The following is a 57,671-nucleotide window of genomic DNA, read 5'->3' as shown; positions in this document are numbered from 1 at the left end:
CAGACGCGGCACATTCGAGATGATGATCGGCGCGCGGAAGATGGTTCCGCCGAGGATGTTGCGGATGGTGCCGTTGGGCGAGCGCCACATCTTCTTCAGGCCGAACTCCTCGACCCTGGCCTCATCCGGGGTGATCGTGGCGCACTTGACGCCGACACCGTGTTCCTTGATCGCGTTCGCCGCGTCGATCGTGACCTGGTCGTCTGTCTTGTCCCGATATTCGATGCCGAGGTCGTAGTACTCGAGGTTCACATCGAGATACGGGTGGATCAGCTTGTCCTTGATGAACTGCCAGATGATCCGGGTCATCTCGTCGCCGTCGAGTTCGACGACAGTGCCTTCAACCTTGATCTTGGACATGGATCTTCGTGTCCTCCTAGGATGGTGCCCTCATTGCACGGCCAGGCGAACACGCTTGTGAGCGGACCCCAGCTGTTCCAACAGACAACGTATATGTCCCGCGTTGTCGGCGAGACGTGTGGTGCAAACAAGACAAGCGTACTGCTTCCGTTGACCGCACCGCGCGGGCAGCCCCCATGTGCAGCCGCCCGAAATTGTTACCGACAAGTAGGTCGGCAGTGACGTGTACCACCACCGAAATAGCAATGTCCGGGTATCCCGTTGGACACCCGGACCAGCTACTTCATGATCAGACCGCGACCGAAATCCGCGCCCCCTCCTCGGATCCCTCGATCAGATTTTCCGGCTTGTCCCGAATCATCAACGCGATCACCGGAATTGCCACGAGGAAGAAGCCGGCACCGACATAGAACGCCACGTCGTAGCTGTGGATCGAGGCGCGGGCCAGCAGATTGTCGAGTGTCGGATTGTTCTGCGCGAAGGTCTTGGCCGTCTGCACCGAGATGGTGGTGAGCAGTGCGGTGCCGACCGCGCCACCGACCTGCTGCGCCGCATTCAGCAGCGCACTGGCCACACCCGAATCCTCCTGCTCGACCTGATGCAGCGCGACGGTCTGCATTCCGACGAACAGCGGGCCCATAGCGAGCGCCATCAGCACCTGCGCGGGCAGCACACCGGCAGCGTAGCTGTCGCCGAAGCTCAGCTGCGCCAGCCACACCAGACCGAGCACACCGAGCACGGCACCGGCCACCATCAGCGGCCGCGGGCCCAGCTTGGGCAACAGCGCGCTGGTGACACCAGCGGAGATCGCGATGCCCGCCGGGAACGGCAGGAAGGCGACGCCGGCCTTCAGCGAGGAGTAGCCGAGGGTGATCTGGAAGTAGTAGCTCAGGAACAGGAACATCGCGAACATCGCGATCGGGATCAGCAGCGCGGCCAGGAAGGCGCCACCGCGGTTGATCTCACCCGGAATATGCAGCGGCAGCAGCGGATTCGACGAGCGACGCTCGATGCCGACGAAGGCGATCAGCAGGGCAACACCGATGACGAGCAGCCCGAGGGTGCTGCCGGCCAGCCAGCCGTCCTCGGCGGCGCGACTGAATCCGTACACGATGGCGATCAGACCGAGCGTCACGGTGATCGCCCCGGGCACGTCATAGCCGCCGGTGCGCGGTGTCGGCACATCGCGCACCACGAAGGCCACCGCGCCGAGCAGCGTGAGCAGGGCGATCGGGGTGTTCACCAGCAGGCACCAGCGCCAAGAGGCGTATTCGGTCAGCGCACCACCCGCGATCAGCCCGAGTGCCGCACCACCCGAGGAGACACCAGCGAAGACGCCGAATGCGGTCGCACGCTCCTTGGCCTCGGTGAAGGTCACCGAGAGCAGTGACAGTGCCGCGGGCGCGAGCAGCGCCGCGAACGCACCCTGCAGCGCCCGTCCGGCGAACAGCTCCGCGCCGTTCTGCGCCAGACCCGCCACGGCGGACGCCCCGGCGAAGCCGACCAGGCCGACGATGAAGACCCGGCGCCGCCCGAGGTAGTCGGCCAGCCGTCCGCCGAGCAGCAGCAGACCGCCGAAGATCAGCGTATAGGCGGTCAGCATCCACTGCCGATTGCCGTCGCTGATGTCGAGATCCTGCTGGGCGAACGGCAGTGAGATGGTCACGATGGTGGCGTCGAGAACCACCATGAGCTGGGCGAATGCGATCACCCCCAAGGCCAACCAGCGCGTCGAGCCCGCTCGTCTTTTCACATCGTCCACCGCTGTCGCAGTCTCGCTCACCTTGGTCTCCTAGCCGTCTCGAAGTCGTGCAGCCATCCTGTCATCGGCAGACATTTGTCGTCAAGAGAAAAATGTCGCAATCAGACATTTGACTGTTAAGGACACAAACCGTCCCGATTGCGATAGCATGGGGGCATGCTCGAGTCATCAACGCCGATCGGCGCGAGTGCCACCGCCGAGGAGGCGGTGCGCGCTCCAGCGAATCCAGGGCGCAGTGCGCCCAGCGGCGCGAGCATGGGATTGCGCGAACGCAAGAAGCAGCAGACCCGATTGCGCATCATCGAGGTGGCGCTCGACCTGTGCGACGCACAGGGATTCGACGCGACGACGGTCGAACAGATCGCGGACCGCGCGGATGTGTCCCCACGCACGATCAACAGGTATTTCGACAGCAAAGAAGCGATCATCCTGGGGCCGGTCAAGGATTTCGGCCTCGCCATCGCCGAATGCCTGCGCGGACTCCCGGTCACCGGTAACGAGCTGCAATCACTACGCGAGGCCTTCCTACAGGTCGTCGACCGAGCCTCGGAAACCGTCGAGGGACCGCTGTCGTTCCGGCGCTTCCAGCAGATGCAGCGGATCCTGCGTGGCAGTCCGACGGTCAGCGCGCAGAGCATGGAGCTGGCCGACGATAAGAACGCCGCGATCGCCCACGTGATCGCCGAGCGACTCGGCACCCAGCCCGACGCGCTGCCGGTCCAGCTGGTCGTCGGCGCCTGGCAGCTGATCGGCCACCTCAGCATGGAGTGCCAGAACTCGATCTTCGACGCCGAGGACACCGGTGCCGCCGCCGCGCAGGCCCGCAACGCATTCACCACGTCGTACGACGAATTCATGCGGGTATGCGCCGGACGGCCGACGAGCGAACCGGCGGAAACCCAGTAACGGATTTCAGTCGCCGACCGCCCGCCGGTTACCATGTCCGTCAGGTCATGAGTGCCAGCGCGAAGCCCCGGCTTGCTGGACGGCAACCCTCCAGCTGCGGTGGGGTGCTCCGGGTGATGACCGGGCTCTCGATGGTCGAGGGCAAGCGCGCACTTCAGGAGGTTTCCAATGAGTTGTTGTCCGTCACCCGCACTCCGATAAGACCTGCTGGCGAACAACCCTTTGGAGCACGACATGAGTGACCCCATCGCGTCGGCGACCGATCGGTTCGCCGCGAGCGAGCAGATCACCGGCGCACCCACATTCCCGATCTACCGGACCGCGGCCCGGTTCAGCCGGATCGCTAACATCGGGGAGGTGCGTTCTCTCGTGATTCACTCAGCTTCGGCGACGCACTGCGGTTTCACGGGAGCGACGTCGTGAGTGAACGAACCACCGATACCGCGCCCTTGATCACGACGGAGCCGAACGCCGGCGAGGCGGAGTCGTGACCGTGAACGCCGAACCAAGTACCGCGCACTCGGCGGCGGTGGTCCTGCCACCGCCGGATGGGACGCTCGGCATCATCGCCATCGGGGATGTGCGGCTGGAGAGCGGCGCGACCATCCCGGACGTTCATCTGGCCGTGCAGCGCTGGGGTGAGCTCTCCCCCGCACTGGACAATGTGGTGCTCGTCGAGCACGCACTGACCGGTGATTCGCATGTCGTCGGGGTTCCCGACGATATTCATCCGCTGCCCGGCTGGTGGGACGGCTTGGTCGGCCCCGGTGCACCGGTGGATACCGACGAATGGTGCGTCATCGCGACGAATGTGCTGGGCGGCTGCAAGGGCAGCACCGGCCCCTCGTCGCTGGCCCCGGATGGAAGGCCTTGGGGCGCAAGGTTTCCGGAGATCTCGATCCGGGATCAGGTGACCGCGGAAGCGGCATTGCTCGATCGGCTCGGCATCGAACGCCTGGCCGCCGTCGTCGGCGGTTCGATGGGCGGTATGCGGGTGCTGGAGTGGATGGTCGGCGCGCCGGAGCGGGTCGGATCCGCACTGGTACTCGCCGTCGGCGCGCGCGCCACCGCCGACCAGATCGGCACGCAGACAACACAAATCGCCGCCATCAAGGCCGATCCCGACTGGCAGGGCGGCGATTACCACGACACCGATCGCGCCCCGATGACCGGTATGGGCATCGCCCGCCGCATCGCCCACCTGACCTACCGCACCGAGGGCGAACTCGATCACCGCTTCGAGAACCATGCCCAGGGGGACGAGGATCCACGCAGCGGCGGCCGCTACGCGGTACAGAGCTATCTGGACCACCAGGCCGGAAAGCTTTGCAGCCGTTTCGATCCCGCCACCTACGTCCTGCTTACCGAGGCGATGAACCGACACGATATCGGCCGCGGGCGCGGCGGGATCGCGGCCGCCCTCGCCGCCACCCCGGTACCGTGCGTGGTCGGCGGTGTCGACTCGGATCGGCTGTACCCGTTGCGAACTCAGCAGGAATTGGCCGACCGATTGCCCGGCTGCGAGGGCTTGGAGGTCGTGCACTCCCATGACGGCCACGACGGCTTCCTCACCGAAGCCGCCGCGGTCGCCAAACTGCTGACCGAGACAATGCGATTGGCCCGAATCGGTCGCACCGGCTGAAGTAGTCGTGACTCCCGACTAGCCGTCATTCGGTCGGCGGCGCGGTGGGTGTCCGGCGAGCCCGCATAAGGTTGACGTCGGTGGATGGACGTTACCTTGACTCGGGGAGTCGCCGATGTGCAGACTGGGCCGGCATCGCACCGTCTCAGCTCGGCGGGCATTCCGGTTCATGGACGACATCGGGGGTAGACCATGCGTATTCATCGTGTCGTACTGATATTCGCGCTGCTCGGCGCGATGTTGATCGGCACTACGGCGTGCTCGGATGAGCCGACCGACACTACTCGGGCAGCGGCGTCGACGACCACCCTGCCCCCGGCGCCGACCGTGCTCGGGCCGCTCGGCTTCGGCAAGCTGCGGCTCGGGATGAGCCGGAGCGAGGCCGAGGCCACCGGTGAAATCGCGACCTTCGACGACACCGACGATCCGCCCGGCTGCGGTCGCTACACCGCACGAGCCGGTTGGCAGGGTTTCACCAACAAGGGCGAAATAGTCGCGATCATGCCCGGCAAGCTTCCGGTCCGCACCCCTGAGGGCATTACCATCGGTTCCACTGTCGACGAAGTGCGCGCCACCTATCCCGCGCTCGAGATCGGCTACAACTGGAGTTCAGCCGTGGCACCAGACCAACCCGCGCGCTATGGCTTCCTCGGCATCTACCGAAATATGCCGGCCGATGCCAAGGTCACCCAGATAATGCTCTACAACGACCGAGACACCTGTCACAACTAGCGGCTGCTGTCGTGGACCGAAAATCGTTGCGCCGCTTCGGTCTCAGCCGATGCCCAACGTATTGATCGTGGCGGCGATGAGGACGATGGCGGTACCGAGCAGGCTCAGCGCGGCGACATCGAACGGCTTGCTGCGCACCGCGAGCAGCCCGACCCGGGCCGTCGGCAGACAGAGCCGGAAGGCGGCCGCAATCAGGGCGGCACCGCCGAAGAACAAGGCGCCGCGACGCCAGCGGTCCCAGGCCACGAGAACAACCGCGAGCAGAATGACCGCCGTCACGACCAGCATGGGCAGGTGGCAGCGCAGGAACTGCGCACCCGGGCTGGTCCGGTCGGGCTGCCGTTCGGCGGCAGACGAGTCAACGTCGGTCACGCCCCGATTCTTGCAGACGGCACGCGACCGCTCACACCACGGCAGGCCCGGTCGGCATTGCCTCCGACTACTACACGTCGCAACTCACTAGAGAATCGGTCAACGAAGTGAGACTCGTGACCGATGCGCCGGATCTGCCCGATGTCGTTCCGGGCCAGCCCACGCGACCTGGTTGACTGCACTGGTGTTTCGTTTGATGTTTCACGAGCCTGCGATTCCCGGAAATACCGGCAATGCGATTCGACTGGTCGCGGGGACCGGGTGTGAGCTGCATCTGGTCGAGCCGCTGGGGTTCGACCTTTCCGAGGCGAAGTTGCGGCGGGCTGGATTGGATTACCACGATCTGGCCTCGGTGACGGTGCACAAGGATCTCGCGGCGGCGTGGGCGGCGGTGCGACCCGAGCGGGTGTTCGCATTCACGACCCAGGCGAGCACGCGGTATACCGATGTGGCGTACCGCGAGGGTGATGTGCTGCTGTTCGGCACCGAACCGACGGGGTTGCCGAAGGAGGTGCTCAACGATCCGCACGTCACCGAGCAGCTGCGCATTCCGATGCTGCCCGGCCGCCGCTCGATGAACCTGTCCAATGCCGCCGCCGTCACCGTATACGAGGCGTGGCGCCAGTTCGGATTTCCCGGCGCCGTGTGACGTTGTCGCTCAATCCAATTCGGCGCTATCCAGCGAGATGGCCACTGGCACATCCTCGGTTCAGAGGTCTACCTCGAAGCGTTTGAAGCGGGAGGTTGCGCCTGCCGCGAGACGGACGGCGGATTTGGGGACGCCGTAGTGGTCCGCAAGGAGTTCGATGGCGGCCTTGTTGGCCTTGCCTTCCACGGCGGGGGCACGGACATACAACTGAAGGGTGCCGTCGTCGAGAGTTTCGACGAGCGGGCCCTTACGGCTGTTCGGTTTGATCGTTGCCCTTACCACCGTCGGCACCTGAATCTCCTGTCGTCCCAGCGGCTTTCCCTGTTCCGGAGTCTGCACCGGTGCCAGCGCCCGCACCTGCACCCGATCCCGTACCTGTGCCGGCACCTTCCGCCGCCGACCCGGTCGGGGCACCGACCATAGCGGCCTTGCCCGCCTCGGATTCGCCGGAACCCGAGGAGTCGCGCTTGCGACCCCGCACCACCCGCACGATGCCCCACACCACCGCCGCGATCACCACGACGAACCCGAGCCACGGAATCGCCTTGCCGGTGAACACCACCGCGTCCTTCAGCCAATCCACCAGCGAATGCCAGCCGGAGACGATGCCGTCCCAGAAATTGGTCGGCCCCGCATCGGATTTCTTGTCCTCGGTGGTGATGTCGATGGTAAGTGTGGACAGCGCGACCTGATCGTCGAGGTGCCGCTTCTGCGCGGTGAGACTGTCGAGCTCACCCTGCCGACGCGACAACGCCTGTTCGGCGGCAATGAGATCCGCTGTGCTCGTCGCACCGGCGATCAGCGTCCGCAATCGGTCGACCGAGGCCTGCAACGCCTTGATCCTGGCGTCGAGGTCCTCCCACTGCATGGTGACGTCGTCGCGGTTGGTGCTCATCCGGGTGACCCGGCCGACCTCGGTGAGACCGTCGATGAACTTGTCCGTCTTATCCGCGGGCACCCGCACGGTGAGCGTGGCTTGCGGATCGTTGTCACCGGTCCCCGGCTGCTCGGTGCGGCTGTCGACCCGGCCGCCGACCTCGCGCACCCGATCGGACACCTGCCCGCCCGCCTTGATCGGATCAGCGGCGGTGATGTCGACGCTGCCGGTAATGACCTCCTTGCGCGCCTCGACGGTGGTCCCGCCGGTATCCCCCTTCGCCGGGGAACCCTCGCGCAGACTCGGTGGCGGCGCCATCGGCGCGACGGTCGCCATGCTCGACCGGCCCGAATCGGATCTGTCGTCGTTGTCATCACCACAGCCGACCAGCAACGTCAAACCCAGCAGGCCGATCACCAGCACAGCAAGCTTCCGCATGGACGCAGGGTAGCCGCTGCGGCGAATTCGGTCACGAAACTCATGTGGGCCACTGCCGAATGCCGAAGGCGATCATGGATATCTTCCGACTCGCTGACAGCAAAGCTGGTCGAACATTGGGATGTCATCCAGCCGGTTCCGGAGCAAGCCGCCCATGCGAACGGAATGTACCAAAGGCTCAACGGAAGTCACGAGATTTCGAATCGACGCGCAGGTCCATGCGCTGCAGATATTCGGCGACGACACTGACCGCGCCCTCGGCATTCTGGACGCGACCGCGGATGAGCAGGGCGGGAGCGCTCTGGGCCAGGCGGTGATAGCGGGTCCACAGGCCCACCGAGCAGACGACATTCACCATGCCGGTTTCGTCTTCCAGGTTGAGGAAGGTGACACCGGCGGCAGTGGCGGGGCGTTGGCGATGTGTGACGGCACCACCGACCAGAACGCGCGAGCCGTCGGGCACGTCGAGCAAACCGGCGGCCGGGATGACACCGAGTGCATCCAGTTGCGGGCGTAGGAATTCGGTGGGGTAGCTGCCCGGGGAGATACCGGTGGCCCAGACATCGGCAGCGGCGAGTTCGAGTTCGCTCATACCGGGCAGGGCGGGGGCGGTGGTGGCGGCACCGGTGCCGGGAAGGCGGTCGGGCCGTTCCCCTGCCGCGGCGCCCGCCGCCCACAGCGCCTCGCGTCGGGTAATGCCGAGACAACCCAAAGCGCCTGCGGTGGCGAGGGATTCGGCCTGGGTGACGGTGAGTTCCACCCGTCCGGTCAGGTCGAGGAAGCAGGTGTACGGGCCGGCCGAGCGGGCCTCGACAATGCGTTCGGCGAGGTCGGTGCCGATATGGCGAATCGCCGCGAGGCCGAGCCGCACCTCGTCACCATGGTTTTCCAGCGTGGGTTCGGCACGGCTGGCATTGATATCGGGTCCGTGCACCAGGACTCCGTGCCTGCGAGCGTCGGCGACCAGCGACTGCGGGGAGTAGAACCCCATCGGCTGGGCCCGCAGCAATCCGGCGCAGAAGGCGGCCGGATAGTGCAGTTTGAACCAGGCCGAGTAGAACACGATCGAGGCGAAGCTCTGCGAATGACTCTCCGGGAAGCCGAAATTCGCGAAGGCATACAGCTTTTCGTAGATGCGGTCGGCGACTTCGCCGGTAATGCCGTGCAAGTCGCGCATGCCCTGATACAGCCGGTCCTTGAGGCGCTCCATGCGTTCCGGTGAGCGTTTGGAACCCATGGCGCGGCGCAGCTGATCGGCCTCGGCGGCGGTGAAACCGGCGACGTCGATGGCCATCTGCATGAGCTGTTCCTGGAACAGTGGCACACCGAGGGTGCGTTTCAGCGAATTCTTCAGCGCGTCATGGTCATAGCGCACCTGCTCGTCACCGTTGCGACGGCGGATGTAGGGATGCACCGAACCACCCTGGATCGGACCGGGGCGGATCAGCGCCACCTCCACCACCAGGTCATAGAATTTCCGCGGCTTCAGTCGAGGCAGCGTGGCCATCTGCGCGCGTGACTCCACCTGGAACACCCCGACCGAATCGGCGCGCGAAAGCATCTCGTAGACAGCCGTTTCCTGCAGATCCAGCTGGTGCAGTTCGACGGTTTCGCCCTTGTACTCGCGCACCATATCGATCATGTAATGCAGCGCGGAGAGCATGCCGAGACCGAGCAGATCGAATTTCACCAAATTTATTGCGGCGCAATCGTCTTTATCCCATTGCAGTACGCTGCGGCCGGGCATGCGCGCCCATTCGACCGGGCAGACATCGGCGATGGGCCGGTCACAGATCACCATGCCACCGGAATGGATGCCGAGATGCCTCGGCAACCCTTCGATTTCGGTGGCCAACTCCAGCACTTCCGCGGGAATATCGGTGCCGGTTTCGGTGCCGACCCCGGCCCAGCGACTCACCTCTTTACTCCAGGCATCCTGCTGTCCAGGCGAAAAGCCCAGTGCCCGTGCGGCATCGCGGACCGCGGACTTGCCGCGATAGGTGATCACATTCGCCACCTGAGCGGCATATTCGCGGCCGTATTTGGTGTAGACGTGCTGGATCGCCTCCTCACGCCGATCGGATTCGATATCGATGTCGATATCGGGCGGGCCGTCTCGCTCCGGAGCGAGGAACCGTTCGAACAGCAGCTCGGCGGCGATCGGGTCGACATTGGTGATGCCGATCGCATAGCAAACGGCTGAATTGGCCGCTGAACCCCGGCCCTGACAGAGGATGTCGTTGTCCTTGCAGAAGCTGACGATATCGTGCACCACCAGGAAGTAGCCGGGAAACTTCATCTCGTTGATGATCGCGAGTTCGTGCTCGATCTGCTGGTACGCCTCGGGACTTCCCGACGGTGGACCGTAACGTCGAGCGGCGCCCGCAAGGGTGAGTGCACGCAGCCAGGAAGCCTCGTCGTGGCCCTCGGGCACGTCGAACGGCGGCAGGCTCGGCGCGATCAATTTCAGATCGAAGACGCATTCGCGGGCAAGCGTCACCGCATTCGCCACCGCCTCCGGACAGGCGGCGAACAACTGTGCCATCTCCGCACCGGAACGCAGGTGCGCGCCGCCGGTCGGCGCCAACCAGCCCGCGATATCGTCCAGGCTCCGGCGCGCTCGGATCGCCGCGAGTGCCATGGCGCGCCGACGCTGGGCGGGTGCGGCGAAATGCGCCCCGGTGGTGGCCAGCACGGGCAGACCGAGGCGATCGGCCAAGGCGATGAGGTGGGCGTTGCGTTCGTCGTCCTCCGGAATGCCGTGATGGGTGAGTTCGACACTCACCCGGTCGGCGCCGAAGCGCTCTGTCAGATCCCGCAGGGCCGCCTCGGCTTGCCCGAGACGGGTGTCTCCCGCTTGCAGATCGCGATCCAGGGCTTGGCGCACATGGCCTTTGCGACATCCGGTCAGGAGGTGCCAGTGCCCATCCGCCGCCGCGGTGAGCGCATCCAGGTCGTAGCGGAGGATGCCCTTCTCTCCCGCGGTCATATGCGCGGCCGCGATCTCGCCGGAGAGTCGGCGATAGCCCTCTTGACCTCGGGCGAGCACCAGCAGATGCGGACCGTCCGGATCCGGTGCGCCGGTGCGCGGCGCCGAATCGGGTGCGCCGATATGGCCGAGCGAATTCGCGAGTCGCGGCGCGTCTGCCACAGTGCCGAGCGATAATTCGGCCCCGTAGACCGTCGGCATGCCCCATTCCCTGGCCGCCTCGAAGAAGCGCACGGTGCCGTAGAAGCCGTCGTGATCGGTGAGCGCGATCGCCTCCAGCCCGAGCCGCACCGCCTCCTCCACCATCTCTTCCGGCTGACTCGCACCGTCGAGGAAGCTGTAAGCCGAATGCGCGTGCAACTCCGCATACGGCACCATCGGACCACCGGTTGGTTCGACCGGTTCGGGCCGATAATCCCCGCGCTTGCGTGACCACGCCGGACTGTCGCCGCCGTCGCCCGGATACATCGCATCCGGATTCGTCGGCCCTGGTCGGCCCGACAGCACCCGCTCCAACTCCGCCCAGGTCGGCGGGCCGTTGCTCCAACCCATGACACATCACCTCCTCGCACTCGAACATACATTCGAAATGCGATGAAGGTGTGGACACCCGCCGAATCAGGCAGCCGAGAGCGGATCCGTCGACTTCACGGCCAGCGCGACCTCGACCTTGTCCAGGCCGGAGCGGATCACGGCGCCGTAGGCATCATTGGCGAGGACATCGAGGTGACCGCGAGCGATGGTCAGCTGCATGAAGGCCACATCGAAGTCACCCACACGACGGTGACTGTCGGCGAGATTGAGGTAGAGCGAGGGCAGGAATCCGCGTAGCCCCTCATCGAGCGGAACGCCAGGGCCGAAGACCGCGGCCAGTGCGCGTTGATCCCAGCGCAGTGCACCTTCGGCCGTGTCCTGCAGATCGGCAAGGTGGTGCGCGATTACACAGCGCTGCAACGGATCTCCACCGTCGCCGAGCTCGCCCCACAGTTCCGCCAGCATCCGCTGCGCCGCCTCCGGATCACTGCCGGAGAGCCGCACCGCGGCAAAGATTTCCGCCATCCGATCGTCCGCCATGCGCAGAGTATCGCACATATGTTCGATAGATTCGAGAGCGATTCGAACACCTCGGCGTGGCCCGATTCGCGCGCTCGATGCGACGAAGCACACTTGGCAGGTAAACTTACTTCGAAGTAAGTTCATGCCGACCCGACCTGCAAAGGAGCAGCGATGACCCGAGCCTCCGCCGACGACGCCGACCTGCGCGAGCAGGTCTGGCGCAATCGCCGCGACCTGACGGGGCGGCATGTGCTCATTACCGGCGCGTCCTCCGGCATCGGCCGGGCCGCCGCGCTGGCCGTCGCGAATAAGGGCGCCATCGTCTTCCTGCTCGCCCGGCGCGCCGACGAACTCACGGCAGTGGTCGAGGAGATCCGGGCCGCGGGCGGCAGCGCCTACGGATATCAGTGCGACGTCACCGATTCCGGCCCCGTCGACCACACCGTCGAAACCATCCTGGACGAGCATGGCCACATCGACATGCTGGTGAACAATGCGGGCCGCTCGATTCGTCGCGCCATCCACCGCTCCACCGACCGGCTGCACGATTTCGAACGCACCATGGCGGTCAACTACTTCGGCGCGCTGCGATTGACGCTGGCACTGCTGCCGCAGATGCGCGAGCGTAAGTTCGGCCACATCGTCAATATCAGCAGTGCGGGCGTGCAAGTGGCCGCGCCGCGCTACGCCGCCTACCTCGCGAGCAAGGCGGCACTGGATAAGTTCACCGAAGTCGCGGCGGTCGAAACCATGACCGACGGCATCACTTTCACCACCATCCACATGCCGCTGGTGCGCACCCCGATGATCACCCCGAGCGGCGATCAGGGTCCGTCGCAATCCCCCGAATGGGCGGCCGCCACCATTGTTCGTGCGCTGAGCGAACGGCCCAAGCGCATTGATGTCCCGCTAGGCACCTTCGCCGAATACGGTGCGCTGCTCACCCCGAAGCTACGTGACCGCATCCTGCACCGGTACTACCGGGCGCTACCCGACTCCCCCGCCGCCAAGGGCGAGCAGGTGGATACCGGGGAACCAGCGCAATCCCCTGCGCCGCGACGTGAACCGCGTCAGCAGTCGACGGCCCTCCGAGTCACCGGCACCGCGCTGCGCCGCGCCGCACGCTGGGTGCCTGGCACCCACTGGTAAGCACGCGACCTTCATCCCGCAGGGGGCGATAGAGGTCGCCGCGAACGGGACATGGCTGCGGTGGATTTGTCGCAACCATGTCCCGTTCGTCGTTCTCAACCGAGGACGAGGCGGGGTTCCGGGAGATAGGTACCTTCTCTCCCGCCTCGACCGACGGTCAGATCGTCCGGACACTATCCGTACCGCGGGCTTGGATCGAGTTGCGAGGTGAGAGTTCGGGCCGCCCCGCACCGGTGTCCACGCAATCGCCTGCGGTCCGATCGGCGCATTCGCACTCCTCAGCGCGATCCAGGCGTTGGACCGTGCGGTCAGCCCGTGGTCAACGGCTGGATCCGATCGGCCACGACCGCGGTGACCGGTTTCGGTTCGGCACCGCAACTGGCTTGGCGCGGCGGGAATTCGACGGTGCGAGTCGTCACCCGCCAGCGACGGCCGTCGCAATGGGTTACCACGGCAAGATCGGAATCGGTTGCGGCGGAATCGGTTTCGAGATGAATCGTGAGATCATCGAGACGTGCCGAAACGTGTTCGCGCACTGCGATTTCCGCGACCTGCTCGATCGGATGGTGACCGCTGCGACCACGCAGACCGGCCAACGAAACCGCATTGCGTCCCACGGCTTCGACCGCCGCGATGGCGGCCGCGGTATCGACGCGACCATAGGTCAGGCCGGAAGGTAACAACACCATGGCGGGCGCGAAGCGATGACCGCCGGTGTGCGAGCACTCCCAGACCCGGTCCGGATAGTCGGCGGCCAGATTCGCGGCAATCGGACGACCGAACAGCGCGCAGCACTGATCGCGTTTGCCGTGCGCGCACACCAGAATCAGCGAATCGCGCACGGGCGCACCGATTCCCGGCGGTGGGCCGTTCAGGAGATCCAGGTCCAAGTCGAGCAACTGCTTCAGGTCGGTGATCTCGAAGCGTTCGCACCAGAAGCCCTGCGGACGCGAACTGGCGATCAAAACCGTTCGAACACCGTTGAATTCATTGCGGCCCGGCCGCCGGATCAGCGTCGGACGCACCTTTGCTGCAGCGGTGCGCGCGGCGAGCTCGGCAGTGATCTCCGGACCGAGCACTTCAGCACCGATCACATCCCGGCCCCATGCACCCGGCTGCTCGACGCACAACCACCCTGACACCCGAGTTGCCGTGCCGGGCAAGGGCACATCGACCGCGGCCGCTGCCGAACAGAGCATTCCTTCGAATCCGGTCATCGCCCGAACGTCCGTCGGTCAGCGAACCTCCACTTTGCGGCATGCGCCACGCTCCAGCGGCCATCGGCCTCGGCCCGATCGATCTCGGCTTGTTCGGCCGGATGCATCAGCCCCTGCGGCCGGACCCCGTCCACCGAGGCATTATCGGCCATGAGCCAGTCGCGGAACGACTGCTCGTCGGGGAAGAACAGAACCGGACGGTCTTGCGCGGGCACCGCTCCACTCTAGATCCGCTGATCTGCGGTGGGCGCATGCGTCGCGAGGAACGGCAGCACGGTCGCCTCGAATTCGCGATAGCGGTCGCGGTGGATGCTGTGGCCGCAGGTGAAGGCGGCCACCGCGCAGTCCGGGATGGTGTCGCGCAGCATCGCCAGCTTCTCCGGATCGACCATGCCGCCGGGGCCGCCGCGCAGCACCAGGGTGGGCGCGGTGATATCGGCGAGCCGATCCCACCACTCCGGATTCGGCTTGCGGAACTGTTCGAGCGCGGTCCGCGTCATCGAGCGATCGAAGGCCAGCACCGCGCGCGGATGCCGGATCAGGCTGGTGGTGGCATGCCAGAGTTCCGGAATGGTCGGGAAGCGACGGGTCAGCTTCACCTCTTCGTCGCCGGAACACAGCGGCATCGGACACTCCTCGACGACCAGCCGCCGCACCAGTTCGGGCCGTTCCTGCGCAACACAGGAAACCGCGTACCCGCCCAGCGAATGTCCGACCAGATCCACCGAATCCAGCTCGAGCCGGTCACACAGATTCAGCACGTCCGCGCCGAATGCGGCGAACAGATAGGACTCGGTATGCGCGCTACGCCCGTGCCCGCGCAGATCGGGAATGATGACCCGGCGCCCGGCCCGCACCAATGTGTGTGCGAACCGATCCCAGGTATGCCCGTCCCCACCCATGCCGTGCACCAGCATGACCGGCGTGCCATCGCCCACCACGGAATCCCGATAGGCGATCCGCACGCCGTCGAGCACAGCCTTGGTCACCGCGAGATCCACGATTTCCGACAGTACTGTGTTAGTTTGCCGCGCCTGCGGCGCATGCGCTTCGACGACTCGGCTGTGTTCGATGGCCGCGCCTACGGCGCGGACGCGAGACGGGCCGCGAACGTCGCTCGTAAGACTCGCTCCGTGGTGGTCCCAGAGCCGAATAGCTTGGACACTCCAATGCTCGGCATCCAGAGATGGCCGAGGCGCTGGTGGATGATGCCCGGATCGCGGTCGAGCCGAAATGGGCCGAGGTGCGCGGACATCCGTTCACGCTGGCGTTGGTGTGGTCGCGCACATAACCGGTCAGTCGTAAAGCCCCTCAACACGCCAGGTCCGATCGTTGTAGATGAGCAGCAGGACGCGGACATCGGCCGGTTCACCAGCAAGTTGCACCTGGATGCGGGCAGCGATTCCGGCGCAGAGGGCGGCGGATTCCGGCGTCCACCAGTGTTCGTCCATCGGCCAGGGACCGGCCCAGCCCGCGAGCCGCCACTGTTTGCTGCCCCAGCGCAGCAGGGCCGGGTCGGCGGTGAAAAGGCCACGATCGGTGACCTGTACGGGCGTTGTGTCGGCGGCCTCCAGCCGCACCACCGGACGGTTCACCAGGATCACCGCGGGTGCGGGCCGGGGCAGGCGGCCGGGCCACGGCAGGGCCGGGTCGGCGGCCGGAATCGGCTCGTCACCGAGTGCGACCATGTTGATGCGTTCGGCGGGCCCCCGACCGCCGCTGAGCACGCCGATCCGAACCGCCTCGCCGCCGAGCAGCCCCTGCACCCGGATCAGGGCGCGGCGGGCCCGTTCGTCCTCCTCGCCGACACCGCCCCACAGCCCGAGCTGAAGTGCGCTCGCTGCGACGACTTCGACGGGTTCCAGGCGCAGCAGGGTGATCGGTGCGGTCGGCCGGTCGCGGCGGGTGAGCCAGCCGTCCAGCTGCCAGCGCACCCGATCCGCGGTGCCCTCCGGGGTCAGCGGTTCGGCGCACCGCCAGATGCGCGAAAGTTGTTCGCTCGCCTCGGTTTCCGCGAGCACCGATAAGCGGGTGCAGGCCATCGAGGCATTGGACAGCGCCTCGTGCAACTGGGTGGCGAGCAGGCGCCCCGCGAAGGCCGCGGCATCGACCCGATCGATCGGCGGATCGCAGCGATACTGCACCGTCAGATCCTTCGGCGGGCGACGCGCGGACGGCGAACGCTCCAGTACGGCCCTAGCGCAGCGATGCGCCAGCACGGCATCGGCGCCGAAGCGCGAGGTGACCTCGATCGGGGTCAGCGCGGCGAAATCACCGATCCGCCGTAATCCCAAGCGGTGCAACAGATCCACCAGGTCGCCGCGTTCCGGTGCGGACAGGCTCGGCTCGAGCGCGAGTTCGCGCACCGGCAGTGGTGCCAGGAACCGCGCACCCGCGCCGGGCGGCACGATCGCGGTGAAGCGCGCGGCGATCGCCGCCGTGGACAACTCGTCGGCAATGCCGATCTGCGCCTCCACCCCCACCGCGGCGGCCGCGTCGACGAGCCGTTCGGCCGCCGCCTCCTCGGACCCGAAAAATCGCGCCGCACCCCGCGCACCGAGCACCAACAACCCAGGGCGTAGCACCTCAACGCCCGGCACCGTCGCATCGATGGCCGCGACCACCGGCTCGAACAGTCGCGCATCCCGATCCGGATCCGTCTGCGCGACATACGCATTCGGGCACCGTGCCTGTACCTCGCGCTTGGTCAGTCCACGCCGCACCCCCTCGGCCCTGGCAATGGCCGAACACTCCACCACCCTATTGGCGAACAGCACCGCCACCGGTCGCGTAGCAGGCACCCGCGCCACCGCCGCAGCCGCCACCGCCGACCAGTCCGGACACCACAGCGCCAGGACCCGCATCCCACCCACCCGACTAGGCCGAATCACCGCCGCACCCCCGCAGACGCGCAGACGACCGGATCACGTCGCCGCACAACGTGCATAGGAGCTGTACTCCCATGCCGACTCAGGCATCCGGCGACCGCGATTCGGTCGGCGGCACCGGTTTGCGCGCCCTCGTGGCCAAGCGACGCCGTCGTGCCTTCCCACACATCTGCTGCGCCAATCCCGACTCGCCCGCTTGTCCATCGATGTGCGGTCAACCGCCCACTGCCAAGACGAATTGCGATGCCGCACAGCCCATATCCGGGCCGAGTCCAGTGCGGCGCACGCGGACCGCTGTTGCTTATGCCAGTGAGCATCACTGCACTCGGATCACGGCAGCGCATCGCATGCACGGGGTGTCACCTCACTTGCGGGGCATACTGCGCTCGCCCGCCGCGTCGAGACCTCGCCCCGCCGGAAAAGGCCGCTTCGCGTGGCGGAACTCACGATCCGGCGGTCGCCGAGGACCGACTCAGGACGCCGCACCGTGCGCCTCGACGGTCGCTTCATCGGCCGCGGCGACCGTTTCCAGTGACACCCACTCCACTCGACTCGCACTGGGGCGCAGTTCGATTCGGCCGTGACAGGGCGGGCCCGCCTTGCCACGGACCGCGACCTCCAGACTGAGCGAGCGGAGGCGACCGCGGCCCGCGCCGAGGCCGCCGTACCCGGCGATGCGGGTATCCACGCGCAGGGACGGATTAGGCCAGCGGGCGTCGGTGACCACCAGGGTGGCTCCCTTACTGCGCGCACGGGCGGCGATGACACGGGTGCGAGACGGGGCGACGGCGGCGCCGGCGAGGCCGAGCACCACCAGATCGAGGCCGTCGAGCAACACCGCGGCCACCTCCACCGGATCCGGCCCGGGATCGGCGACGACGGCGAGGCGCTGCAACTGCGCACCCATTTCGACCGCGGCGAGCAGCCCGAGCCGCGGCATCCCGACCACCGCGGCATGCCCACCGCCCTCGGTCACCGCGGCGAGCAGCCCGGCCAGCAGCGAACTCGCCCCCGAATAGGCCACCACCGAACCCTTGACCAGGCCGCCATCGGGCAATAACTCCGCAAGGGCAGGCGGCACCGCAAGCGCTTCCCTGCGCAATTCGGCCGCGCGCGGAATCCGCTCGGCCGCCACTTCCCCGCGCCCGGGTATCGCGGCCATCCGTCGCCGCAGCTCATCCAGTGTCGGTTTATCCCTCGGCGGCATCTTGTCCCGCCGTCTCCCCGCCCCTGATTCCTCATCCGAACCCATCACAACCACCTACTTCCAACGATGGACCCGAGGCGAAGCGCGCGGCCCGAACCCGCACGATCAAGGGTTCAGCACCGATCCAGCTATCGATCGATATCGAATATACGTTCGATACTCGCTCAGTAGAAACCCGCCCTGGACTTCCGTCAAGTACGCGCACCGACCGCGATCACTTCGCAACTTTGCCGTTAGGGGAGTTGATCAGCTTCGATATGGCTATCGCGGCTGTGTGTAGTTGCCGTACAACTTCCGGCTCTAGACACCCGGCCAGGTGGTCAGCCCTGGAGCGGGCGTTCGGGTGTGCCCGGGTGGTGTTCAACGACGCTCTATGCGCGGCAGCATGTCCACACCGCCGGGCGCTCGTACCTCAACCGACCCGCACTCTCGAAAGCACTGACCGAGTCGAAGATGACCCCGCAACAGGCGTGGCCGACCGAGGTGTCGTCGGTGATGCCGCAGAGGCGTTGGCGGATCCGAATACCGCTTACCGCAACTTCTTTCAGTCGGTCACCGGCAAACGTGGGGCGCAAAAGCTCACCCCCCCGCGGTACCGGTCCCGCAAGGACGATCGGCATGGTGGACGGCATACACCCGGATCGGCTATTGGCGCACTAGGGTGTCGACCCCGAATCAGGCCAGCTGGCCTCATTTTCCGCTACCCTGCACCCGTGACCGAACGCGCTCGTCCCATTGTCGGCCCCGATTACCTGGTTGCCGGCCGCTACCGTCTGCAGTCGAAGCTGGGCGGCGGCGGTATGGGCGCGGTATGGCTCGCACACGATCGCCTGCTCAACCGGGATGTCGCGATCAAACAGGTGCTCTCCACCGCCGGACTCCCGGAGGCGCAGGCCAATGCGATCCGCAACCAGATCATGCACGAGGGCCGGGTCGCGGCCAAGCTCTCGCATGAGCACGCCATCGCCGTCTATGACGTGGTGCTGGAGGCCGGTGAGCCGTGGCTGGTGATGGAGCATCTGCCATCACGCAGCGTCGCAAGGGCATTGGCGCTGGTGCATGCGCTGCCGCCGATCGAGGTGGCGCAGATCGGTGCACAGGTCGCCGATGCGTTGGCGGCCGCACACGCCGCAGGCATCGTGCACCGTGATATCAAACCGGGCAATATCCTCGTCGCCGACCGCGGACCCGTCGTCGGCATGGCCAAGCTCAGCGACTTCGGCATCTCGCGCGGCGCGACCGACAGCTCCGACGAACCGGACGGTGTGATCACCGGCACCCCCGCCTATCTGCCCCCGGAGGTGGCGCGCGGCGCGCAGCCCACCACAGCCAGCGATGTGTTCTCCCTCGGCGCCACGCTCTACACCGCGATCGAGGGACAACCACCGTTCGGCATGGACGACGACACCGATGCCGTGGTCTATCGCGCCGCCATGGCCCAGATCATCCCGCCGAGCCGCAGTGGCATGCTCACCAACGCCCTGCTGCACATGATGGAACCGGCCCCACAGCGCAGGCCGACCATGGCCGAGGCGCGGGACGAAATCCTCACCGCCGCATTCGGACCCGGCACCGGTCCGTACATCCTCGGCGCTCCGGTACGCACCGAAGACGGCACCATTCCGGCCTGGGCCGCCCGCAATTCGGCATCAGGCCTGCGCAGTCCGCATTCGACTCCGCTGCCGCGCCCGCACCGCAGCACCCCGCCGGGTCCAGCCGCCGCCACACCCCAGCGCCCGAAGCCGAAGGAACCGAGCAATGCCCCGCTCGCAATCGCCATCGGCCTGCTGATCGGTCTGATCATCATCATCGCCGTCATCATCGCCATGATGTAACTCCTGCGGCGAAACCTGCTGCACCGCAGCCTCTTTACGGTCAGTCGATGCGGCGGCGGTGGGCCCAGCGGGTCAGGGCGTTGCGGTTGGATTGCTGGGTTTTGCGGAGCACGTTGGAGGCGTGTGTTTCCACGGTTTTCACCGAGATGTAGAGCTTCTCCGCGATTTCACGATAGGTGTAGCCGCGGGCGAGGAGCCGCAGTACCTCCAGTTCGCGCGGGGTGAGCGAATCCAGTTCCGGATCCAGGGGCGGCTCCGGCACCGGTGATTTGCCGGTGAACGAGTCGAGGACGAAACCGGCCAGCCGTGGGCTGAATACCGCATCACCACCGGCAACCCGCCGAATGCCATCGGCCAGTTCGGATCCCGAGATCGTCTTGGTCACATAGCCGCGCGCACCCGCACGGATCACCGCGATCACATCCTCGGCGGCGTCGGAGACGCTCAACGCCAGGCACACCGGACCAGCATCGATCCCGGACAGCACCGCGACCCCGCCACCGTCGGGCATATGTACATCGAGCAGTACGACATCCGGACGCGCGGCATTGATTCCGGCGACCGCCTCGGCCACCCCTCCGGCCTCTCCGACGACCTCCATATCGGTCTCCCGGCTCAATTCGGCCCGTACACCCGAGCGGAATACGGCATGATCATCGACGAGAAAGACCCGCACGGCCACCTACTTCTCCTCACCCTCGGTGGATCGACCCACCCTGACGCACGGACCGCCCGCAGGCCGTCCGCACTTCATCGGTACCACAACCGCCACCGCATCGGTCCGTCATCCCCGCTTCGCACCGTCGGCGGCGATCAGTTGGCGTTGCGGACTGTCTGTCGTACTCCGTCGACCTGATCGTCGCCGACCGGCTGTTCCGCCTCGGCCCGATCCCGATCGGCACCGGAATCGGTGCGCGGCATAATGATCCGCACCTCGGTGCCCCGACCGGGTCCGGACAGAATCTCCACCTGACCGCCGCGCCGCTCGATTCTGGCGCGAATGGATTTCGCGACACCCCGCCGATCCTGCGGCACCGCCGTGATATCGAATCCGGCCCCGCGATCGCGCACGAAGATGCTCACCTGATGCGGTTCCGCCTCGGCGAACAGATCGATCTCCGGGACGCCCGCATGTTTGGCGGCATTCACCAGCGCCTCCCGGCTCGCACCGAGCAATGCGGTGAAGTGCTCCTTCGGCAGGCCGGATCCGCTGTCGGCACCGTCCATCGTCACATCACCGACGGTGACCGGTGTCACCTTCACCCCGTGCTGATCCTCGACCTCGCCCGCGATCGTGCGCAGCGCCGCGGCCAGACTCGACTGCGCGGGCCCGGAATCCTCGAAGAGCCAGCGCCGCAGTTCCCGCTCCTGACTGCGCGCCAGCCGGGCCACCTCTTGCGGATCGTCGGCCTGACGTTGAATGAGCGCCAAGGTCTGTAGCACCGAATCATGCAGGTGGGACGCGATTTCTTCGCGTTCCTCATTGCGAATGCGGGCCGCGCGCTCGGCATTCAGCGCACTCATCATGCGCAGCCACAGCGGCACCGTCAACAGACCGGCACCGACCAGCGTCACCGCCACCGCGAGCAGCGCGGAGCCGAGCGAACTCAGATCGATCCTGGCCAGCACCACCACGCCGAGGCCGAGCACGATCATCGTGATCCCGGCGACGATGCGCGACCAGGTCACCACCGACGGTCGCGCGGGCAGTCCGAGCAGCGACCGCGGGCCGTCGGTGTCGTATTCGCGCCACACCAGCGCCGCACCCACCGCCACCACGACGACCGGCACGATCGCCTTCGCCGCGGTACCGCTGAACAGCCACGACACCCCGACCGCGAGCCCGAGCCCGAGCAAGGCAAGCCCGATCGCCTGACGGCGCTCCTTACCGGTGGGCTGCACCGCATCGTTGCCGCCAGGAGTGAAGATCCACAGCATCCCGTAGGCGACGATTCCGGCCCCCGCGAGCGCGGACAGCAATACGAATGCCATCCGCACCTTGAACACATCGAGCCCGAGATGATCGGCGACACCGCCGGCCACACCGCCGACGATCCGGCCACCCGAACGCCGCACCATCCTCGGATACGGTGGGGTGGGCGGGAGGACCGGCGCGGCGCCGAGGCGGCCGGGGCCGGGTGCAAACCCGGGCGCGGCGCCGAAACCCCGTGGATCGGCCCCCCGAGCAGCATCGAACACGGGCACGGACGGGTACATGCCTTCGATACTGGCACGGCCCACCGGCACCCGACCATAAGGAATCACCCTGATCTTCACCGGTGACAAGACACCGGCCCGCCGGAGCCCGTAGCGGTCGATCAGGCGGCGTAATCGATAGCGGGCCCGAAGGTGCCGTCGCCGTTGCCGTAGCGCAGGGTGATGTTCCCCGTGCCGGTATTGCCGATGACCGTGTCGATCTTTCCGTCGCCGTTGAAGTCGGCGAGAATCGGGGTGGACAGGGGGACGAGCCCGCCGGAGGGGTAGGTGTGCGGCGGACCGAAGGTGCCGTTGCCGGTACCGAGCAGCACGCTGATCGTGGAGGTGCCGCCATTGGCAACCACCATGTCGAGCAAGCCGTCGCCGTTGAGGTCGGCGAGGTCGAAACACTGCGGGAGCAGACCGCCGGTCTGATATGTCGCGAGCGCGCCGAAGGTGCCGTCACCATTGTTGAGCAGCATGGATACGGTGCCTGCGACAAGGTTGGAGAAGAGGATGTCGGGCTTGCCATCGGCGTTGATGTCGCGCGCCATGCCGTACCAGGCGGTCAGGGCACCGTCGCCGAACGTGGTCGGGGCGTCGAAGGTGCCGTCACCGCGGCCGCGGTAGATCTGGATGGTGTTGTTGACGTAGTTGCCGCGCAGCAGGTCGAGGTTGCCATCCCCATCGAAGTCTGCGACGTCGGCGGAGCCGGAGCCGACGCCCAGGTTGCTGGAGACGGTGTAGGCCGGAAAGAAAGTGCCATCGCCCTTGCCCCGGAGCACCGACCATGACGGGGCCTGGTTGGAGGTGGCCAGGTCAGGGTTGCCGTCGTGGTCGAAGTCGCCGACGACCACCGCCCCCGGGGCCAGGTCCGTCGCGTAGTTGACGGCCTCGGCGAAGGTGCCGTCGCCGTTGCCCATCAGGATGGAGACGTCGCTCGTGGTGAAGTTGGTGACGGCCATATCGAGTTTGTCGTCGTGGTCGAAGTCCGCGATGGCGACATAGTCCGCCTGACCGCCGGTGGCGTAGCGGACGGCGGGCTGGAAGCCTCCGCCGGGCCTTCCCAAGAAAACCGACACTCCGAATCCGAGCACGAAATCGCTGAATACGACATCGGTGTAGCCGTCACCGTTGAGGTCGGCGATCGCGGGAACCGCTGGGCCCGTCAGGCTGGGGAGCACATCCGCAGATGCTGGAGTGCTGGCGAAGGCGGTACCTGCCAATACCGCAGCAACGCAAGCGCTGACGACGAATCTACTGCGTGACACACTTGTTCCTCCCAGTAGGACCGATATCCGTAGAACGCTACGGCGTTCTCAGACGTGGTGATCTTGCGCAGGCCGCCGACTCCGGTCCGGTCTTAGGCAGGTCACAGCCCCGCACCATGCGTTTCTCTGGGGCGGAAAACGTCCCGCTGACCACCGGGACCCGCGCCGCAGGGGGCCGAGAATCACCCTGATCTTCACCGATTTGTGACGACGGTCGTAGTTGTCACCTACGCGCCCGCCGCGCAGGAAGCGATCAGGCTCGAAGGAACAGCCGCAGTGCCGCGTCGACGACGGCGTCGCGAGTTCGATTGCCCGGATCGGCGTCCGGACGCAGCCAGATGGAGGCGTGGTTGAGGATGCCGTGCAGGCAGTGCAAGGCGATCGACGGGTCCGGGCAATCGAACTCGCCGGCGGCGATGCCGCGGTCGATGACATCGCGGAAGATCTGGTCGTGGCGGCGGCGCATTGTCTTGATGGCCTCGGTGTGCTCGTCCGGCCAAGGCGCGGGGAACGAGAAAAGCTTGCCTACTTCGGGGTACCGCACTGTCAGCACGTGTAGCTGCTCGGTGACGAGCGTACGCAGTTGATCGGTCGCGGACCGGTCGGCCGCGGTGTCGAGGGCTTCGCCGAGGCGGGTCAGCACGTCGGTGGTGAGCTTCTCCAATGCCGCCGCGACCAGCGCATCCTTACTCGGAAAGTAGTGGTACAGCGTGGCTTTCGCGATATCGGTGCGCTCGGCCACGTCTTCGAAACGCATACCCTGATATCCGCTGCTCGACAGGATCTGCAGCGCGGCCGCGATCATCTCCGCCTTGCGACGATCGCGACGGCGGGCCGCGCGCCCGGCGGGCGCGGCTGCCTCGTCCACAGTCGAAGTCATCGCCCGATCATATCCGGGACATTCCGTCGAAAAATCCACCGTGAACCGCGTGGATGGACTCAGCGGTCGATAGCCCGACCAGCTTGCGAAGCCCCGTGAAATCAACCACAAAGATTAACTTCCGACTAGATAGACTGAAATTCGACCCATAGGTTGATATTCGTGATGGATACGACCGGACCTGAGTCCAGCTACTTCGAACGCGTCGGCGCGCACCGCTTCGTCCCGACCGGCCACGCGAGCGGAGCATGGGCCACCGACGAGCAGCATTTCAGTCCGCTCGGCGGGCTGATCGTCCACGAGATCGAACGGGTACGGGCATACGAACAACGCCCCGCCCTGGTGCTGAGCCGCATCAGCTTCGACATCCTCGGCCGAATCGCGTTCGAGGAGTTCGATATCCACGTGGAGACCGTCCGGCCCGGTCGTACCATCGAGCTCGTCCAAGCCACGGTCACCATCGCGGGCCGCGATGCGGTTTCCGCGCGCGCATGGTTCCTCGACGCGCACGACACCGATAACGTCGCGGGCGGCGAACCCGACCGGTTCTCCGAGCCCGAATCGGTGCCGTCATGGCCACTCGCCTCGATGTGGCCCGGCGGCTACATCACTTCCCTCGACACCCGCGCGGTCGGCATACCACAGCCTGGACGCACCACCGCGTGGATCACCACCCACCTGGACCTGGTTGCCGGTGAACAAGCCAGCGCCCTCGCGTCGTACGTCGCCCTCGTCGACACCGCGAACGGCATCGCGGTCCGGCAGGAGCCGACCAAATGGATGTTTCCCAACCTGGATCTGACCATCCACCTCTATCGCCAACCCGAGGGCCGATGGACCGGCCTCGACACGAGTGTCATCTTCGGCCGAACCGGCCAGGGCCTCACCTCCACAGTTCTGCACGACACCCGCGGACCCATCGGCTACGCCCAACAGATCCTCACCGTCCGCCCACAACCGGACCGTCAGCCGTAACGGCTGGCCCGAGCGACCGGTTCGGACAAAAGCGTCGCACTGACCCCTCGTTCTTATCCGCCACTCCGATCGCGATCATTCGTTCCGACGCCGCGCTGGTGAGCAGCATGCGATCGAGCGCATCTGTCATGCCACCGCCACCCGCATGACTCCCGAACTCTGGCAGCGCTACCTGTCCCAACTCTCCTACAGTCCCCGTGCGACGACTGATCAAGAGACCGATTGGTCCAAAAGGATCAGCCATAGTTTCAGGGTTCCCCCCGATGCGCCGCAGTGCTGGTCAACCCCACCATGGGAAACATGACAAAAACGAGCTTCGGCGATCAAATACACCAGATGTGGCAGACGCGGCCCGTCCGGTTGCCGCGGCAAGGTCCGATCGCGGGCGTCGCGGCCGGATTCGGACAGCGCTACGGGATCGATCCGGTGCTCGTGCGGGTCGCGCTCGTGGTGTCGACGATCTTCGGCGGGGCGGGCATTGTGCTGTACCTGCTCGCCTGGCTGCTGTTCAGCGAGGCGGGCGATCAGTCCTCGGCGGCGGAGTCGCTGTTCGGCAAGGGGCACAGCTCGCAGTCGCACACCAAGACCATCGTTTTGATCGTGGCACTCGCTATCGCGGTCAGCACCACCGGACCGATCGGCGTCGGACTGGGCGGCTCGGGCCTGATCAGCATGGCGCTGATGCTGGCTGGTTGGTGGATGCTGCATATGCGAAACCCGCGGCCACCGCTCGGCACGAGTTCGCCCGGCGCCTCCGCCGGCGGTCTCACCGTGACCGGCTATCCCGGAGCGGTATTCCCACCGCGCACGATGCCGGGCGATTTCTACGCGTCGGAGACCAGCGTGTACACGCCGTACACGAAGTTGCCGGACGCATATGTTCCGGACGCTCCCGCACCGGAGACACCGGTTACGAATGCCTCGGCGCAACAGGCAGATCTGGACACGGCCCCTGTGCAAAACGCCGAAAAGGGCGGCACCGAAACCGAACTGATCGAAACAGGCGGCACGCCAATCGACGCGGGCGCGACGCCAGCCGATGCTGCCGACACGGTCCTGCCGCGTAAGGAAGACGCCGACACCGTCCTGCTCGACAAGGGCACCGCGGGAACCAGGGCACTTCCCGTCGAGACCACAGCGCCAGACAATGAGGCAACGCCGGGACCCATCGCTGCCGAATCGCCGCACGCGACCGGCGGACTCTTCGGCGGAGCCCCAACGTCCGCGGCGACAGATGGCGGCACCATACCGCCATCCGGCGCAAGCGACACCGATCCGACAACCGGCGGCAGCTCGTCACGAACTGAATCCGCACCCGCCACAGGCACTCCCCCATCCCGCACGACGGCGGCGACACCCGCACGCCCCGCCGGCCCGACCCCACCCTCCTGGGATCCGCTCGGCGTCGCCCCGCTCGCCTGGGATCTCCCCGAACCCACCCCGACCCGCACCATCGTCGCACCTCCGCCGAAGCGTCCCCGCTCCCGGCTCACCCCGGTGGTGCTCGGTCTGGCCATTCTGGCCGCCGCCGGTGCGGGTGCGCTGGCCGCCTCTGGCAACGAGTGGATGACACCCGGCCGCATCGGCGCGGTGGCGCTGGCGGTGATCGGCATGGGTCTGGTGATCGGCGCATTCCTCCGTCGTGGCTACGGCCTGCTGGTGCTGACCGCACCGCTCGCCGGATTCGTGGTGCTGGCCTCGATGATCGGCCCGATCGAATTCGACAGCGCCACCGTCGGCGATCGCACCTGGGCGCCGACCTCGATGACCGACCTGGCCCCGAAGTACGAATTGACCATGGGGACAGGCACATTGGATCTGCGGTCCCTGAAGCTGACCGAAAACCGAACCGTCGAGGTCGCGGTCCGGGTCGGCGAGGCCAAGATCCTATTGCCCGAGGGGATGGCGGTGCACACCGATTGCTCGGTCAATATGGGAGAGGTCAACTGCCCCACCGGCACTACCGGCCCGCATGCCGACGGCGCGCCGATGCTCGATCTGAAAGTCAATGTCCGGACCGGCAATGCGGAGGTGCGCCGTGGCTGACCCCACCGAAGACAACGCCACCAAGCGGAGACCGTCCGTCTCCCTGCTGATCGTTGGGTTGCTCGCCCTCGGCGTGAGCATCTGGGCCTTCATCGGCCCGGCCACCATGACCGCCACCGGGGTGGCCTCGATCGGCTGGGTCGTCGTGATCGCCGCCATCGTGGTCGGCATCCTGCTGGTCATATCCCCGCGCAGACCCGGCTGATCACCCGAATGGCCCGTCCCGCAGACGGGCCATTTTTCTTTCCGGAGGAATAGAACGCCAATGCCCATGAAACAGTTCGACAGCCACGACGAACCGAGCGGTCATACGGGAATCCCGATCGGCCGTTTCATGCCGCTGACACCGAGCCGGAGCTACCTCGGTGGCGGCTTGTTGCTCGGGCAACTCATCCTGGGCCGGACGCCGGGCACGCTGACGGCCGCTACCGACCCCGAAAGGTACTCCCCGAACCCACTACTCCAAATAGGCCGGGCAACCCAAATGTCCACTGATCCGGTCGAGTAGTCGCTGCATACTCCCCCGCTGCTTGCCCTCGACACCCCGCGCGACCATCGGCACCATCCACCGCGCACTGGTCGCGATATTGAACACCTGCTGGGTCATCCGAGCCCCCTTCGGATGCGGCAACACTCGACATTCGGCGCGAAACCACCACTTCCCCTCGACCGCGAGCATCGCCTGTGCTCGATCCACCTCGACCCGAATCCCATTGAGATTCCCGGCGATCGCAGCCCAGAATTCGTTCGGGCCACCGCGCAGCCGCAGGTCCGGATCGGTCCCGTGAGCGAGGAAGAAGCCGTTGTGCGGACCGACCGGACCGGCACTCACCGTGGTGAGCAGCGCGGCCACCACCCCACACGGTGCCTCGACGACCGCGTTGACGGTGCAGAGCGGCTTCTTCGCTGTCATCCGGACCCCCTGGTAACTGGACTATCCGGCCGACGGTACTCCCGAAATCCGGCAAACCAGGCCCGATTGCGGGGTCACTCCCATTCGATGGTGCCCGGCGGCTTGCTCGTCACATCGAGGACAACCCGGTTGACCTCGGCCACCTCATTGGTGATGCGGGTGGAAATGCGCTCGAGCACGTCGTAGGGCAGCCGGGTCCAGTCCGCGGTCATGGCGTCCTCGCTGGAGACCGGGCGCAGCACGATCGGGTGACCGTAGGTGCGGCCGTCGCCCTGCACGCCGACGCTGCGCACATCCGCGAGCAGCACCACCGGGCACTGCCAGATCTGGCGGTCCAGTCCGGCGGCGGTCAACTCCTCGCGGGCGATGGCATCGGCCTGCCGCAGCGTGTCCAGGCGGTCCGCGGTGACCTCGCCGACAATGCGGATGGCCAGGCCGGGCCCCGGGAACGGCTGGCGGGCAATAATTTCCTCGGGCAGCCCGAGTTCGCGGCCGACCGCGCGCACCTCGTCCTTGAACAGCAGCCGCAGCGGTTCGACGAGTTCGAACTCCAGATCCTCGGGCAGACCGCCGACATTGTGGTGGCTCTTGATATTCGCGGTACCGCTGCCGCCACCGGATTCGACGACGTCCGGGTAGAGCGTGCCCTGCACCAGGAACTCGACTTCGGAGGCGGCGCCACCGCTCTGCTCGACGACGACCTCGGAGACCGCATCCTCGAACGACCGGATGAACTCCCGGCCGATGATCTTGCGCTTCTGCTCCGGATCGGTGACGCCCTTCAGCTCACCGAGGAATTTGTCCACCGCGTCGACGGTCACCAGCTTGGCGCCGGTCGCGGCGACGAAGTCCTGCTGCACCTGCTCGCGCTCCCCCGCCCGCAACAGGCCGTGGTCGACGAACACACAGGTCAGCCGGTCACCGATGGCGCGCTGCACCAGCGCCGCGGCGACCGCGCTGTCCACACCACCCGACAGCGCGCAGATCGCATGGCCCTCGCCGATCTGCTCACGCACCGACGTGATCAGCGATTCGGCGATATTGGCCGGGGTCCAGGTGGCGGGAATCTCGGCGAGATCGTGCAGGAAGCGGCTGAGCACCTGCTGACCGTGCGGCGAATGCAGCACCTCCGGGTGGTACTGCACCCCGGCCAGCTTGCGGGCCCGATCCTCGAATGCGGCGACCGGTGCGCCCGCGCTCGTTCCGGTGACCTCGAAGCCCTCGGGCGCGTCGGTGACCGCATCGCCGTGACTCATCCACACCGGCTGTTTGGTGGGCAGACCGCCGTGCAGCAGACCGCCATCGGCACTGAGCTCGGTGCGGCCGTATTCACGGGTGCCGGTATGCGCGACGGTGCCGCCGAGCGCCTGCGCCATAGCCTGGAAGCCGTAGCAGATGCCGAAGACCGGAATACCGAGATCGAACAGCCGCGGGTCCAGCCGCGGCGCACCCTCGGCGTACACGCTGGACGGTCCGCCGGACAGAATCACCGCGAGTGGCTGCTTCTCGGCAATCTCGTCCACCGTGGCGGTATGCGGGACCACCTCCGAATACACACTCGATTCACGGACCCGCCGGGCGATCAGCTGGGCGTATTGTGCGCCGAAGTCGACGACGAGGACCGGTCTCTGAGTTTCTGCCACTCGAACAGTTTAGTGAGGCAGCGAAGCGAGCGAACCATCGGTACAGCAGGGTTCTCCCTGACGGCGCAGCCGAGCGCCAGCGAGGCGGAGTCGGCAGGCAGCGAAGCGAGCGAACCATCGGCACAGCAGCCATCGCCGGCATCGAAGCCGAGCGCTAGCGAGGCGCAGATGTCAGCGGCAGAAATCGTCCCGCGCGCCCGCACACCGCTGATTACCTCATGCGGTGACCTTCGCCCGCGATAGACGCCGATATCCACTACGAGGACAGTGGCGGCGACGGTCCGGTGGTTTTGCTAGCGCACGAGTTCTTCGTGGACCGAACGACGTTCGCATCCTGGATGTCCGCGCTCGCACCGGAATTCCGGATCGTGTCCTGGGAAGGGCGCGGACGCGACCGCACCAGGGACGAGGGCTGCCGTTCACCTGGCGGACCGCCGCGCGCGACGCCCGCACCGTGCTCGATCAGCTCGGCACCGAACGCGCCGTATTTGGCGGCACCGCGCAAGCGCTTCACCGCACTCATCGCACCGAGCGGGTTTCCGCGCTGATCTTGATCAGCACCGAGGCGCACGGCCCGACGCCCGGCTGAATCACGCGCGAACGCTGAGGCCGACCCGCTGGAATTCCTTGAGGTCGGAGTAGCCCGCCTTGGCCATCGAGCGACGCAGGCCGCCAACGAGATTCAGCGAGCCGAACGGGTCGTCAGAGGGGCCGTACAGCACCCGCTCCAAGTTCGGGCGCACCGTCTCGCCGATATCACCGGACAGTTCGCCGCCCAGATCCCACGGATCCTCCACATGCAGCAGCGAACCGCGCGGTACCGATGGGTGCGCGGCCGAGGACGGCCAGTACCAGCCGCGACCCGGTGCCTCGGCGGCCAGTCCCAACGGGACCCCGAGCATGGCGGCATCGGCGCCGCAGGCGATGGCCTTGGCCAACTGACCCGAGGTGGCGATATCACCGTCGGCGATCACATGGACATAGCGTCCGCCGGTCTCGTCCAGGTAATCGCGACGCGCGGCGGCGGCATCGGCGATGGCGGTGGCCATCGGCACCCCCATGCCGAGCACCTCGCCGGTGGTCGTCGCGCCCGGATAGGAGCCGTAGCCGACGATGACGCCCGCGGCGCCGGTGCGCATCAGATGCAGTGCGGTCTTGTGATCGCTCACGCCACCGGCCACCACCGGCACATCCAGTTCGGCAATGAAGGTCTTGAGGTTCAACGGCTCACCGTCACCGACATGTTCGGCAGAGATGATGGTGCCGTGCACCACGAGCAGGTCGATACCGGCCTGCACCAGCGCCGGGGTCAGCGCGCGCGCGTTCTGCGGGCTCACCCGCACCGCCACCGTCACACCAGCGGCCCGCACCTGCGCGACCGCGGCCGCCAGCAGATCCGGCTGCATCGGCGCGGCATGCAGTTCCTGTAGCAGCCCGACGGCGCGCTCATAGCCGCTCTTCGCGACGAGTTCGAGCAACTGGTCGATCTTCGCGGCGACGTCGGCGTGCCGAGCCCACAGCCCCTCACCATTGATGACGCCCAAGCCGCCAAGCCTGCCGAGTTCGATGGCGAACTCCGGCGAGACCAGCGCATCGGTGGGGTGCGCCAGGAACGGGATCTCGAATCGGTAGGCGTCCAACTGCCACGCCAGCGATACCTGCTTCGACGAACGAGTCCGCCGCGACGGGACGATATCGACATCGTCCAGTTCATAGGTACGCCGGGCGGTCCGACCCATACCGATCTCGACCATGTCGCGCACGCTTGTTCTCCTTGTCTAATTGCCGCGCCTTCGGCGCGGCGTGTTCGCGGCTCCCTGGTGTCTCGCGTCCAGCCGTCGAGACTCGCGACTTTCGTCGCATGCGCTTCGACGACTCGGCTGAGTCGATAGCCGCGCCTTCGCGTGGACGCGAGATGGGCCGCAAACTCCTCGCTCGTAACACTCGCCCCGTCGTGGTCGACAGAGCCGGGACTGGCCATCGGGACTCGTGATCCCTGACCACTCGCTTCGCGCAACCGTCGCCGCTGTGGATCGCGACGACCTGCGAATAAGCTCAATCATGCACGGACCGGACGGTCCCGTGCACCAACGTCAACCGGACTAGCCGCGACCAGTGTAGTTGGGGGCCTCGACGGTCATCGTGATGTCGTGCGGGTGGCTCTCCTTGAGCCCCGCGGCGGTGATCTGCACGAACTGTGCCTCCTGCAGATGCGCGATAGACTGCGACCCGGTGTAGCCCATGGCCGCCCGCAGCCCGCCGACGAGCTGATGGATCACCTGGTTGACCGGCCCGCGGAACGGCACCCGGCCTTCGATGCCCTCGGGCACCAGTTTGTCCTCGGCGAGCACATCGTCCTGGAAGTAGCGATCCTTGGAGTAGGACTTGGCCTGGCCGCGGCCCTGCATGGCACCGAGCGACCCCATGCCGCGGTAGCTCTTGAACTGCTTGCCGCCCACCAGGATCAGCTCACCCGGCGACTCGGCGGTACCGGCCAGCAGCGAGCCGAGCATCACGGTGGACGCCCCTGCCGCGATGGCCTTGGCGATATCACCGGAGAACTGGATGCCACCGTCGGCGATCACCGGAACGCCGTGCGGCTTGCACGCGGCGACAGCCTCGAGGATCGCGGTGATCTGGGGCGCGCCGACACCGGCGACCACGCGGGTGGTGCAGATGGAGCCGGGACCGACACCGACCTTCACCGCATCCGCGCCCGCCTCGACCAGCGCGGCCGCACCGGCTCTGGTGGCCACATTGCCGCCGACGATCTGGATGCGGTCGCCGACTTCGGCCTTGACCTTGGTAACCATCTGCAGCACCCCGGCCTGATGGCCGTGTGCGGTATCGACGACGAGCACATCTACCCCGGCGTCGGCCAAGGTCATCGCGCGCGACCAGGAGTCCTCGCCGACACCGATCGCGGCGCCGACGAGCAGGCGGCCGTCGCGGTCCTTGGTGGCGTTCGGGTATTGATCGGTCTTGACGAAGTCCTTGACGGTGATGAGTCCGCGCAGGCGGCCGTTACCGTCGACGATCGGCAGCTTTTCGATCTTGTGGCGGCGCAGCAGACCGAGCGCGGCCTCGGCGGTGACGCCCTCCTGGGCGGTGATCAACGGCGCCTTGGTCATCACATCGGCGACCCGCCGGTTCTGATCCACCTCGAAGCGCATATCGCGGTTGGTGATAATGCCCACAAGTGCGCCGGTCTCATCCACCACCGGCAGGCCGGAAATGCGGAAGCGACCGCACATCGCGTCGACCTCGGCGAGGGTGTCGGTGGGGCGACAGGTCACTGGATCGGTGACCATGCCCGCCTCGGACCGCTTGACCGTCTCGACCTGCGCGGCCTGATCGGCGGCGGCGAGATTGCGGTGCAGTACGCCCATACCGCCCGCGCGCGCCATGGAGATGGCCATGCGCGCCTCGGTCACGGTGTCCATCGCGGAACTGCAGAGCGGGGTGCGCAACCGGATCTCGCGGGTCAACTGGCTGGAGGTTTCCACCGAGCTCGGGATGAGATCCGAAGCGGCCGGTAGCAGCAGCACATCGTCGAACGTGAGGCCGAGCATGGCGATCTTGTTCGGATCGTCACCACCCGTAGGAGGGCGGACCGCGATTCGTTCGCCCGATACGGGATTACTCATTCGGATCGACCCCTCCTGGACGTCGAAAGCAACGAACGCCGGGAGGACCGGCGTCGTGGAAGCTGATGGGATGGACGGTGGTGGCTCCGCCAGCGCAGTCGGATACTGGCCGGGGCCTGTCACCCATGGTATCTGTCCCGCAAACTCGCGCCCGACAGCGCCTCGCTAACGCTCAACTCCGCTGTGCGCGATACGCGCTGTGTCCATGGTTCGCTCGCCGCGCCCAGTCGCGAAACCGAGCCCACCGCCGAAACTTGCGCGCCGCATAGCTGGCGAAGAGCACCCTGTTCTGCGTACCGTGGGGGTGTGCGTGACCATCTACCACCTGGCTTGCCGCCGGATCCGTTCGCCGGAGACCCCTCCGACCCGTCCGCCGCGCTCGATGCCATCGAGCCCGGTGAACCGCTGGATCCCCACGAGCGCCTTGCGGTCGAGGAGGATCTCGCCGACCTTGCGGTTTACGAGGCACTACTAGCGCACCGTGGCATCCGAGGACTCGTGGTCAGCTGCGAAGACTGCAGACAGGACCACTACCACGACTGGGATATGCTGCGCGCCAACCTGCTTCAACTGCTGGTCGACGGCACAGTGCGCCCGCATGAGCCCGCCTACGACCCGATGCCGGAAGCGTATGTCACCTGGGATTACTGCCGGGGATACGCAGACGCCTCGATGAACGAGGCATTCCACGGCGACGGATTCGATGGGTTCGACAGCTGACATCGCGCGCCCGCACAGTGCGCTGACTCGCGGACGTGATGTGAAATAGCTGACAGACAAAAGCCGACCGCCGGTCGGCGATCGGTTCATGCACGATGATTCGGATGTCCACGCACTCACGACACGCGCTGATGTGGCGGATCTGTATCCGCCACAGCGCTTCTGCTGCATCGAGCGCTTCGATGAACCAAAGCGCTGTCGGAGTATCGACTCCGATTAAGGGGCCGGGCTCGATCCGGGCAACCCTGGCAAAGACGGCAAAACGGTGGGAATCACGAAGGTCGGCGGCTGCTGATGGGTCGGGGGTTGCGCGGGCGGGCCGCTGTCCTCGCTCGGCACGACCCCCGTGGGACGGGTTCCCACCACGGTGCTCGGCGGACCCTGGTTTGTATGACTGGGCTGGGTCGGCTGTTCCGGAGTGGTCACCGGCGGCTGGGTTGTCGGCGATGTCGACTTACCCGGTGTATTCGGTTCCGTCGTCGGTGCCGTCGTATCGACCGGCGGCACCATTACGGAGGTAGAACCAGTACCGCCCGGCGTGGTGGTCGGCGGGTTGCTGCCATCGGTTGCCGCCGGATTGGATGTCGTTGGTGCCGTGCTCGGCGCAAGCGACTTCCCGATCTCCGGAGCGACCTTGTTCAACTCCGCGATCAAGGCATTGAGTTCGTTGATTCGCTTGTCCCGCTTGACCGGATCGTCGATCAGCTCGGCATTCGCCTTGGCGCCCTCCAGCTTTTCTCTGGCCTGCGCCGGATTGTCCTGAGCGAGTGCCACTTTCGCGGTGGCCAGATCGCTGTCGGCACGCTGCACCACGGTCGACTGCGCCTGTTCGCTGAACACGACTTCCTTGACCCGCCAGAGCGGATCACCCGGAGCGGCGCCATAGGAGAACGCCGACAGACCACCGATGACCAGAGCCAGCGCGGCAGCTGTCCCGAGAATCGGACTGACAAGCCGTAGTCGCCGACCGGACTGTGCACCGACGCGGACCTGCCGGGCACCGATCTCCTGATTGACCGCGGCAACGATCTCATCGAGGTTCGGTTCAGCAGGCAGCGGCGGAGAAATCAGCTCCGCTCGCCAATCCGCCAGCAGCGCCGCGAGCTGAAACTCTTCCGCGCTGTCGGTCTGCACCGGTCCGTTACTAGCGATGGCATCAATCAGCGCATCGTCTTTGCGCACCGCCGCGATGTCCACCGGACCAGTGTCACCACTCCCGGCGTAGGGACCGCTATTTCGCGATCCACGTCGCGCCTTCCAGTCGCCCCGACCGCGCTCGCCATCCCTAGCCATACATTTCACCTGCCCTCGCCACTTGTGACTTCAGTTTCGCGAGCGCCCGGTGTTGGGCGACGCGTACCGCGCCCGCCGTACTGCCCACGGCGACTGCGGTTTCTTCTGCTGACAAACCCATGACCAAACGCATGATCAGAATCTCGCGATGCTTCTCCGGAAGCGTCGCGAGCAGGCTATTCATCTGCCTGCTCGTTTCGGATTCCAGAGCGCGCTGTTCCGGCCCCTGGTCGGTGGATATGACATCTGGTACTTCGGCCATTGCCTCCGCCTTGTTACGGGCGGCGTTGCGATGAGCGTCGGCAACCTTGTGCGAAGCGATTCCGTATACGAAGGCCATGAAGGGCCTGCCCTGGTCCTGATACCGGGGCAGAGCTGTCATCACGGCCAGACATACCTCCTGCGCAACGTCGTCCGCAGAGAGCTGTCCACGCTCCGCGGCGCCGATCCGCGCGCGGCAATAGCGCACCACCAACGGGCGGACCATTTCGAGTACCTGGGCTAAAGCGGATCTGTCGCCCTGCGCAGCGGCAGCGACGGCGAGGTCCAACTCTTCGCCCGTGTTCGTCATCGTCAGAGAATTTCCTGGCGTTACAAGTGGCACCGGCGGAGATGACCAGTGCTTCCGCCGAAGGGGCGGAACGGATCTAACAATAGCGATACAGCCCGTGGATACGGGCAACACGGTGGTCTGTTGATCAGACTCGGGAATCACTCATGGGACGAAAGCGCCCGCCACGACGGCCGATGGCCTCCGCACATCCCTGCGCATCGGCCGCGGCCGCGCTGGCGCCCGCGCCGACGGACACCCCGGCGCGCAACATCGAACTGGCCCAACGCAATGGGAGCAATCCGTGCTCGCGACACTGCTCGGCGACATCTTCGGCGAGTGTGCGCGCGTTGTCGATATCACCGGCCGCCGCGGCGGTCGCGGCCACCAAGAGCCGGGATTTGACCCGGTGCCGGACCGAGGGGCCGTCCTCGGCCAGCGCGAGGGCCGTCGCGGCATGGGGGGCGGCGGTGTCGGCGGCACCGGAAGCGAGTGCGGTCTCCGCGCAGACCCAATGCCAGCGGATCAGCGTTCGCCAACCGTGCGGGGAGTCCGCCTGGGTCATCGCGTCATGACTGCGTCGGAGCAGACGGGTTGCGAGCGCCAGGCGGCCGGTACCGAGGGCGTCGGCCGCGAGACCGGTCAGCGCATCACAGATCGCGTCCACCCGATCGGGCCCGACCGCACCCGCCGTCGGCAGGATCAATGCGGCCGCGCGACCGTCGTATCCGGCAGCACGGGCATGCCAGCCGAGCTGACGCAGAAACGAGCCTTCGGTACTCGCGGCCAGCGACAGCAACGCTGGATCGGTGGTTCGCGCGCGCAATACCCGCAACTCTTCCCGCGCCGCGGCATAGCAGCCCTGACCACCGAGAATCACCGCCCGATACCAGGAATCGAGCGGGTTCGCGGCGGCTGGCAACTCAGTAGCGGCACGGCCGGGGCAGGCACCGAAAGCCGCGTCGGCAAGCATGGCCGACTCGATATATATAGGGGAAGCAGGCACGAGCACGGGCGAACTCTATCCCGAGCGGTGCGGGCGCCCGCGCCGCGAGAAACCGTCTGTCGAGTACTTCCGGCTAATATTGAGCGATTTCATCGCCGTCGCCAGGTTTCCATCAGGTAAAAGTACTACCGGCAATCACATAGCGTGTGTGACCGGAATTCACATGCGTTTCGCGCCATTAACCTCAGCGTCCCGTTTCTGCCATCTCCGATCGACCGGACATCGAACCCGCCCATCGATGATGTGACAGGGCCCATGTCGCCGCGTACTCGCTACCACACGGGGCGGCAAGCATCGACCCGTTCCCACCTGCGGGAATGCGGAATACTGACGCCATGCGAAGACATACCGGACTCCGGTCAACCGATCATATTTACCGGACGGGTCCGAAAAAGTAAACAGCTTCGAGGTTAAATTTCGCAGCTTAAGATTTAGGAAACTGCCGCGTCGAACTATTGACGGCATTTCGCGGCTGGACCTAACGTAGCTCATCGCCACGGTCGGTGCCGCGCGAAATTGCAGCGACCGCAATAGGCGAGCCCATGGCACGCCGCCGACCCAGCGCCGTGGCCACAACTGTTGCAGAACAACTGCTCGACAACACTGACGAGCTCGCACCACGAGGAGTTCACCAATGCCCATGCCGACCCACCTCCCCGGACCGAACGCGGACGTCTGGGACTGGCAGATGCGGGGATCCTGCCGAGGCCAGGATTCCGCGGTGTTTTTCCACCCGGACGGTGAACGCGGCCGCGCCCGTACCGCGCGCGAGATGCGCGCCAAGGAGATCTGCCGGGCCTGCCCGGTGCTCATGCAGTGCCGCAGCCACGCGCTCAAAGTCAGCGAGCCCTATGGCATCTGGGGCGGCATGTCGGAAACCGAGCGCGAGATGCACGCCCGGCGCAGCCGACGTCGCATGGCCGTTTGAAACCAACTTCTTCCCATCCAGGTGGCGCGGCGCGCCGAATGCCTAGCAAACACGCGGCGACGGCCACAAGCCGAAGTCGATTGCACATCCGGCGTTTCGCAAAATCCATCGGCGCGTCACGGCGTGTCCTCGCCAGAACCGCCTGGCGCGTCGAGGTTTACCGGATAGTTGCTAGTCCGCACACGGTTCACTGACACCCCACCACACAGGGTCCCATAGCAGTCCGCTACGGTAGTGACTGATGACACAGAATGGAGCGTTGTGACAACGCGGCCGCCGGCCGCAGAGGGCGACTCGTTCCGAAGAGAAGCCATCCCACCTACCGTCGCTTCGAACGGGGTGGAATCTGCGGTAACGGCACGCGCCGCCGAAAGTATCGAACTCGCCGCACTTCTCGAACGTTGCGGCCGGTCCGACCAGGAGGCATTCGCCGAGCTATACGACCGAACGTGCGCGCGCGTATTCGGTCTGGTGCTACGCGTCCTGCACGACCCCGGCTACGCGGAGGAGACCACCCAGGAGGTGTATCTCCAGATCTGGCGGACCGCATCCAGTTTCGACGCGGCCAAAGGATCCGCGGTGACATGGTTGATGACCCTCGCACATCGGCGGGCCGTCGACCGGGTTCGCACCGAACAGGCCCACACCCTGCGCGAAGTCGCTTACGGGATAAGGGTTCTCGGTAATGAATTCGATGAGGTCACCGAGGAGGTAGAGCGCAGGTTCGAGCAACAGGCCGTCCAGCAGGGTCTAGGGACATTGACACAGACCCAGCGGGAAGCCATCTCGCTCGCCTACTACGGCGGGCGAACCTACGCGGAAGTCGCCGACTTCCTCGGCGTGGGGCTACCGACCGTTAAGTCCCGTATACGGGACGGATTGACACGACTGAAGAAAAGTTTGGGGGTGACGTGAGATGAACGAAGCTCGGATCGATCTCGCGCACGCCGTCGCGCTCGGATCGATCGACGACGAAGAACACACTGCGGTACAGGAAGTGCTCGACGGCGAGGACCCTGCACTACGCGCGGAATTCATGACCGAAGTCAAGCAGACGAAGGAAGTCCTCGCCGCGCTCGCGGAGGCGATGGCGGCCCAGCCGCCCGCCGCCCTGCGTGCCAGATTGCTCGCCGCCATCGCCGCTGAGCAGCCACCCGTCGCCTCGTAAGTTTCTGCCCAGACGGCCGATCTACGGCACCACTGCCCACGACACTGATTTCGCTGGCACAGGGTAACTCGTCGGGTACTCGGCTAGAGACAGTCCGCCGGGCCGCAACGAAACTCTCGGCGACACCTACCGATCGGCACAGGGTTGGGGGCGGCCGGGGAGCCGCGATTGATATTTTTCGACTTGTTTTCCGGCCATTGCGTTCATATTGTTCACAAACGAAGGCCCCCGGGACGAAGTGCGATCCCGGGGGCCTTTGCCGTGCGGCCTACGCTCAGTGCGCGTGACCGTGGTGGCTGTGGTCGTGCTCCTCTTCGGCAGGCTTGTCGACCACGGCGCTCTCGGTGGTGAGGATCATCCGGGCCACCGACGCCGCGTTCACGACCGCGGAACGGGTCACCTTCACCGGGTCCACGACACCGTCGGTGAGCAGATCACCATAGGCGAGGGTGGCGGCATTGAAGCCCTCCTTGCCATCGGCGACCTTGCTGACCACCACGGAACCGTCCACACCCGCATTGGTGGCGATCCAGTACAGCGGCGCACGCAGTGCGGTACGCACCGCATCGACGCCGATGGCCTCATCGCCGGAGAGCGAGTCACGCAGTTCGACGAGCTTGGCGGCGGCGTGCACCAGCGCGGTGCCACCGCCGGGCACGATGCCCTCGTCGACGGCGGCCTTGGCCGCACTCACCGCGTCCTCGACCCGGTACTTGCGCTCCTTGAGCGCGGTCTCGGTGGCCGCGCCGACCTTGATCACTGCGACGCCACCAGCCAGCTTGGCCAAGCGCTCCTCGAGCTTCTCCCGATCCCAATCGGAATCGGTGGCCTCGATCTCGCGCCGCAGCTGCGCGCCGCGGGTCGCGATGTCCTCGGCGGTGCCGGCGCCGTCGATGATCGTGGTGTCGTCCTTGGTGACGACCACGCGACGCGCCTTGCCGAGCACCTCGATGCCCGCCTCGCGCAGCGCGATGCCCAGATCCGGGTTGACCACGGTGCCCGCGGTGACGACGGCGAGATCATCGAGAAACGCCTTGCGCCGGTCACCGAAGAACGGGGCCTTTACCGCAACGGCCTTGAGGGTCTTGCGGATCGAGTTGACCACCAGAGTGGACAGCGCCTCACCCTCGACGTCCTCGGCGATGATCAGCACCGGCTTGCCGGATTCGGCGATCTTCTCCAGCAGCGGGAGCAGATCGGGCAGCGAGCTGATCTTCTCCCGGTTCAGCAGGATGTAGGCATCCTCGAGGATGGCCTGCTGGCTGTCGGCATCGGTAACGAAGTAGGGCGAGAGGTAACCCTTGTCGAACTGCACGCCCTCGGTGACGACAAGTTCGGTCTGCAGCGTCGAGGACTCCTCGACGGTGACGACGCCGTCCTTGCCGACGGTGGTCAGCGCCTTGCCGACCATCTCGCCGATCTCCTCGTCACGCGAGGAGACGGTGGCGACCTGCGCGATGGCCTGCTCACCGGAGACCGGGGTGGCCAGCGCGAGCAGCGCCTCGGAGACCGCGTCGGCGGCCTTGGCGATGCCCGAACCGACCGCGATCGGATTCGCGCCCGCGGCAACGTTTTTCAGGCCCGCGCGGACCAGCGCCTGGGCCAGCACGGTGGCGGTGGTGGTGCCGTCACCCGCGACATCGTTGGTCTTGGTCGCAACGCTCTTGACCAGCTGCGCGCCGAGGTTCTCGAACGGATCCTCGAGGTCGATGTCACGCGCGATGGTGACACCGTCGTTGGTCACCGTCGGGCCGCCGAATGCCTTCGCGAGCACGACGTGGCGACCACGCGGCCCGAGGGTGACCTTCACCGCATCGGCGAGCTTGTCGACACCGCGCTCGAGAGCACGACGAGCGTTCTCGTCGAACTCGATCTGCTTTGCCATGTGTTTGTCAGCTCCTGTGTGTTCTGGGCCGAACGCACTCCGCCCCGGGTCGCGAAAGACACCGGGGCGGAACGCATGTGCCTATCGGCTACTTGGTGACGACGGCCAGGATGTCGCGCGCCGACAGGATGAGGTACTCCTCGCCCTGGTACTTGATCTCGGTGCCGCCGTACTTGCTGTAGATGACGACGTCGCCTTCCTTGACGTCAACCGGGATGCGGTCACCCTTATCGGTGACGCGTCCGTCGCCGACGGCGATGACGGTGCCCTCCTGCGGCTTCTCCTTCGCCGTGTCGGGGATGACCAGGCCGGAGGCCGTCGTCGTCTCGGCCTCGTTGGCCTGGACGAGGATCTTGTCCTCGAGCGGCTTGATGTTCACGCTCGCCACGTTGAGCCCTCCACTTTCAGGGGATTTACGGTCGTCCGGAACTGTTGTCCCGGACCATCGGTATCGGTGTTGTATCGAACGACCAGCAAGCAGTCGCCGGCGGTCACTCGAACTCGACCCTGCGCATCAGCCCCGTCGTCGCGGGTGCCGGGACCCCTGCTCAGTAGTCGAACTGGCACACGCACATCACACAGTGCCGACTAGCACTCTATACATGAGAGTGCCAGCGCTCAAGGTTGGACTGTGCCAAAACCGTTGGTCCGGGCACGTCGTGTCGTTTTCCGACACGCATGCGACGCGCCACGCCAAAGCGCCTGAGGGCTTCCCAAGACTTCAGCAAATCTGTAACGTTCGGATAACGGATTGTGACAGTATTGACGACGGTCGTGCTCGCTCGCCGTGTTCGGCCCGAGCCGGCGTCGTGGGGGGAGCACCAAGCGCCACGAAACACCCAGCGCCACAGAGCAATACCCGCTCCGCAAGAGCAAGATCAGCGTCCGTACCAAATCCAACCAGCGTCACGAACACCAGCGTTTTCCACAAGAAGCTGCACCAGAGGGCAAGACCACACGTGAGCCATGGCGGTCCCAGCAACCCATCCGGACAACGGGTCGGCCCGGTCCCGCGTCCGGATCGTTCGCCATCCACGCGAGCAATCCGGCTGTTCATTCGAGATGGTCGGCGACACCATGACCATCCGCGCGAAGGGAGGTGACATGCGAACATCCCTCGGCATATCGGCCGGTAACGAGGTCGTGTGCTCGGCACTGGTCGCGACCGCGTCCAACGGCACGCAGAGTTTCGACTATCGGGTGGTTTCCGCGGACGCGGCCCACTCCGATCTCGGCGATCTCGTCGCGTCCTCGATCGAACTGATGACCACCCAGCTCCCGGCCACGCAGGTCTCCTATGACGTGGCCTTTCCGACGCATCCGGTCGGTACGCGCTTCGCCGGTGCGAAATCGATCGGTGTCGATTCCGTCGCCGGTCGCCGGCCCACCAGCGTCGCGGTCGCCTACCGCAGTAAAGAGCAGGCGCAGGTGATCCGGTCGGCCACCGGCAAACAACGCGATCTGCGGCTGGTGCCGGAAGGTACTGCGGCACTGATGTATTTGCGGCACACCGGACTCGTAGACCGCTACGACACGGTCGCCATCGTCGATCTCGGCGCAACCGGTCTCACCGTCACCGTCGCCGATCAGGCCGACTCCACCATCCTGCGCACCGAGCGCACCGCGGCGATCAGCGGGAACGCGATCGATGAGCTGATCTATCACCACCTCGTCGATCTGCACTACGCGCGGCGCGGCACCCGACCCAACCGGGGCATGCTGACCAACCGCGGCCGCGCCGCCAAGGAACATCTGTCGATCGCGCCCGCCGTAACCATCGACCATGTCGCGGGGCAGCCGCTCAAGCTGACCAGGGCCGACTTCGAGGAACTGATCTCGGATCTGCTGCGCGAGACCGCCTTCTTCGCCGCCGCGGTCTTCGCGCGGGCGCCCAGATTCCCGCAGGCCGTCATCGTGATCGGCGGCGGGGCCAATATTCCGGCCGTCCTATCCACCCTCGAACGTGAGCTGGACCTTCCGGTGCACACCATCGACGATCCGGAGGCGGTGATCGCGAAAGGCGCCGCGCTGGTGGCGGATTCGGTGCAGCCGTCGGTATTCCCGGTGGTCGGCGCCGCGGACGCGCCGGTCGGTACCTTCACCAAAGTCGTCGGCACGCTGGCGGGTGCGATCGTGGTGGTCGGACTGGTCATCGGCTACGGGGTGAATACCTTCGCGCCGACCGGGGACGAAGAGATCTCCCCCGCGGGCACCACCAGCAGTGGCCAACTGTCCCCGACGTCGGTGACGGTGGTGCCGCCGACCGGTGCCGGCACTTCGACCACCGGCCCGAACCGGGAGAACACCAACCGGCCCTCCGGCGCCAGCATCCCCTCGCCCACCCCGGACCGAAGCCAACCGGCCACCACGACCGCCTCGTCGCCTGCCGGAACCACAGCCCCGTCCGCACCGACACTGCGCCCGGATCCGAACCTGCCGCCGATCCCGTTCCCGGAGTTGCTCGGTCCGCTGTTCGGAAATCCGAATGCGCCGGGTCTGGGGTCGTCGGGGCCGGACGGCGGTCCGGCCTCATCGGCGCCGCAGACCACTCCGTTGCAGATGTTGCCGACGCCTGCGCAATCGCGAATTCCGTTCCCACCCAGGGTGAATTCGGGGTCGAGTGCAGGGCAGGCCGGGCAGTTGGTCGGGCCGCACGACTGAGAGGTGAAAGCCCCTCGCGGGCGCCCGGCGGATGCGGGTCAGCCGACGTGGCTGACGGAGACTGGGAGGCCGGGGTCGGTGGCGACGGTCAGGGGTGAGGGGGAGGCACCGCCCGCGATGACATGGGCGCCGAGGGCGGCGATCATTACACCGTTGTCGGTGCACAGGCGGGGTTTGGGGACGCGAAGGCGCAATCCGGCTGCGGCGCAGCGGTCTTCGGCCATCGAGCGGATTCGGGAGTTGGCGGTGGCGCCGCCGCCGAGGACCAGGGTCTCGACGCCGACATCCTGGGCCGCGCGCACTGCCTTCATGGTGAGTACGTCGGCGACCGACTCCTGGAAGGATGCCGCGATATCCGGGATCGGCAGTTCATCGGCGGTGAAGCCATTGCGCTGGGCCGCCTCGACATAGCGGGCGACGGCGGTTTTGAGGCCGGAGAAGGAGAAGTCGTAGCGGGAGTCGCGCGGGCCGGTCATGCCTCGAGGAAACGCGATGGCCTTCGGATCGCCGTGTGCCGCAGCCGCATCCAGTGCGGGTCCGCCCGGGAAGCCGAGGCCGAGTAGCCGGGCGACCTTGTCGAAGGCTTCGCCCGCCGCATCGTCGACGGTGCTGCCCAGTTCGACGATCGGCTCGGAAAGATCCGTTACGTGCAGCAGATGTGTGTGTCCACCGGAGACCAGTAGCGCGACGCACGGCGGCATCGGGCCGTGTTCGAGGGTGTCGACCGCGACATGCCCGCCGAGATGGTTCAGAGCGTAGAACGGCACATCCCAAGCTGCCGCATAGGCTTTCGCGGCCGCGACGCCGACCAGCAGGGCACCGGCCAGTCCGGGTCCGATGGTCACCGCGAGCGCATCGGGCTTGCTGATGCCCGCGGCGGCCAGCGCTCGGCGCATCGCGGGCACGATGGCCTCGAGGTGGGCGCGCGAGGCGATCTCCGGGACCACACCGCCGAAGCGGGCGTGCTGTTCGACACTGGAGGCTACCTCGTCGGCGAGCAGTTCACAGCTACCGTCGGGGTGCCGGCGCACAATGCCGACTCCCGTTTCATCGCAGGAACTTTCGATACCCATGACGATCACGACAGCACCTCGTTCGGTTGCGCCGTTTCGGCCGGCGGCGGGCCCCAAGCCGGGTTCGCGGCGGTTAGTTCCGGTCGGCGCATGGTGTAGGCGTCGGCGCCGCTGGGATGGTAGTAGTTCTTGCGCAGGCCGATGATGTGGAAGCCGTGCTTGGCATAGAGCGCGATGGCGGGGGCGTTATCGGTGCGCACCTCGAGGAAGACCGGCCCGCCGCGCTTACCGGCCTCGGCGAGCAGCGCCTCGAGCAGTATCGTGCCGACACCGCGGCGATGGCAGCCCGGATCGACACCGATGGTGTGCACCTCGGCCTCGGGGTGTTCGGCATCACCGAGCAGCGCGATACCCGCATAGCCGACCATTCGCCCGGCCTCGTCGCGCGCGACGATATAGCGGTTGTGCGGCCCGGCCAGCTCCGAGCGGAAGGACACCGCCTGCCACGGATCGTCCTCCGGGAACAACAACTGCTCGAGTTCGACACAGCGCTCGATATCCACAACATCCATGGGCTCGATGCGCGGCATGGGTCTGCTCGGCTCCTGCGGGGAAGACCCCCACACCCCCTGGGCTGCGGGGCTTCGCCCCGTGGACTTCCGGTCGGGCTCCACGGCCGTCACGCTCCCGTCCGGTCGAGCGTGCGGTAGCTTCGTTCGACCGCGTCCGGTCGGCGCAAGTACAGCGGGATCAACGGTTCCGGCACAGCGCGCGCCAGCAATTCGGGAGCCGCGACCCGGACCAGACCGGCAGGTGACGGGGTCTCAGCCGGAAGCACCGGCAGGTCGAACAGGTCGACGTGCGATGCGGATCCGGCGATCATGGTGGCCTGCACGGGATCCAGGTCACCGGGCTTGCTCACCTCCGGGCCCGCGATGCGATATCCGTCACGGTAGCGGGCCCAGTACACCTCGCGGCGGCGCGCGTCGGTGACCACGAGCAGTTCGCTCCCGGGTGTGCGGCCGGGCAGCAGCGAGGGTTCGAGAACCGCGTCGGCGGCGATCGCGTCGAGGCTGCACACACCGTAGACCGGGACGCCGAGTGCGTCACCGAAGGCGGCGGCGGTCGCCATACCGACCCGGAGTCCGGTGAACGGACCCGGCCCGATGCCGACCACGACGGCCTCGATATCGGCCCTGGAACGATCTGCCTCCGAGAGGCATTCGAGGATTTGCGGGGTGAGCACCTCAGCGTGGGCGCGGGCGTCGACCCGGACGCGAGCGGCGACGGTGTGGACCCGCGCCGGGGCGACGGTGCCGGGTGCGACCTGCTCCAGTTCCACCAATCCCGCTGTCACGGCAGGGGTCGCGGTGTCGACGGCTAGTACAAGCATGATTGGCCCAACGATACCGGGTGGTACCCTGCGTCCGGTGCGGAGCTACTCGGTAGTTTCGGCACCCAGACCATCAGCTGTCTCCACGACCTAACCGACCCATTCCCAGATCGCGGTGCGGACTTCGGAATTCGGTTCGCGCGAGAGCAAAACGTACAGGTGCCGCTCGGCGAGGTGTTCTACGACACCCTTGCCCCACTCCACCACTACGACCGCCTGATGCAGATCGGTGTCGAGATCCAGGGCGTCCAGTTCATCCAGATCGCCGCCGAGTCGGTAGGCGTCCACGTGCACCAGCGGTACCGACGCGGTGCCCTCGCGCTGCCCAGCCCGGTGCTGGCGGGCGATGATGAAGGTCGGCGAGCTGACCCGGCCCTGCACGCCGAGGCCCTCCGCGATACCGCGAGTCAGTGCGGTTTTACCGGCGCCGAGCGGTCCGTCGAGTACCACCAGATCACCGGCGCCCAGTCCGGCGGCGAGTTCGCGACCGAAGGCCTCGGTGTCGGCGACCGTGGGCAGAATCCGCTGCTGCCGTTCAGCCACCGGCAACCTCCGCGGTTGCTGGGATGTCCTCGATGACTCCCCGGTCGAGTGCTGCGTTGACGCTATCCGGGAACTGGATATGCGCCATATGCGCGGCGTCATCGAGTCGGACGAGTTCGCTATGGGGCAATTCGCGTGCCAGCGCCCGGGCGTTGCGCGGTGCGCCGGGTGGACCGCATTCCCGGGTGGCAAGGCGCACACCGTCTTCGGCGAACACCGCACCGGAGCAATCCGCGTCCAGCAGGTCGAAGTTCTCGTCGCGGTACTCGTCGGCGTGGGCGGGCCGGAACACGCGGGTGCCGATACGACGCAAGGCGTGGGCACCGGCCAGCACGCCGACCACACCGGCGGTGGCGAATCCGCCGCGGACGGCTGTTCTCATCGAGATCCTCCTATGTGGCGCCGCAGCACTCGGCCGTGTGGGGCGCACACGATCTCGTAGTGGATCGTGTCGAGCAGATCGGCCCACTCCTGGGCGCGCGGTTGGTCCGCACCGAACAGGATCGCGGTATCGCCCTCGGTGACGCCTGCGGCATTGTCACCGAGATCGACGATGAATTGGTCCATGCAGATGCGGCCGACGTTGGGGCGCAACTCACCGCCGAGCCACACCGCGAAGCGGTTGCTCATCGGACGCAACACGCCGTCGGCGTATCCGGCGGGGATGAGGGCGACAGTGGTGTCCTGCGGCGCGATCCACTGGTGGCCGTAGGAGATGCCCTCGCCTTCGGCGACCTGCTTGACCAGGGCGACACGCGCTTGGAAAGTCATCGCGGGGCGCAGGCCGAACTCGCCGAGTTCCGGGATCGGGGTCAGGCCGTACATCGCGATACCGGGCCGGACCATATCGAATGCCAGATCCGGGCGGGTGAGCGTCGCAGCCGAGTTCGCGAGGTGGACCAGTTCCGGTTCGAGGCCGTGCTCCTTGGCAGCGGCGGTGGCCTCGACGAATCGGTCGCGCTGGATGTCCAGGTAGGGATGTTCCGGCTCGTCGGCGTGGGCGAGGTGGGAGAAGATCGCGCGGAACCGCACCACCTGTTCGTCCACCAGCATGCGCAGGGCCGTGAGCACCGCCGGATAATCGAGCGACGCGACACCGTTTCGATTGAGGCCGGTGTCGACCTTCAGCGAGACGATAGCGGTCCGGCCGGTGGCACGCGCCGCGGCCTCGACCGCACGCAGGTGCGCCAGGGAGGAGATGCCGATCTCGATATCGTGCTCGATCGCGGCGCCGAAGTCGGCATCGGAATTATTGAGCCAGCACAGGATCGGGGCGGTAATTCCGGCGGTACGCAATTGCACCGCCTCGGCGACCGTGGTGACCCCGAGTTCGGCCGCACCCGCCGCCAGCGCCGCCCGCCCGACCTCGACGGCGCCGTGGTTGTAGCCGTCGGCCTTGACCACCGCCATCACCGCCGCATCCCCCGCATGTGCACGCAGGATCCGCACGTTGTGAGCAATGGCATCCAGATCGATAACCGTCTCTACTTGCGCCTCCACGCTTATTTATCCTGCCATTCGGCATCTGGCTCGCGCGGAGGGCATCGGTTCGAGCGGGACGGCGGGGTCACTTGGCGGTGAGCCCGAAGAGGACACGGATGCCCCCGGGCTGCCGCCGTCAAGGAGTGTGGTTGCCGAGATCAGCGCGTCGAGCAGGGGCGTCGACGCGGCATTGGAGAGTGCGGTCCCAGCCATTGCACGTCACTTCGCCGCAAGCGTGCGCAAGACGCGGATTGCCGGGCGCAGGTGGTCGAGGAGGGGGGATGCGGAGGTGGGGGCAGCATAGCGGTGATCTTCATGGGCCGAGAGGTTGGCAGCCAGGGAGTGGGCACGGGCGGCGGCAGCCGCGGACCAGGCGGGATCGCGGCCCGCGGCGAGGAGGGCGCCGATAATGCCGGACAAGACGTCACCCGCGCCCGCGGTGGCGGCCCAGGAACCACCCGCTTCGTTGACCAGTACCGGGCGGCCTGGCGTGGCGACGAGGGTGGCGCGGCCTTTGAGCAGGACAGTGAGTTGCCAGGATTCGGCGAGATCGCGCACGGCGGCTACCCGATCGTGGCCGACCTCTTCCCCGGTCAGGCGGGCGAATTCGCCTGCGTGCGGGGTCAATACGGTGGGGGCGGTGCGGCCGCGGGCCAGATCGGGGTCGGCGGCCAGCAAGGTCAGGCCATCGGCGTCGACGACAACGGGAAGATCGGTCGCGAGGATTTCGGCGAGTCGCTTGTTGGCGTCGGTGTCGATGCCCGCGCCGGGGCCGAATACCCAGGACTGGACTCGGCCGGTGGACGAGATGGTCTGGGCGGCAATGACTTCGGGGAAATGGTCGAGGACCTCGGCGGCGCCGGTTCCAACGTAGCGGACCATGCCGGAGGTGGCCGCGACGGCGGCGCCGGTGCACAGTACGGCGGCGCCGGGATAGGTCGCGCTGCCCGCGCAGATGCCGGTGACGCCCTGGGTGTATTTGTCGTCGGCGGGTCCCGGGATCGGCCACCGCGCACCGATCTCCGCTGGTTCCAGCGCCGCGAGATTCGGTTCGGGCAGCCGTAAACCGATGGGTACCAACTCGATTCGGCCGCAGTAGGGCGCAGCCAGGGCATGCACCGGCTTATATGCGCCGAAGGTGACCGTGACCTCGGCGCGCACCGCGGGGCCGGTCACCGCGCCGGTATCCGGATCGACTCCGCTCGGCAGGTCCGCGGCGATGATCGGAACACGCAGAGCGGCAACGATTTCCGCGGCCATCGGGCGCAGCGAACCGCGGCCGGAGATGCCGACGATGCCATCGATCACCAGATCAGGTGCGCCCAAGCCTGTTTCGTCCAGCATCGGTGCACTGTGGTTCGATCCGGCATCGCCCACCCCGGCTGAGCTCGCGGCGCCAGCAGGCGACACCTGCGAAGCGGGTCGGATCCGACCACCTGCCTTGCGCAGTGCGGCAAGGCCTTTCGCGTGAGCACGTTCCGGATTCAATAGCACCGCGGTGACGGCGACGCCGCGGCGACGCAGCATTGATCCGGCCCAGAGCACATCACCGCCGTTATCGCCGGAGCCGACGAGCAGCAGCACCGACCTGCCCGCGATGCCGCCGGTCCGGGCGCGCAACTCGCTCGCGACCACCGTCGCCAATCCGTAGGCCGCCCGATGCATCGGCATGCCCTCGGGAACACGGGTGAACAGCTCGGCCTCGGCCGCGCGCACTTCATCGGCGGTGAAATAGTCCCGCTGGCTGGACATGAAACGCTCGCCTCCACTGCGTCGATCGGGCACTGCGGTTGCGCTCGTACGGGATCGTCATGGGCGCTGCGCGGACCCGTACCGTCAGCAGACTACGCTTGGACGTCATGCCGATGGTGCGCCGTGCGATGTCCATCCGGATCACCACCGGATTCGTCCTGGCTGCGATGCTATTGTCGGCAGGCTGCAGCTCCGGCGACACGAACTCCGCCGCCGCATCGACCACTGCGAAGGCCGGGCAGGCGACGACCACCAATTCCGGCGATTCGAAACCCGCGGCCGTCACCGTCGACGTCACGGATATGAAGTTCTCCCCCGCCGATATCACCGTCAAGGTCGGCGAGACCGTGACCTGGAGGTTCAAGGACTCCGTCCCCCACACCGTCCAGGGCATCGGCGATAAGGCCATGGGCATCAACAGCCCGATCTTCAACAAAGGCGAATGGAGCTACACCTTCTTCGCCCCAGGCACCTATCGCTACCTGTGCTCCCTGCATCCGCAGATGCGCGGCACCGTCACCGTCGAGTAGCCGAGCCCGATCAGCACACCGCATCACGAGCACCGCCCCGCCGGCCCTCGACGCATTCCGCCGATGGCGGCACGTTCATCGGCCTGGCGACCTCGAAACCGGCGACGGGTCCTAGATCGTCGCCGGTTACGGCTGTCCACGCCGTTCGGTCGCATCTGCACGCGAGCTGTCGCATACCCAGTGAGCTCGCACAGGCTCTACCTTGCGTAGGTAATCACTGGATATGCGCCATCCTGCGAAAGTCGAACTGCGGGCTGTAGCTCAGCCAGCGCCGCGCAGATCGACGACGTGGGAGTCCGAGCGCGGCCATCCTCTCGGTGGATCGACGTCGCTCCCGACGTTGCCGATGAGGAACGCCTCCGCGACTCTCGCGTTGCGGCGCTCGGCGAGCGAACTGGTCTGGTGCTATTCGACAGTGACCGACTTCGCCAGGTTGCGCGGCTTATCGATGTCGTACCCGCGCGCCTGAGCCACTTCAGCGGCGAAGATCTGCAGCGGAACAGTCGACAGCAACGGCTGGAAAAGCGTTGGCGCCGAAGGGATCTCGATGAGGTCGTCGGCAAACGGGCGCACCGTATCGTCGCCCTCCTCGGCGATCACGATGGTGCGGGCGCCGCGGGCCTGGATCTCACGGATATTGCTGAGCAGCTTCGAATGCAGAACCGCACGTCCCTTGGGGGAGGGCATGACCACGATCACTGGCAACCCCTGCTCGATCAGCGCGATCGGCCCGTGCTTGAGCTCACCGGCCGCGAAGCCCTCGGCGTGCATATACGCGAGTTCCTTGAGCTTGAGCGCACCTTCCAGCGCCACCGGATACCCGACGTGGCGGCCGAGGAACAGCACGGTCGGCACGTACGCCAGCTCCCTGGCGATCGCGCGTACCTGCGGCGCGGTCTCGAGCGCCCGCTGCACCAGGTGCGGCATCGCCTCGAGTTCGGCGAATTCGCGCGCCACCTCATCCGGATACTTGGTGCCGCGGGCCTGTGCCAGGGCCAGCCCGACCAGGTAGTTCGCGGTCACCTGCGCCAAGAACGCCTTGGTGGAGGCGACACCGATCTCCGGCCCGGTTCTGGTGTAGAGCACCGCATCGGACTCGCGCGGAATCTGCGCGCCATTGGTATTGCAGATGGCGAGCACGCGCGCCTTCTGCTCCTTTGCGTGCCGCACCGCCTCGAGCGTGTCGGCGGTCTCGCCCGACTGCGAAATCGCCACCACCAACGTCGACCGATCCAGAACCGGGTCGCGGTATCGGAATTCGCTGGCCAGTTCGACCTCGACGGGCAACCGAGTCCAGTGCTCGATCGCGTACTTGGCCAACAGTCCGGCGTGATAGGAGCTGCCGCAGGCGACGACGAATATCTTGTCGAAGTCGCGCAGTTCCTGATCGGCGAGGCGCTGCTCGTCCAGCACGATCCGGCCACCGGCCTCGTCGTGGGTGAAGTGGCCGATCAGCGTGTCCGCGACACCGGCGGGCTGCTCCTCGATCTCCTTCAGCATGAAGAAGTCGTGCCCGCCCTTCTCGGCGGCGGCCAGATCCCAGTCGATGGTGAACGGCCGGGTCCGCGCCAGTCCGTCATTGCCCGCGAAATCGGTGACCGTATAGCTGTCGGCAGTGATCACGACGGCCTGGTCCTGGCCGAGTTCGACGGCCTCACGGGTGTGCTCGATGAATGCGGTGACATCGGAGGCGATGAACATCTCGCCCTTGCCAACCCCGACGACCAGCGGCGTCGAGCGACGCGCCGCGACAATGATGTCCGGATGATCGGCATGGGTGAAGACCAGCGTGAACGCACCCTCCAGCCGACGCAGCACGGCCAGCGCGCTCGCCGCGAAATCACCCGCGGTCGGGCCGTCGGCGTATGCGCGCGCCACCAGGTGCACGGTGACCTCGGTGTCGGTATCGCTGCCCAGCTCGACCCCGGCGTCTTCGAGTTCCCGACGCAGCGGGGCGAAGTTCTCGATGATGCCGTTGTGCACGACGGCCACCTTGTTGGTGGTGTCGCGGTGCGGATGGGCGTTGCGGTCGGTCGGCGCGCCGTGCGTGGCCCAGCGGGTGTGCCCCATGCCAGTGGTGCCCGCGAAGTGGCAGGTCCCGATTTCGGCGAGTTCGGCCTCGAGATTGGCCAGTTTGCCCGCCTTGCGTTCCACCGCCAATACGCCCGCGCCATCCAGGATCGCGACGCCCGCCGAGTCGTATCCGCGATATTCCATGCGGCGCAACGCGTCAACGACAACGCCGAGGGCATCCCGGTACCCGACGTATCCCACGATTCCGCACATGGCTCACCAGAGTACTTATCGGATAACGTTCACGTCGTGTCGGCGTCTGTGAAATCACTTCTGAGCATCCTGACCAGCCGAGGGCCCCACCGCGTACTGCGTGGCAATCTCGCCATCGCTGGTCAGCCCGGCGTGGTGTTCACCCCGGAGTCCGGACTGAATCTACCCGCGGTCGCCTTCGGCCACGGCTGGCTGACCAGCGCCGCCAACTATCGCGCCACCCTCGAACACCTGGCTTCCTGGGGTTTCGTGGCCGCGGCCCCCGATACCGAGCGCGGGCCGATTCCGTCACATCTGGGGTTGGCCACCGATCTGCTCACCACACTGGATATCTGCACCGGCGTCCGGCTCGGCGACGGCGCAATCAGCGTGCATCCGGAACGGCTGGCGCTGGCCGGGCACGGCATGGGCGCGGGCGCCGCGGTGATCGCCGCCGGGCAACGTCGCGTTGCCGCGGTCGCCGCCCTCTACCCGGCGCCGACCGCGCCGTCCGCCGAGACCATCGCGCCCGATATCGATACGCCCGGGTTGGTGTTGGCGGGTGCGATCGATATCGAATCGGTCAGCTCGAATGCGATCCCACTGACGGCCGCGTGGGCCGGGCCGATTGTTCTGCGGACGGTCGACGGGGCGTCACATAACGGCATTGTCGAAGGGCGTCGCGCGCTGGCCGCGTTGGGTGTCGGGAAGCACGAGGCCAAGTCCGCGCGGACGACGCGGGCCGTACTCACCGGATATCTGCTGCACAAACTGTTGGGCGACAAGACGTATGCGGCATTTTCCGATCCAGAGGCGGTTATCCCGCACACCATTGTGGTCGATCCGGAAGCACCGCGTGAGGAGGAGCGGCCGAAGCTCTCGGTCTTGCAGCTCGCGCAGCTCTTGCGCAAATAGAGGATCTGCGGCCGGTCAGGGCCGCAATCCAGCCAACGCGAGTTCGATGAATCGCCGCCAATCGCCGAAACCGTCGCGGCTTATCGTGGCGACCGCGCCGACGAGCATATAGAGGTCGGCGACGGTGGCATCCGCACGGATGCTGCCGTCGGCGCGACCTCTCGCCAGCAGTTCCGCACCGAGTTCGGCCAGATCGTCGCGCACGGGGCCGTGCGGTTCGGTGTCGCCGGGTACCGATTCGATGGTGCCCGACAGTGCACGCCCCCGCTCGTGCACTTCCGCGACATGGCCGAGGAAACCGGCCAGCGCCTGCCTGGTATCCGGATTCGGAAGGCAGGTGCGGCGCACATGCTCGAGAATCCCGGCGAACGCTGCTCCGCAGCCGCCTCGATCAGCGCGCGGCGGGTCGGGAAGTGGCGGTAGATCGTGCCGAGCATCGAATGATCCTCACCATCCGTCTCCGCGCGTGCTGCGGCGAACTCTGCCTTCACCCTCGACTAGGCTTGGCATTTCGGCAGTGCCGCAGCGGTTCTCGTAGTGGGCGATCATCGCGTTCCAGCCATCACCCTGGTCAGCCTCGGCGTGTGGGTGACGACGGCTTTCGCCGATCGAGTTGTCCTGCAAGGAATCTTTCACACCACGGTCGGCAAGGCTCTGTTCGGCCTGTGTGTCATTCGACCCGACAACGGTGAGTTTCCATCCTCGGTCGGCTGACAAAGGTCTGGTTCGTAGATTTGTACATCTCAGTGCTCCTGCCGCTTGCGATATTCGGCGGCGACGCCGCCGGCCCCGACAATTTGAGCGACTACTTCCTGCCCGCCGTGCGGCGGCGCGATCTCAGGCCACAAGCAGTGGCCCATTAACCGAATCCTCGCACGGCGGCGTGCAGTCCCTCAGATCAACCAACTCTTGCGGCGGTAATACTCCGATTCCTCGTCACCCTCGTCGTCTATCGGGGCGACAACATCGTGTGCCTTGCGAGCGGCAATAGACCGCGCGATCGCCTCGCGCTGCTCGCGAGCCTCCGCTGCCAGACGCTCTCGCTCGGCGCGTGCCTCGACCTCGAGCCGCTCCTTCTCTTCCGCCTCAGCCTTCGCCGCCGCCAACTCTTCAGCATGGTCTTCCCAGAATTGACGCATTCCTATGGCGGACTGTTCGGCAAGCTCACGGTCCTTGTCTGCGGTGCGTCTATTGATCTCCTCGAATTCGTCGAGCAGCATCGTCGACCGTCGACGGATCTCCTCGACGATCTGTTCCATATCGTCTGAATAGTTCACGATGATGCCCTCCTTCAAAGGTCACCGATCACGTTGGCGCGGAACAACGTCACAGCGGCCCCGCCTCAGCGAGTTTGGCACCGCTATCGGCGGGCTCCTCGAGTTGCAGATCCGCTTCCGGTACAAGCTGTGGCGCATGCTCGCCGTCCTCTTCCCGCTTGCCGGTCGAGGGGACTCTTGAACCGTTTACCGGATTACTTCCGTTGTTCTTTTCGGTAGCAGGTGTTCCCGTATCGGGTTTGTCACCGGACGTCGTGGATTTATCGTCCTCCCCCTTCGACTCGTTGGTGGAGATGACCGGATTGCCCTTGTCATCCAGAGTCACGCCGTACTCATGCGCTTTGCCGTCACCGTCGGTCATCACGAGCTTGGGCTGACCATCTGCGCCTATCTCGACCTTGACATGCTTTCCACCCAAGTCGAACTCGGCCGCAATCTTGTTCTTATCCCCGTCCGGCTTGCCGTCGCCGTCCTTGTCCTCGGTTTCCGTTGTCTCGGAAGTCTTTGTCAGCTGCTCGATCGCGTTGTCGACACTGTCTTTGATCGAGGTACCCAACGAAGTGAGACCTTGACTGACAGACTCGCCGAGCGATGTCAATTGCGAAGCTGCCGACGTCAGCGATGACAACCCCGACAGGAGGCTGCTCACCGTGGTGGTATTCGTCGAAGTCGGATTCGTTGTGCCCGGGGTACCCGGCGTACCTGGAGTGCCGGGAGTCCCGGGGGTGCCCGGCGTACCCGGCGTACCCGGCGTACCCGGGGTGCCTGGCGTACCCGGGGTGCCTGGCGTACCCGGGGTGCCTGGCGTACCCGGGGTGCCGGGAGTGCTCGGCGTCTCGGTCGGTACCCCCGCAGGGCGGTCGTAGTGGGCCTCCGAGACCTTGTCCAGCTCCTGGATAATCTTGTCGTATACCTGCTTGACACCGCGATCCGCCGAGTCGCACGCATCGGTGAATATCTTGATCTTGGCCGCGTAATCAGGTTCGAAGACATTATCGAGCCAGTGCCTACAGCGCGATTGAATATGCTGCTGGTAATCAGATCCCGGCAGAATGCCGAGAATATTATCGGCCGTCCACGCATCTAATCCGCCTTGGAGATCAGGAAAGATTCTGCGCAGCTTGCTCAGCAAGCTATTACTCTGCCAACCGTTACTAACCGCAATACTCGCGCCGGAGATAATGTCATCAATATCCTCTGGCGTCTTCTCCGCGATACGAATACCGTCGCCGTTCTCGAGGATATAGCGGACGGCCTCGGCTTTGATTTTCACAGCCGCCCGCAGCCCTTCGAAAGACCCGGCGATGGCCTTCCAAGCATCCCCCGCCGCTTTCCAATTCGCGTCCGCTCGAGATATCTGCTTGTTCAGCATGTCGAGCGCCGCAGTTCCGGCGTCACCGGACCAGATCGTCGACATTGTCTGCGCATATCCACGCTGAGCATCCAATTGGGTGCCACACTCCTGGAGCACCACCTGCAGTTTTGTCGAGGTGTTCAGGAGCTTGTCCTCGTTCAGCCCGTTCTGCTCATAATAGCGCTTATGGAGTTGCGAATAGTCGGGAACATCGGCAGGCGAGTTGCCGCCAAACGCGCGTTTATAGCGCGGCTGGAAATATTCGAAGTACAACAAACCCCGAGAGCCGATGTCGAGATATTGTTTGACCGATCCGTTCGCAGGTACCTCAAATGCCATACTAACGACCCCCTCGAATACTTCTTCACTGCTCGATCGCAGCTACGATTTTTTGTCATTGCCGATCTGTGCGATATCGCGAGAATTTTCATCGTCGGTGTTCGAGTACTTGACAACCGACGCCCCGATAACGTCCGACGTGGCCAATGTCGCCTCGGACCAGTTACCCAACCACGTATAGATCTTCTCCAGTCCGTCCTGGATCTTCTTTCCGCGGTCATGGTAGTTTTCACCAGCATCGGCAGGCCCGAACAAATTGTCGGCCACATCCTTGGCGCGATTTCGCACCGCTTGGCCCGAACCTCCGAGGTCATTTGCGAATCGCCCGAGCTCCCCGGTCTTGACGCCGAGCATGCTTGAATCGCTCACTGTCCAATCCCCTCCTTCGCTGGTTGCCGACCGAACCGACCTCGACTCGCAACACTGAGGCCGCCGTACTTCCTTGGACGTACACAGCTCACGTTCGGTTCCATGGATCCGCCGGCTGATTCTGTCAGCAGAATCTACTGGGTGGGTGCATCAGCTACAACGGACAGTCAGCCCATCGAGAATGGGGATCATCACAACCGTGACAAGCAGTAAGTGGACGGTTCCGGGTGGAACCACGTCCGACGCCGCTTTGTTCAGAAGCCGCTGCATCCCATTCAGCGTCTGATCACCTGCGGCTTCAGCCAAGGTCCAGCCGTTTTTCCCCGCCAGCGGCGCAAGCAGGCCCCGCACATACGCTCGCGCTCGCAACCGCGGCTCCGCCCGATGAAAACGCCTCGCCACCCGCGCGAACAACTCCTCGAGCCCAGCCGTCCACGCAACCAGATCCTCATCAACCAGTACGAAACACAATGCTACCCAACAACATCACGAAGTGATGCTGGAGTACTAGCACGACAGTTGTATTTCGTTGTGCTGCATGGTGATTGATTCTGCGGTAGCTTGTCGGCTGATGCTGG

At 66.1% G+C, this 57,671-nt stretch carries 54 protein-coding genes, 1 pseudogene and 1 riboswitch (1 of these 56 running past the window's edge); of the genes and pseudogenes, 17 read left to right on the top strand and 38 right to left on the bottom strand.

What is annotated here, in order from left to right; all coding sequences use genetic code 11:
- A protein-coding gene (locus tag AB0L63_RS30455; RefSeq protein WP_364507833.1) for an NADP-dependent isocitrate dehydrogenase crosses the window boundary here: on the bottom strand, positions 1-360 show its start. Its footprint begins 858 nt before the window's first position; only the first 360 of its 1,218 coding nucleotides appear in the window; the start codon lies at positions 358-360; its stop codon lies beyond the left edge, outside the window.
- 289 nt (positions 361-649) lie between these two features.
- Positions 650-2,143, bottom strand: a complete 1,494-nt coding sequence (locus AB0L63_RS30450) for an MFS transporter (RefSeq protein ID WP_364507830.1) — start codon at positions 2,141-2,143, stop codon at positions 650-652.
- Positions 2,144-2,278: 135 nt separating this feature from the next.
- On the opposite strand from AB0L63_RS30450, the gene AB0L63_RS30445 reads away from it, so the two are divergent.
- The 3 genes from AB0L63_RS30445 (at position 2,279) to AB0L63_RS30435 (ending at position 5,402) form a co-directional block, all read left to right on the top strand.
- Complete coding sequence (locus AB0L63_RS30445) at positions 2,279-3,028, top strand: TetR family transcriptional regulator (protein WP_364507827.1); 750 nt, start codon at positions 2,279-2,281, stop codon at positions 3,026-3,028.
- Positions 3,029-3,071: 43 nt separating this feature from the next.
- Positions 3,072-3,182: riboswitch (SAM riboswitch) on the top strand.
- A 333-nt stretch (positions 3,183-3,515) separates the two neighbouring features.
- Positions 3,516-4,670: a homoserine O-acetyltransferase gene (locus AB0L63_RS30440; protein ID WP_364507824.1), complete on the top strand. Its 1,155-nt coding sequence runs from the start codon at positions 3,516-3,518 to the stop codon at positions 4,668-4,670.
- Between the two features lie 192 nt (positions 4,671-4,862).
- Positions 4,863-5,402 (top strand): hypothetical protein, encoded by a 540-nt coding sequence (locus AB0L63_RS30435; protein WP_364507821.1) that lies wholly within the window; start codon positions 4,863-4,865, stop codon positions 5,400-5,402.
- Between the two features lie 42 nt (positions 5,403-5,444).
- On the opposite strand, the gene AB0L63_RS30430 is transcribed toward AB0L63_RS30435, so the two are convergent.
- Entirely contained in the window at positions 5,445-5,690 is a 246-nt protein-coding gene (locus AB0L63_RS30430) for a DUF3017 domain-containing protein (RefSeq protein WP_364507921.1), read from the bottom strand.
- 268 nt (positions 5,691-5,958) lie between these two features.
- Here AB0L63_RS30430 and AB0L63_RS30425 point away from each other — a divergent pair, with 268 nt between their 5' ends.
- Positions 5,959-6,423: a tRNA (cytidine(34)-2'-O)-methyltransferase gene (locus tag AB0L63_RS30425; protein WP_364507918.1), complete on the top strand. Its 465-nt coding sequence runs from the start codon at positions 5,959-5,961 to the stop codon at positions 6,421-6,423.
- Positions 6,424-6,483: 60 nt separating this feature from the next.
- On the opposite strand, the gene AB0L63_RS30420 is transcribed toward AB0L63_RS30425, so the two are convergent.
- From AB0L63_RS30420 to AB0L63_RS30405, 4 genes are all read right to left on the bottom strand, one after another.
- On the bottom strand, positions 6,484-6,714 hold the full coding sequence (locus tag AB0L63_RS30420) for a DUF167 domain-containing protein (RefSeq protein ID WP_364507818.1): 231 nt from the start codon (positions 6,712-6,714) through the stop codon (positions 6,484-6,486).
- Positions 6,671-7,738 carry a DUF4349 domain-containing protein gene (locus tag AB0L63_RS30415; RefSeq protein WP_364507815.1) on the bottom strand — a complete coding sequence of 356 codons (1,068 nt, stop codon included), beginning with the start codon at positions 7,736-7,738 and terminating at the stop codon, positions 6,671-6,673. Before AB0L63_RS30415 ends, AB0L63_RS30420 begins: the two co-directional genes overlap by 44 nt.
- 178 nt (positions 7,739-7,916) lie before the next feature.
- Positions 7,917-11,279: an error-prone DNA polymerase gene (locus AB0L63_RS30410; RefSeq protein WP_364507812.1), complete on the bottom strand. Its 3,363-nt coding sequence runs from the start codon at positions 11,277-11,279 to the stop codon at positions 7,917-7,919.
- Between the two features lie 66 nt (positions 11,280-11,345).
- Positions 11,346-11,801, bottom strand: coding sequence for a hypothetical protein (locus tag AB0L63_RS30405; protein ID WP_364507809.1), 456 nt, complete (start codon positions 11,799-11,801; stop codon positions 11,346-11,348).
- 153 nt (positions 11,802-11,954) lie between these two features.
- Here AB0L63_RS30405 and AB0L63_RS30400 point away from each other — a divergent pair, with 153 nt between their 5' ends.
- Positions 11,955-12,932, top strand: coding sequence for an SDR family NAD(P)-dependent oxidoreductase (locus AB0L63_RS30400; protein WP_364507806.1), 978 nt, complete (start codon positions 11,955-11,957; stop codon positions 12,930-12,932).
- 308 nt (positions 12,933-13,240) lie between these two features.
- Here AB0L63_RS30400 and AB0L63_RS30395 read toward each other — a convergent pair whose 3' ends face one another.
- The 5 genes from AB0L63_RS30395 to AB0L63_RS30375 form a co-directional block, all read right to left on the bottom strand.
- Positions 13,241-14,149 (bottom strand): sucrase ferredoxin, encoded by a 909-nt coding sequence (locus AB0L63_RS30395; RefSeq protein ID WP_364507803.1) that lies wholly within the window; start codon positions 14,147-14,149, stop codon positions 13,241-13,243.
- Complete coding sequence (locus AB0L63_RS30390; RefSeq protein WP_364507800.1) at positions 14,146-14,364, bottom strand: hypothetical protein; 219 nt, start codon at positions 14,362-14,364, stop codon at positions 14,146-14,148. Before AB0L63_RS30390 ends, AB0L63_RS30395 begins: the two co-directional genes overlap by 4 nt.
- 9 nt (positions 14,365-14,373) lie before the next feature.
- Complete coding sequence (locus AB0L63_RS30385) at positions 14,374-15,126, bottom strand: alpha/beta hydrolase (RefSeq protein WP_364507915.1); 753 nt, start codon at positions 15,124-15,126, stop codon at positions 14,374-14,376.
- Positions 15,127-15,444: 318 nt separating this feature from the next.
- On the bottom strand, positions 15,445-17,013 hold the full coding sequence (locus AB0L63_RS30380; protein ID WP_364507912.1) for a DNA polymerase Y family protein: 1,569 nt from the start codon (positions 17,011-17,013) through the stop codon (positions 15,445-15,447).
- Positions 17,014-17,509: 496 nt separating this feature from the next.
- The gene (locus tag AB0L63_RS30375) at positions 17,510-18,244 is read right to left on the bottom strand and encodes a hypothetical protein (RefSeq protein WP_364507909.1); all 735 of its coding nucleotides are present in this window, start codon (positions 18,242-18,244) and stop codon (positions 17,510-17,512) included.
- Between the two features lie 713 nt (positions 18,245-18,957).
- Here AB0L63_RS30375 and AB0L63_RS30370 point away from each other — a divergent pair.
- Positions 18,958-20,079 carry a serine/threonine-protein kinase gene (locus tag AB0L63_RS30370; protein WP_364507797.1) on the top strand — a complete coding sequence of 374 codons (1,122 nt, stop codon included), beginning with the start codon at positions 18,958-18,960 and terminating at the stop codon, positions 20,077-20,079.
- A gap of 40 nt (positions 20,080-20,119) precedes the next feature.
- On the opposite strand, the gene AB0L63_RS30365 is transcribed toward AB0L63_RS30370, so the two are convergent.
- The 4 genes from AB0L63_RS30365 to AB0L63_RS30350 all read right to left on the bottom strand — a co-directional run bounded on the left by AB0L63_RS30365 (position 20,120) and on the right by AB0L63_RS30350 (position 24,426).
- Positions 20,120-20,755, bottom strand: a complete 636-nt coding sequence (locus AB0L63_RS30365; protein WP_364507906.1) for a response regulator transcription factor — start codon at positions 20,753-20,755, stop codon at positions 20,120-20,122.
- Positions 20,756-20,892: 137 nt separating this feature from the next.
- Complete coding sequence (locus AB0L63_RS30360; protein WP_364507794.1) at positions 20,893-22,158, bottom strand: PspC domain-containing protein; 1,266 nt, start codon at positions 22,156-22,158, stop codon at positions 20,893-20,895.
- Positions 22,159-22,397: 239 nt separating this feature from the next.
- A complete protein-coding gene (locus AB0L63_RS30355; RefSeq protein ID WP_364507791.1) occupies positions 22,398-23,546 on the bottom strand; it encodes a VCBS repeat-containing protein in 1,149 nt (382 codons plus the stop codon).
- 253 nt (positions 23,547-23,799) lie between these two features.
- Complete coding sequence (locus tag AB0L63_RS30350) at positions 23,800-24,426, bottom strand: TetR/AcrR family transcriptional regulator (RefSeq protein ID WP_364507788.1); 627 nt, start codon at positions 24,424-24,426, stop codon at positions 23,800-23,802.
- Between the two features lie 165 nt (positions 24,427-24,591).
- Between AB0L63_RS30350 and AB0L63_RS30345 the strand changes: the two genes are divergently transcribed.
- The 3 genes from AB0L63_RS30345 to AB0L63_RS30335 all read left to right on the top strand — a co-directional run bounded on the left by AB0L63_RS30345 (position 24,592) and on the right by AB0L63_RS30335 (position 27,652).
- The gene (locus AB0L63_RS30345) at positions 24,592-25,401 is read left to right on the top strand and encodes a thioesterase family protein (RefSeq protein ID WP_364507903.1); all 810 of its coding nucleotides are present in this window, start codon (positions 24,592-24,594) and stop codon (positions 25,399-25,401) included.
- 291 nt (positions 25,402-25,692) lie between these two features.
- The gene (locus AB0L63_RS30340; protein ID WP_364507900.1) at positions 25,693-27,447 is read left to right on the top strand and encodes a PspC domain-containing protein; all 1,755 of its coding nucleotides are present in this window, start codon (positions 25,693-25,695) and stop codon (positions 27,445-27,447) included.
- Positions 27,440-27,652 (top strand): hypothetical protein, encoded by a 213-nt coding sequence (locus AB0L63_RS30335; protein ID WP_364507785.1) that lies wholly within the window; start codon positions 27,440-27,442, stop codon positions 27,650-27,652. Before AB0L63_RS30340 ends, AB0L63_RS30335 begins: the two co-directional genes overlap by 8 nt.
- A 252-nt stretch (positions 27,653-27,904) precedes the next feature.
- Here the strand turns inward: AB0L63_RS30335 and AB0L63_RS30330 are convergent, their stop codons facing one another.
- Both AB0L63_RS30330 and guaA read right to left on the bottom strand, forming a co-directional pair.
- Positions 27,905-28,360, bottom strand: a complete 456-nt coding sequence (locus AB0L63_RS30330; protein ID WP_364507782.1) for a hypothetical protein — start codon at positions 28,358-28,360, stop codon at positions 27,905-27,907.
- Positions 28,361-28,434: 74 nt separating this feature from the next.
- Complete coding sequence (gene guaA / locus AB0L63_RS30325) at positions 28,435-30,003, bottom strand: glutamine-hydrolyzing GMP synthase (RefSeq protein ID WP_364507779.1); 1,569 nt, start codon at positions 30,001-30,003, stop codon at positions 28,435-28,437.
- Between the two features lie 311 nt (positions 30,004-30,314).
- Between guaA and AB0L63_RS30320 the strand changes: the two genes are divergently transcribed.
- Positions 30,315-30,551: a hypothetical protein gene (locus AB0L63_RS30320; protein ID WP_364507776.1), complete on the top strand. Its 237-nt coding sequence runs from the start codon at positions 30,315-30,317 to the stop codon at positions 30,549-30,551.
- A gap of 42 nt (positions 30,552-30,593) precedes the next feature.
- On the opposite strand, the gene AB0L63_RS30315 is transcribed toward AB0L63_RS30320, so the two are convergent.
- Both AB0L63_RS30315 and guaB read right to left on the bottom strand, forming a co-directional pair.
- Positions 30,594-31,766 carry a GuaB3 family IMP dehydrogenase-related protein gene (locus AB0L63_RS30315; protein ID WP_364507773.1) on the bottom strand — a complete coding sequence of 391 codons (1,173 nt, stop codon included), beginning with the start codon at positions 31,764-31,766 and terminating at the stop codon, positions 30,594-30,596.
- A 339-nt stretch (positions 31,767-32,105) separates the two neighbouring features.
- Entirely contained in the window at positions 32,106-33,650 is a 1,545-nt protein-coding gene (guaB, locus tag AB0L63_RS30310) for an IMP dehydrogenase (protein ID WP_364507770.1), read from the bottom strand.
- 306 nt (positions 33,651-33,956) lie between these two features.
- Between guaB and AB0L63_RS30305 the strand changes: the two genes are divergently transcribed.
- Entirely contained in the window at positions 33,957-34,370 is a 414-nt protein-coding gene (locus AB0L63_RS30305; protein WP_040686729.1) for a DUF5319 domain-containing protein, read from the top strand.
- A gap of 216 nt (positions 34,371-34,586) precedes the next feature.
- Here the strand turns inward: AB0L63_RS30305 and AB0L63_RS30300 are convergent, their stop codons facing one another.
- From AB0L63_RS30300 to AB0L63_RS30290, 3 genes are all read right to left on the bottom strand, one after another.
- Complete coding sequence (locus AB0L63_RS30300) at positions 34,587-35,567, bottom strand: anti-sigma-D factor RsdA (RefSeq protein ID WP_364507766.1); 981 nt, start codon at positions 35,565-35,567, stop codon at positions 34,587-34,589.
- Between the two features lie 88 nt (positions 35,568-35,655).
- A complete protein-coding gene (locus AB0L63_RS30295) occupies positions 35,656-36,234 on the bottom strand; it encodes a sigma-70 family RNA polymerase sigma factor (RefSeq protein WP_364507763.1) in 579 nt (192 codons plus the stop codon).
- A 127-nt stretch (positions 36,235-36,361) separates the two neighbouring features.
- Positions 36,362-37,225: a hypothetical protein gene (locus AB0L63_RS30290; RefSeq protein ID WP_364507760.1), complete on the bottom strand. Its 864-nt coding sequence runs from the start codon at positions 37,223-37,225 to the stop codon at positions 36,362-36,364.
- A gap of 628 nt (positions 37,226-37,853) precedes the next feature.
- Between AB0L63_RS30290 and AB0L63_RS30285 the strand changes: the two genes are divergently transcribed.
- The 3 genes from AB0L63_RS30285 to AB0L63_RS30275 all read left to right on the top strand — a co-directional run bounded on the left by AB0L63_RS30285 (position 37,854) and on the right by AB0L63_RS30275 (position 39,315).
- Positions 37,854-38,147 carry a WhiB family transcriptional regulator gene (locus tag AB0L63_RS30285; RefSeq protein WP_364507757.1) on the top strand — a complete coding sequence of 98 codons (294 nt, stop codon included), beginning with the start codon at positions 37,854-37,856 and terminating at the stop codon, positions 38,145-38,147.
- Between the two features lie 339 nt (positions 38,148-38,486).
- A complete protein-coding gene (locus tag AB0L63_RS30280) occupies positions 38,487-39,062 on the top strand; it encodes a sigma-70 family RNA polymerase sigma factor (protein WP_364507897.1) in 576 nt (191 codons plus the stop codon).
- A 1-nt stretch (position 39,063) separates the two neighbouring features.
- Positions 39,064-39,315 (top strand): hypothetical protein, encoded by a 252-nt coding sequence (locus AB0L63_RS30275; RefSeq protein ID WP_364507754.1) that lies wholly within the window; start codon positions 39,064-39,066, stop codon positions 39,313-39,315.
- A 274-nt stretch (positions 39,316-39,589) separates the two neighbouring features.
- Here AB0L63_RS30275 and groL read toward each other — a convergent pair whose 3' ends face one another.
- Together groL and groES are read right to left on the bottom strand one after the other, a co-directional pair.
- Positions 39,590-41,200 carry a chaperonin GroEL gene (groL, locus tag AB0L63_RS30270; RefSeq protein ID WP_364507751.1) on the bottom strand — a complete coding sequence of 537 codons (1,611 nt, stop codon included), beginning with the start codon at positions 41,198-41,200 and terminating at the stop codon, positions 39,590-39,592.
- A gap of 88 nt (positions 41,201-41,288) precedes the next feature.
- Positions 41,289-41,588 carry a co-chaperone GroES gene (gene groES, locus AB0L63_RS30265; protein ID WP_364390777.1) on the bottom strand — a complete coding sequence of 100 codons (300 nt, stop codon included), beginning with the start codon at positions 41,586-41,588 and terminating at the stop codon, positions 41,289-41,291.
- Positions 41,589-42,304: 716 nt separating this feature from the next.
- Between groES and AB0L63_RS30260 the strand changes: the two genes are divergently transcribed.
- Positions 42,305-43,861, top strand: a complete 1,557-nt coding sequence (locus AB0L63_RS30260; RefSeq protein ID WP_364507748.1) for an Hsp70 family protein — start codon at positions 42,305-42,307, stop codon at positions 43,859-43,861.
- A 38-nt stretch (positions 43,862-43,899) separates the two neighbouring features.
- Here the strand turns inward: AB0L63_RS30260 and tsaD are convergent, their stop codons facing one another.
- The 7 genes from tsaD to AB0L63_RS30225 form a co-directional block, all read right to left on the bottom strand.
- The gene (tsaD, locus tag AB0L63_RS30255) at positions 43,900-44,943 is read right to left on the bottom strand and encodes a tRNA (adenosine(37)-N6)-threonylcarbamoyltransferase complex transferase subunit TsaD (RefSeq protein WP_364507745.1); all 1,044 of its coding nucleotides are present in this window, start codon (positions 44,941-44,943) and stop codon (positions 43,900-43,902) included.
- Positions 44,940-45,464, bottom strand: coding sequence for a ribosomal protein S18-alanine N-acetyltransferase (gene rimI / locus AB0L63_RS30250; RefSeq protein WP_364507742.1), 525 nt, complete (start codon positions 45,462-45,464; stop codon positions 44,940-44,942). Before rimI ends, tsaD begins: the two co-directional genes overlap by 4 nt.
- Positions 45,465-45,553: 89 nt before the next feature.
- Positions 45,554-46,267 carry a tRNA (adenosine(37)-N6)-threonylcarbamoyltransferase complex dimerization subunit type 1 TsaB gene (tsaB, locus tag AB0L63_RS30245; protein WP_364507739.1) on the bottom strand — a complete coding sequence of 238 codons (714 nt, stop codon included), beginning with the start codon at positions 46,265-46,267 and terminating at the stop codon, positions 45,554-45,556.
- Positions 46,268-46,357: 90 nt separating this feature from the next.
- A complete protein-coding gene (gene tsaE / locus AB0L63_RS30240; RefSeq protein WP_364507736.1) occupies positions 46,358-46,810 on the bottom strand; it encodes a tRNA (adenosine(37)-N6)-threonylcarbamoyltransferase complex ATPase subunit type 1 TsaE in 453 nt (150 codons plus the stop codon).
- Positions 46,803-47,192, bottom strand: a complete 390-nt coding sequence (locus tag AB0L63_RS30235; protein ID WP_364507733.1) for a hypothetical protein — start codon at positions 47,190-47,192, stop codon at positions 46,803-46,805. The genes tsaE and AB0L63_RS30235 overlap by 8 nt, the downstream gene beginning before the upstream one ends.
- Entirely contained in the window at positions 47,189-48,316 is a 1,128-nt protein-coding gene (alr, locus tag AB0L63_RS30230) for an alanine racemase (RefSeq protein WP_364507894.1), read from the bottom strand. The genes AB0L63_RS30235 and alr overlap by 4 nt, the downstream gene beginning before the upstream one ends.
- A gap of 195 nt (positions 48,317-48,511) precedes the next feature.
- Entirely contained in the window at positions 48,512-50,044 is a 1,533-nt protein-coding gene (locus AB0L63_RS30225; RefSeq protein ID WP_364507730.1) for an NAD(P)H-hydrate dehydratase, read from the bottom strand.
- A 59-nt stretch (positions 50,045-50,103) separates the two neighbouring features.
- On the opposite strand from AB0L63_RS30225, the gene AB0L63_RS30220 reads away from it, so the two are divergent.
- A complete protein-coding gene (locus AB0L63_RS30220) occupies positions 50,104-50,574 on the top strand; it encodes a cupredoxin family copper-binding protein (protein ID WP_364507727.1) in 471 nt (156 codons plus the stop codon).
- Between the two features lie 405 nt (positions 50,575-50,979).
- On the opposite strand, the gene glmS is transcribed toward AB0L63_RS30220, so the two are convergent.
- Positions 50,980-52,860 (bottom strand): glutamine--fructose-6-phosphate transaminase (isomerizing), encoded by a 1,881-nt coding sequence (gene glmS, locus AB0L63_RS30215; protein WP_364507725.1) that lies wholly within the window; start codon positions 52,858-52,860, stop codon positions 50,980-50,982.
- Between the two features lie 36 nt (positions 52,861-52,896).
- On the opposite strand from glmS, the gene AB0L63_RS30210 reads away from it, so the two are divergent.
- Positions 52,897-53,754: a dienelactone hydrolase family protein gene (locus tag AB0L63_RS30210; protein ID WP_364507722.1), complete on the top strand. Its 858-nt coding sequence runs from the start codon at positions 52,897-52,899 to the stop codon at positions 53,752-53,754.
- Between the two features lie 15 nt (positions 53,755-53,769).
- Here the strand turns inward: AB0L63_RS30210 and AB0L63_RS30205 are convergent, their stop codons facing one another.
- The 5 genes and pseudogenes from AB0L63_RS30205 to AB0L63_RS30185 all read right to left on the bottom strand — a co-directional run.
- On the bottom strand, positions 53,770-54,102 hold the full coding sequence (locus AB0L63_RS30205; RefSeq protein WP_364507719.1) for a hypothetical protein: 333 nt from the start codon (positions 54,100-54,102) through the stop codon (positions 53,770-53,772).
- A 545-nt stretch (positions 54,103-54,647) separates the two neighbouring features.
- A complete protein-coding gene (locus AB0L63_RS30200) occupies positions 54,648-55,031 on the bottom strand; it encodes a hypothetical protein (protein ID WP_364507716.1) in 384 nt (127 codons plus the stop codon).
- A 49-nt stretch (positions 55,032-55,080) separates the two neighbouring features.
- Complete coding sequence (locus AB0L63_RS30195) at positions 55,081-56,724, bottom strand: hypothetical protein (protein WP_364507714.1); 1,644 nt, start codon at positions 56,722-56,724, stop codon at positions 55,081-55,083.
- A 42-nt stretch (positions 56,725-56,766) separates the two neighbouring features.
- On the bottom strand, positions 56,767-57,078 hold the full coding sequence (locus AB0L63_RS30190; protein ID WP_364507711.1) for a hypothetical protein: 312 nt from the start codon (positions 57,076-57,078) through the stop codon (positions 56,767-56,769).
- Between the two features lie 264 nt (positions 57,079-57,342).
- Positions 57,343-57,537, bottom strand: a pseudogene (locus AB0L63_RS30185) (IS701 family transposase); the annotation flags it as partial.
- Positions 57,538-57,671: the final 134 nt, after the last annotated feature.

The sequence above is a fragment of the Nocardia sp. NPDC051990 genome, assembly GCF_040680755.1.
Taxonomy (GTDB): domain Bacteria; phylum Actinomycetota; class Actinomycetes; order Mycobacteriales; family Mycobacteriaceae; genus Nocardia.
This window is presented reverse-complemented; position numbering and strand designations above follow the sequence as displayed.

What these genes read in the sequence shown, in the direction of transcription:
- AB0L63_RS30340 (WP_364507900.1), top strand. Translation starts at nt 25,693, where the DNA reads ATGGGAAACATGACAAAAACGAGCTTCGGCGATCAAATACACCAGATG.
- AB0L63_RS30235 (WP_364507733.1), bottom strand. Translation starts at nt 47,192, where the DNA reads ATGAGAACAGCCGTCCGCGGCGGATTCGCCACCGCCGGTGTGGTCGGC.
- AB0L63_RS30330 (WP_364507782.1), bottom strand. Translation starts at nt 28,360, where the DNA reads ATGACAGCGAAGAAGCCGCTCTGCACCGTCAACGCGGTCGTCGAGGCA.
- AB0L63_RS30260 (WP_364507748.1), top strand. Translation starts at nt 42,305, where the DNA reads ATGCGAACATCCCTCGGCATATCGGCCGGTAACGAGGTCGTGTGCTCG.
- AB0L63_RS30195 (WP_364507714.1), bottom strand. Translation starts at nt 56,724, where the DNA reads ATGGCATTTGAGGTACCTGCGAACGGATCGGTCAAACAATATCTCGAC.
- AB0L63_RS30430 (WP_364507921.1), bottom strand. Translation starts at nt 5,690, where the DNA reads ATGCTGGTCGTGACGGCGGTCATTCTGCTCGCGGTTGTTCTCGTGGCC.
- AB0L63_RS30445 (WP_364507827.1), top strand. Translation starts at nt 2,279, where the DNA reads ATGCTCGAGTCATCAACGCCGATCGGCGCGAGTGCCACCGCCGAGGAG.
- AB0L63_RS30435 (WP_364507821.1), top strand. Translation starts at nt 4,863, where the DNA reads ATGCGTATTCATCGTGTCGTACTGATATTCGCGCTGCTCGGCGCGATG.
- AB0L63_RS30225 (WP_364507730.1), bottom strand. Translation starts at nt 50,044, where the DNA reads ATGTCCAGCCAGCGGGACTATTTCACCGCCGATGAAGTGCGCGCGGCC.
- AB0L63_RS30405 (WP_364507809.1), bottom strand. Translation starts at nt 11,801, where the DNA reads ATGGCGGACGATCGGATGGCGGAAATCTTTGCCGCGGTGCGGCTCTCC.
- AB0L63_RS30415 (WP_364507815.1), bottom strand. Translation starts at nt 7,738, where the DNA reads ATGCGGAAGCTTGCTGTGCTGGTGATCGGCCTGCTGGGTTTGACGTTG.
- AB0L63_RS30295 (WP_364507763.1), bottom strand. Translation starts at nt 36,234, where the DNA reads ATGACGAACACGGGCGAAGAGTTGGACCTCGCCGTCGCTGCCGCTGCG.
- AB0L63_RS30375 (WP_364507909.1), bottom strand. Translation starts at nt 18,244, where the DNA reads ATGCCGCCGAGGGATAAACCGACACTGGATGAGCTGCGGCGACGGATG.
- AB0L63_RS30275 (WP_364507754.1), top strand. Translation starts at nt 39,064, where the DNA reads ATGAACGAAGCTCGGATCGATCTCGCGCACGCCGTCGCGCTCGGATCG.
- guaB (WP_364507770.1), bottom strand. Translation starts at nt 33,650, where the DNA reads ATGAGTAATCCCGTATCGGGCGAACGAATCGCGGTCCGCCCTCCTACG.
- rimI (WP_364507742.1), bottom strand. Translation starts at nt 45,464, where the DNA reads ATGCCGCGCATCGAGCCCATGGATGTTGTGGATATCGAGCGCTGTGTC.
- AB0L63_RS30360 (WP_364507794.1), bottom strand. Translation starts at nt 22,158, where the DNA reads ATGGTGCGGCGTTCGGGTGGCCGGATCGTCGGCGGTGTGGCCGGCGGT.
- glmS (WP_364507725.1), bottom strand. Translation starts at nt 52,860, where the DNA reads ATGTGCGGAATCGTGGGATACGTCGGGTACCGGGATGCCCTCGGCGTT.
- AB0L63_RS30400 (WP_364507806.1), top strand. Translation starts at nt 11,955, where the DNA reads ATGACCCGAGCCTCCGCCGACGACGCCGACCTGCGCGAGCAGGTCTGG.
- groL (WP_364507751.1), bottom strand. Translation starts at nt 41,200, where the DNA reads ATGGCAAAGCAGATCGAGTTCGACGAGAACGCTCGTCGTGCTCTCGAG.
- AB0L63_RS30350 (WP_364507788.1), bottom strand. Translation starts at nt 24,426, where the DNA reads ATGACTTCGACTGTGGACGAGGCAGCCGCGCCCGCCGGGCGCGCGGCC.
- AB0L63_RS30380 (WP_364507912.1), bottom strand. Translation starts at nt 17,013, where the DNA reads ATGCGGGTCCTGGCGCTGTGGTGTCCGGACTGGTCGGCGGTGGCGGCT.
- AB0L63_RS30345 (WP_364507903.1), top strand. Translation starts at nt 24,592, where the DNA reads ATGGATACGACCGGACCTGAGTCCAGCTACTTCGAACGCGTCGGCGCG.
- AB0L63_RS30395 (WP_364507803.1), bottom strand. Translation starts at nt 14,149, where the DNA reads ATGACCGGATTCGAAGGAATGCTCTGTTCGGCAGCGGCCGCGGTCGAT.
- AB0L63_RS30285 (WP_364507757.1), top strand. Translation starts at nt 37,854, where the DNA reads ATGCCCATGCCGACCCACCTCCCCGGACCGAACGCGGACGTCTGGGAC.
- AB0L63_RS30220 (WP_364507727.1), top strand. Translation starts at nt 50,104, where the DNA reads ATGGGCGCTGCGCGGACCCGTACCGTCAGCAGACTACGCTTGGACGTC.
- tsaB (WP_364507739.1), bottom strand. Translation starts at nt 46,267, where the DNA reads ATGCTTGTACTAGCCGTCGACACCGCGACCCCTGCCGTGACAGCGGGA.
- AB0L63_RS30410 (WP_364507812.1), bottom strand. Translation starts at nt 11,279, where the DNA reads ATGGGTTGGAGCAACGGCCCGCCGACCTGGGCGGAGTTGGAGCGGGTG.
- AB0L63_RS30190 (WP_364507711.1), bottom strand. Translation starts at nt 57,078, where the DNA reads ATGCTCGGCGTCAAGACCGGGGAGCTCGGGCGATTCGCAAATGACCTC.